Source organism: Haemophilus sp. SZY H56 (assembly GCF_054332415.1).
In genome coordinates, this window is the sequence record NZ_JBTGNX010000005.1 from 115,344 (window position 1) to 169,784 (window position 54,441).

General features: G+C 39.2%; 71 protein-coding genes and 5 pseudogenes (2 of these 76 running past the window's edge). 20 read left to right on the forward strand and 56 right to left on the reverse strand.

Annotated features, from left to right (window positions below):
- From waaF to ACXVWP_RS05285, 11 genes and pseudogenes are all read right to left on the reverse strand, one after another.
- Positions 1-76, reverse strand: the beginning of a protein-coding gene (gene waaF / locus ACXVWP_RS05235) for a lipopolysaccharide heptosyltransferase II (protein ID WP_289902131.1). 968 nt of this gene lie to the left of the window's left edge; the window shows 76 of its 1,044 coding nt (coding positions 1-76); it begins with the start codon at positions 74-76; its stop codon lies off the left edge, out of view.
- Between the two features lie 98 nt (positions 77-174).
- Positions 175-1,098 carry an ADP-glyceromanno-heptose 6-epimerase gene (rfaD, locus tag ACXVWP_RS05240; protein WP_128786752.1) on the reverse strand — a complete coding sequence of 308 codons (924 nt, stop codon included), beginning with the start codon at positions 1,096-1,098 and terminating at the stop codon, positions 175-177.
- Positions 1,099-1,150: 52 nt separating this feature from the next.
- Positions 1,151-1,654 carry a protein disulfide oxidoreductase gene (locus tag ACXVWP_RS05245; protein WP_128786751.1) on the reverse strand — a complete coding sequence of 168 codons (504 nt, stop codon included), beginning with the start codon at positions 1,652-1,654 and terminating at the stop codon, positions 1,151-1,153.
- Between the two features lie 74 nt (positions 1,655-1,728).
- On the reverse strand, positions 1,729-1,938 hold the full coding sequence (locus tag ACXVWP_RS05250) for a hypothetical protein (protein WP_289902132.1): 210 nt from the start codon (positions 1,936-1,938) through the stop codon (positions 1,729-1,731).
- 125 nt (positions 1,939-2,063) lie between these two features.
- Positions 2,064-2,258, reverse strand: a pseudogene (locus ACXVWP_RS05255) (N-acetylmuramoyl-L-alanine amidase); the annotation flags it as partial.
- Between the two features lie 106 nt (positions 2,259-2,364).
- Positions 2,365-2,508, reverse strand: a complete 144-nt coding sequence (locus ACXVWP_RS05260; protein WP_172621990.1) for a hypothetical protein — start codon at positions 2,506-2,508, stop codon at positions 2,365-2,367.
- A 232-nt stretch (positions 2,509-2,740) separates the two neighbouring features.
- Entirely contained in the window at positions 2,741-3,241 is a 501-nt protein-coding gene (locus tag ACXVWP_RS05265; RefSeq protein ID WP_128786749.1) for a toxin, read from the reverse strand.
- 3 nt (positions 3,242-3,244) lie between these two features.
- Positions 3,245-3,607, reverse strand: coding sequence for a helix-turn-helix domain-containing protein (locus ACXVWP_RS05270; RefSeq protein WP_128786748.1), 363 nt, complete (start codon positions 3,605-3,607; stop codon positions 3,245-3,247).
- 157 nt (positions 3,608-3,764) lie between these two features.
- Positions 3,765-3,992 (reverse strand): annotated as a pseudogene (locus ACXVWP_RS05275) (Mor transcription activator family protein); the annotation flags it as partial.
- Positions 3,993-4,212: 220 nt separating this feature from the next.
- Positions 4,213-4,494: a virulence factor gene (locus ACXVWP_RS05280; protein WP_128786747.1), complete on the reverse strand. Its 282-nt coding sequence runs from the start codon at positions 4,492-4,494 to the stop codon at positions 4,213-4,215.
- An 80-nt stretch (positions 4,495-4,574) separates the two neighbouring features.
- Positions 4,575-4,820: a hypothetical protein gene (locus tag ACXVWP_RS05285; protein WP_289902133.1), complete on the reverse strand. Its 246-nt coding sequence runs from the start codon at positions 4,818-4,820 to the stop codon at positions 4,575-4,577.
- 507 nt (positions 4,821-5,327) lie between these two features.
- Between ACXVWP_RS05285 and purT the strand changes: the two are divergent.
- Positions 5,328-5,468 (forward strand): annotated as a pseudogene (gene purT, locus ACXVWP_RS05290) (phosphoribosylglycinamide formyltransferase 2); the annotation flags it as partial.
- Positions 5,469-5,667: 199 nt separating this feature from the next.
- Here the strand turns inward: purT and ACXVWP_RS05295 are convergent.
- From ACXVWP_RS05295 to ACXVWP_RS05315, 5 genes are all read right to left on the reverse strand, one after another.
- Positions 5,668-6,129: a hypothetical protein gene (locus tag ACXVWP_RS05295; protein WP_289902134.1), complete on the reverse strand. Its 462-nt coding sequence runs from the start codon at positions 6,127-6,129 to the stop codon at positions 5,668-5,670.
- A gap of 31 nt (positions 6,130-6,160) precedes the next feature.
- On the reverse strand, positions 6,161-6,610 hold the full coding sequence (locus ACXVWP_RS05300) for a hypothetical protein (protein ID WP_289902135.1): 450 nt from the start codon (positions 6,608-6,610) through the stop codon (positions 6,161-6,163).
- Between the two features lie 2 nt (positions 6,611-6,612).
- Positions 6,613-7,062 (reverse strand): toxin C-terminal domain-containing protein, encoded by a 450-nt coding sequence (locus tag ACXVWP_RS05305; RefSeq protein WP_289902136.1) that lies wholly within the window; start codon positions 7,060-7,062, stop codon positions 6,613-6,615.
- Between the two features lie 137 nt (positions 7,063-7,199).
- Positions 7,200-8,144, reverse strand: a complete 945-nt coding sequence (locus tag ACXVWP_RS05310) for an Imm49 family immunity protein (protein ID WP_289902137.1) — start codon at positions 8,142-8,144, stop codon at positions 7,200-7,202.
- A gap of 17 nt (positions 8,145-8,161) precedes the next feature.
- Positions 8,162-10,675, reverse strand: a complete 2,514-nt coding sequence (locus tag ACXVWP_RS05315) for a VENN motif pre-toxin domain-containing protein (protein ID WP_369866750.1) — start codon at positions 10,673-10,675, stop codon at positions 8,162-8,164.
- 107 nt (positions 10,676-10,782) lie between these two features.
- Here ACXVWP_RS05315 and ACXVWP_RS05320 point away from each other — a divergent pair.
- Positions 10,783-10,878: pseudogene (locus tag ACXVWP_RS05320) on the forward strand (phosphoribosylglycinamide formyltransferase); the annotation flags it as partial.
- Positions 10,879-10,915: 37 nt separating this feature from the next.
- Here the strand turns inward: ACXVWP_RS05320 and ACXVWP_RS05325 are convergent.
- The 5 genes and pseudogenes from ACXVWP_RS05325 to ACXVWP_RS05345 form a co-directional block, all read right to left on the reverse strand.
- Positions 10,916-11,593: a hypothetical protein gene (locus ACXVWP_RS05325; RefSeq protein WP_369866751.1), complete on the reverse strand. Its 678-nt coding sequence runs from the start codon at positions 11,591-11,593 to the stop codon at positions 10,916-10,918.
- Between the two features lie 133 nt (positions 11,594-11,726).
- Complete coding sequence (locus ACXVWP_RS05330; protein ID WP_046952952.1) at positions 11,727-11,960, reverse strand: DUF7683 domain-containing protein; 234 nt, start codon at positions 11,958-11,960, stop codon at positions 11,727-11,729.
- Between the two features lie 12 nt (positions 11,961-11,972).
- A pseudogene (locus ACXVWP_RS05335) lies at positions 11,973-14,390 on the reverse strand (colicin E3/pyocin S6 family cytotoxin); the annotation flags it as partial.
- Positions 14,387-14,623 (reverse strand): hypothetical protein, encoded by a 237-nt coding sequence (locus ACXVWP_RS05340; RefSeq protein ID WP_369866753.1) that lies wholly within the window; start codon positions 14,621-14,623, stop codon positions 14,387-14,389. The pseudogene ACXVWP_RS05335 and the gene ACXVWP_RS05340, both read right to left, overlap by 4 nt.
- Positions 14,624-14,850: 227 nt before the next feature.
- A complete protein-coding gene (locus tag ACXVWP_RS05345; protein ID WP_354669543.1) occupies positions 14,851-15,108 on the reverse strand; it encodes a PfkB family carbohydrate kinase in 258 nt (85 codons plus the stop codon).
- Between the two features lie 151 nt (positions 15,109-15,259).
- Here ACXVWP_RS05345 and deoR point away from each other — a divergent pair, with 151 nt between their 5' ends.
- Together deoR and deoC are read left to right on the forward strand one after the other, a co-directional pair.
- Positions 15,260-15,994 carry a DNA-binding transcriptional repressor DeoR gene (gene deoR, locus ACXVWP_RS05350; RefSeq protein ID WP_128786739.1) on the forward strand — a complete coding sequence of 245 codons (735 nt, stop codon included), beginning with the start codon at positions 15,260-15,262 and terminating at the stop codon, positions 15,992-15,994.
- Positions 15,995-16,033: 39 nt separating this feature from the next.
- Positions 16,034-16,708 (forward strand): deoxyribose-phosphate aldolase, encoded by a 675-nt coding sequence (gene deoC, locus ACXVWP_RS05355; protein WP_128786738.1) that lies wholly within the window; start codon positions 16,034-16,036, stop codon positions 16,706-16,708.
- Positions 16,709-16,773: 65 nt separating this feature from the next.
- On the opposite strand, the gene proS is transcribed toward deoC, so the two are convergent.
- The 6 genes from proS to truD all read right to left on the reverse strand — a co-directional run bounded on the left by proS (position 16,774) and on the right by truD (position 22,434).
- The gene (gene proS / locus ACXVWP_RS05360) at positions 16,774-18,489 is read right to left on the reverse strand and encodes a proline--tRNA ligase (protein WP_289902140.1); all 1,716 of its coding nucleotides are present in this window, start codon (positions 18,487-18,489) and stop codon (positions 16,774-16,776) included.
- A gap of 95 nt (positions 18,490-18,584) precedes the next feature.
- Positions 18,585-19,814: a murein hydrolase activator NlpD gene (gene nlpD / locus ACXVWP_RS05365; RefSeq protein WP_297569488.1), complete on the reverse strand. Its 1,230-nt coding sequence runs from the start codon at positions 19,812-19,814 to the stop codon at positions 18,585-18,587.
- Positions 19,815-19,837: 23 nt separating this feature from the next.
- Positions 19,838-20,026 carry a hypothetical protein gene (locus ACXVWP_RS05370; RefSeq protein WP_049357322.1) on the reverse strand — a complete coding sequence of 63 codons (189 nt, stop codon included), beginning with the start codon at positions 20,024-20,026 and terminating at the stop codon, positions 19,838-19,840.
- A gap of 16 nt (positions 20,027-20,042) precedes the next feature.
- Positions 20,043-20,618: a YqaA family protein gene (locus ACXVWP_RS05375; protein WP_297569480.1), complete on the reverse strand. Its 576-nt coding sequence runs from the start codon at positions 20,616-20,618 to the stop codon at positions 20,043-20,045.
- Positions 20,619-20,671: 53 nt separating this feature from the next.
- On the reverse strand, positions 20,672-21,412 hold the full coding sequence (surE, locus tag ACXVWP_RS05380; RefSeq protein ID WP_297569476.1) for a 5'/3'-nucleotidase SurE: 741 nt from the start codon (positions 21,410-21,412) through the stop codon (positions 20,672-20,674).
- Positions 21,412-22,434, reverse strand: coding sequence for a tRNA pseudouridine(13) synthase TruD (gene truD / locus ACXVWP_RS05385; RefSeq protein WP_289902144.1), 1,023 nt, complete (start codon positions 22,432-22,434; stop codon positions 21,412-21,414). Before truD ends, surE begins: the two co-directional genes overlap by 1 nt.
- A gap of 207 nt (positions 22,435-22,641) precedes the next feature.
- Between truD and rraB the strand changes: the two genes are divergently transcribed.
- From rraB to slyD, 3 genes are all read left to right on the forward strand, one after another.
- Positions 22,642-23,070: a ribonuclease E inhibitor RraB gene (gene rraB / locus ACXVWP_RS05390; RefSeq protein WP_049363970.1), complete on the forward strand. Its 429-nt coding sequence runs from the start codon at positions 22,642-22,644 to the stop codon at positions 23,068-23,070.
- Between the two features lie 62 nt (positions 23,071-23,132).
- On the forward strand, positions 23,133-23,846 hold the full coding sequence (locus ACXVWP_RS05395) for an SIMPL domain-containing protein (RefSeq protein ID WP_297569473.1): 714 nt from the start codon (positions 23,133-23,135) through the stop codon (positions 23,844-23,846).
- A 44-nt stretch (positions 23,847-23,890) separates the two neighbouring features.
- Positions 23,891-24,535 (forward strand): peptidylprolyl isomerase, encoded by a 645-nt coding sequence (gene slyD, locus ACXVWP_RS05400; protein ID WP_289902146.1) that lies wholly within the window; start codon positions 23,891-23,893, stop codon positions 24,533-24,535.
- Positions 24,536-24,585: 50 nt separating this feature from the next.
- On the opposite strand, the gene ACXVWP_RS05405 is transcribed toward slyD, so the two are convergent.
- The 3 genes from ACXVWP_RS05405 to hslR form a co-directional block, all read right to left on the reverse strand.
- Positions 24,586-25,143 carry a TIGR00645 family protein gene (locus ACXVWP_RS05405; protein ID WP_369866754.1) on the reverse strand — a complete coding sequence of 186 codons (558 nt, stop codon included), beginning with the start codon at positions 25,141-25,143 and terminating at the stop codon, positions 24,586-24,588.
- Between the two features lie 69 nt (positions 25,144-25,212).
- Positions 25,213-26,823, reverse strand: a complete 1,611-nt coding sequence (rmuC, locus tag ACXVWP_RS05410; protein WP_297569471.1) for a DNA recombination protein RmuC — start codon at positions 26,821-26,823, stop codon at positions 25,213-25,215.
- A 116-nt stretch (positions 26,824-26,939) separates the two neighbouring features.
- A complete protein-coding gene (hslR, locus tag ACXVWP_RS05415) occupies positions 26,940-27,335 on the reverse strand; it encodes a ribosome-associated heat shock protein Hsp15 (RefSeq protein ID WP_128787968.1) in 396 nt (131 codons plus the stop codon).
- Between the two features lie 65 nt (positions 27,336-27,400).
- Here hslR and nudE point away from each other — a divergent pair, with 65 nt between their 5' ends.
- From nudE to ACXVWP_RS05465, 10 genes are all read left to right on the forward strand, one after another.
- Entirely contained in the window at positions 27,401-27,949 is a 549-nt protein-coding gene (gene nudE / locus ACXVWP_RS05420) for an ADP compounds hydrolase NudE (RefSeq protein WP_128787967.1), read from the forward strand.
- Positions 27,950-28,063: 114 nt separating this feature from the next.
- Positions 28,064-30,064: an OPT family oligopeptide transporter gene (locus ACXVWP_RS05425; RefSeq protein ID WP_289902149.1), complete on the forward strand. Its 2,001-nt coding sequence runs from the start codon at positions 28,064-28,066 to the stop codon at positions 30,062-30,064.
- 47 nt (positions 30,065-30,111) lie between these two features.
- Positions 30,112-30,921, forward strand: coding sequence for a 3'(2'),5'-bisphosphate nucleotidase CysQ (gene cysQ / locus ACXVWP_RS05430; RefSeq protein WP_289902169.1), 810 nt, complete (start codon positions 30,112-30,114; stop codon positions 30,919-30,921).
- 73 nt (positions 30,922-30,994) lie between these two features.
- On the forward strand, positions 30,995-32,476 hold the full coding sequence (gene zwf, locus ACXVWP_RS05435) for a glucose-6-phosphate dehydrogenase (RefSeq protein ID WP_126470169.1): 1,482 nt from the start codon (positions 30,995-30,997) through the stop codon (positions 32,474-32,476).
- A gap of 88 nt (positions 32,477-32,564) precedes the next feature.
- On the forward strand, positions 32,565-33,263 hold the full coding sequence (gene pgl / locus ACXVWP_RS05440) for a 6-phosphogluconolactonase (protein ID WP_289902150.1): 699 nt from the start codon (positions 32,565-32,567) through the stop codon (positions 33,261-33,263).
- A gap of 33 nt (positions 33,264-33,296) precedes the next feature.
- On the forward strand, positions 33,297-33,689 hold the full coding sequence (locus ACXVWP_RS05445) for a GNAT family N-acetyltransferase (RefSeq protein WP_126470165.1): 393 nt from the start codon (positions 33,297-33,299) through the stop codon (positions 33,687-33,689).
- Between the two features lie 26 nt (positions 33,690-33,715).
- Positions 33,716-34,132 (forward strand): hypothetical protein, encoded by a 417-nt coding sequence (locus ACXVWP_RS05450; RefSeq protein ID WP_289902151.1) that lies wholly within the window; start codon positions 33,716-33,718, stop codon positions 34,130-34,132.
- 87 nt (positions 34,133-34,219) lie between these two features.
- Positions 34,220-35,674, forward strand: a complete 1,455-nt coding sequence (gene gnd, locus ACXVWP_RS05455; protein ID WP_289902152.1) for a decarboxylating NADP(+)-dependent phosphogluconate dehydrogenase — start codon at positions 34,220-34,222, stop codon at positions 35,672-35,674.
- A 79-nt stretch (positions 35,675-35,753) separates the two neighbouring features.
- Positions 35,754-36,074: a DUF4298 domain-containing protein gene (locus tag ACXVWP_RS05460; RefSeq protein ID WP_049357286.1), complete on the forward strand. Its 321-nt coding sequence runs from the start codon at positions 35,754-35,756 to the stop codon at positions 36,072-36,074.
- A 129-nt stretch (positions 36,075-36,203) separates the two neighbouring features.
- A complete protein-coding gene (locus tag ACXVWP_RS05465; protein WP_049363959.1) occupies positions 36,204-36,407 on the forward strand; it encodes a surface antigen in 204 nt (67 codons plus the stop codon).
- A gap of 41 nt (positions 36,408-36,448) precedes the next feature.
- On the opposite strand, the gene srmB is transcribed toward ACXVWP_RS05465, so the two are convergent.
- Positions 36,449-37,777, reverse strand: a complete 1,329-nt coding sequence (srmB, locus tag ACXVWP_RS05470; protein ID WP_128787965.1) for an ATP-dependent RNA helicase SrmB — start codon at positions 37,775-37,777, stop codon at positions 36,449-36,451.
- Between the two features lie 70 nt (positions 37,778-37,847).
- Between srmB and ACXVWP_RS05475 the strand changes: the two genes are divergently transcribed.
- Positions 37,848-38,546 carry a tRNA1(Val) (adenine(37)-N6)-methyltransferase gene (locus ACXVWP_RS05475; protein WP_172622026.1) on the forward strand — a complete coding sequence of 233 codons (699 nt, stop codon included), beginning with the start codon at positions 37,848-37,850 and terminating at the stop codon, positions 38,544-38,546.
- A gap of 34 nt (positions 38,547-38,580) precedes the next feature.
- Here ACXVWP_RS05475 and pnuC read toward each other — a convergent pair whose 3' ends face one another.
- Complete coding sequence (gene pnuC, locus ACXVWP_RS05480) at positions 38,581-39,264, reverse strand: nicotinamide riboside transporter PnuC (protein ID WP_128787964.1); 684 nt, start codon at positions 39,262-39,264, stop codon at positions 38,581-38,583.
- A gap of 199 nt (positions 39,265-39,463) precedes the next feature.
- Between pnuC and rapA the strand changes: the two genes are divergently transcribed.
- Positions 39,464-42,226: an RNA polymerase-associated protein RapA gene (rapA, locus tag ACXVWP_RS05485; protein WP_369866757.1), complete on the forward strand. Its 2,763-nt coding sequence runs from the start codon at positions 39,464-39,466 to the stop codon at positions 42,224-42,226.
- Between the two features lies 1 nt (position 42,227).
- A complete protein-coding gene (gene rluA / locus ACXVWP_RS05490) occupies positions 42,228-42,887 on the forward strand; it encodes a bifunctional tRNA pseudouridine(32) synthase/23S rRNA pseudouridine(746) synthase RluA (RefSeq protein WP_289902153.1) in 660 nt (219 codons plus the stop codon).
- Between the two features lie 58 nt (positions 42,888-42,945).
- Here the strand turns inward: rluA and rplQ are convergent, their stop codons facing one another.
- From rplQ to rplB, 24 genes are all read right to left on the reverse strand, one after another.
- Entirely contained in the window at positions 42,946-43,329 is a 384-nt protein-coding gene (gene rplQ, locus ACXVWP_RS05495) for a 50S ribosomal protein L17 (RefSeq protein ID WP_005695104.1), read from the reverse strand.
- A gap of 40 nt (positions 43,330-43,369) precedes the next feature.
- On the reverse strand, positions 43,370-44,359 hold the full coding sequence (locus ACXVWP_RS05500; RefSeq protein WP_369866755.1) for a DNA-directed RNA polymerase subunit alpha: 990 nt from the start codon (positions 44,357-44,359) through the stop codon (positions 43,370-43,372).
- 31 nt (positions 44,360-44,390) lie between these two features.
- The gene (rpsD, locus tag ACXVWP_RS05505) at positions 44,391-45,011 is read right to left on the reverse strand and encodes a 30S ribosomal protein S4 (RefSeq protein WP_005625866.1); all 621 of its coding nucleotides are present in this window, start codon (positions 45,009-45,011) and stop codon (positions 44,391-44,393) included.
- Positions 45,012-45,040: 29 nt separating this feature from the next.
- Positions 45,041-45,430: a 30S ribosomal protein S11 gene (gene rpsK / locus ACXVWP_RS05510; protein WP_005543603.1), complete on the reverse strand. Its 390-nt coding sequence runs from the start codon at positions 45,428-45,430 to the stop codon at positions 45,041-45,043.
- Positions 45,431-45,446: 16 nt separating this feature from the next.
- Entirely contained in the window at positions 45,447-45,803 is a 357-nt protein-coding gene (gene rpsM, locus ACXVWP_RS05515) for a 30S ribosomal protein S13 (RefSeq protein WP_005548758.1), read from the reverse strand.
- A 141-nt stretch (positions 45,804-45,944) separates the two neighbouring features.
- Positions 45,945-46,058, reverse strand: a complete 114-nt coding sequence (rpmJ, locus tag ACXVWP_RS05520; RefSeq protein ID WP_005625868.1) for a 50S ribosomal protein L36 — start codon at positions 46,056-46,058, stop codon at positions 45,945-45,947.
- Between the two features lie 28 nt (positions 46,059-46,086).
- The gene (secY, locus tag ACXVWP_RS05525; protein ID WP_005695101.1) at positions 46,087-47,412 is read right to left on the reverse strand and encodes a preprotein translocase subunit SecY; all 1,326 of its coding nucleotides are present in this window, start codon (positions 47,410-47,412) and stop codon (positions 46,087-46,089) included.
- Between the two features lie 7 nt (positions 47,413-47,419).
- Positions 47,420-47,854 (reverse strand): 50S ribosomal protein L15, encoded by a 435-nt coding sequence (gene rplO, locus ACXVWP_RS05530; protein ID WP_005695100.1) that lies wholly within the window; start codon positions 47,852-47,854, stop codon positions 47,420-47,422.
- 4 nt (positions 47,855-47,858) lie between these two features.
- Entirely contained in the window at positions 47,859-48,038 is a 180-nt protein-coding gene (gene rpmD, locus ACXVWP_RS05535; RefSeq protein ID WP_046339253.1) for a 50S ribosomal protein L30, read from the reverse strand.
- A 6-nt stretch (positions 48,039-48,044) separates the two neighbouring features.
- Positions 48,045-48,545: a 30S ribosomal protein S5 gene (gene rpsE, locus ACXVWP_RS05540; RefSeq protein WP_005695098.1), complete on the reverse strand. Its 501-nt coding sequence runs from the start codon at positions 48,543-48,545 to the stop codon at positions 48,045-48,047.
- 14 nt (positions 48,546-48,559) lie between these two features.
- The gene (gene rplR / locus ACXVWP_RS05545) at positions 48,560-48,913 is read right to left on the reverse strand and encodes a 50S ribosomal protein L18 (RefSeq protein ID WP_005695097.1); all 354 of its coding nucleotides are present in this window, start codon (positions 48,911-48,913) and stop codon (positions 48,560-48,562) included.
- A 13-nt stretch (positions 48,914-48,926) separates the two neighbouring features.
- Positions 48,927-49,460: a 50S ribosomal protein L6 gene (gene rplF / locus ACXVWP_RS05550; RefSeq protein WP_049357263.1), complete on the reverse strand. Its 534-nt coding sequence runs from the start codon at positions 49,458-49,460 to the stop codon at positions 48,927-48,929.
- Between the two features lie 15 nt (positions 49,461-49,475).
- Positions 49,476-49,868 (reverse strand): 30S ribosomal protein S8, encoded by a 393-nt coding sequence (rpsH, locus tag ACXVWP_RS05555; protein ID WP_005625877.1) that lies wholly within the window; start codon positions 49,866-49,868, stop codon positions 49,476-49,478.
- Between the two features lie 36 nt (positions 49,869-49,904).
- Positions 49,905-50,210: a 30S ribosomal protein S14 gene (gene rpsN / locus ACXVWP_RS05560; protein WP_007242504.1), complete on the reverse strand. Its 306-nt coding sequence runs from the start codon at positions 50,208-50,210 to the stop codon at positions 49,905-49,907.
- Between the two features lie 11 nt (positions 50,211-50,221).
- Positions 50,222-50,761: a 50S ribosomal protein L5 gene (gene rplE, locus ACXVWP_RS05565; RefSeq protein WP_005695093.1), complete on the reverse strand. Its 540-nt coding sequence runs from the start codon at positions 50,759-50,761 to the stop codon at positions 50,222-50,224.
- A gap of 17 nt (positions 50,762-50,778) precedes the next feature.
- On the reverse strand, positions 50,779-51,090 hold the full coding sequence (gene rplX / locus ACXVWP_RS05570) for a 50S ribosomal protein L24 (protein ID WP_005695092.1): 312 nt from the start codon (positions 51,088-51,090) through the stop codon (positions 50,779-50,781).
- Positions 51,091-51,103: 13 nt separating this feature from the next.
- Entirely contained in the window at positions 51,104-51,475 is a 372-nt protein-coding gene (rplN, locus tag ACXVWP_RS05575) for a 50S ribosomal protein L14 (protein ID WP_005619403.1), read from the reverse strand.
- Between the two features lie 233 nt (positions 51,476-51,708).
- Positions 51,709-51,966: a 30S ribosomal protein S17 gene (gene rpsQ, locus ACXVWP_RS05580; protein ID WP_005695091.1), complete on the reverse strand. Its 258-nt coding sequence runs from the start codon at positions 51,964-51,966 to the stop codon at positions 51,709-51,711.
- On the reverse strand, positions 51,966-52,157 hold the full coding sequence (gene rpmC, locus ACXVWP_RS05585; protein WP_014064571.1) for a 50S ribosomal protein L29: 192 nt from the start codon (positions 52,155-52,157) through the stop codon (positions 51,966-51,968). Before rpmC ends, rpsQ begins: the two co-directional genes overlap by 1 nt.
- Complete coding sequence (gene rplP, locus ACXVWP_RS05590) at positions 52,157-52,567, reverse strand: 50S ribosomal protein L16 (protein WP_005695088.1); 411 nt, start codon at positions 52,565-52,567, stop codon at positions 52,157-52,159. The genes rpmC and rplP overlap by 1 nt, the downstream gene beginning before the upstream one ends.
- 13 nt (positions 52,568-52,580) lie before the next feature.
- On the reverse strand, positions 52,581-53,288 hold the full coding sequence (gene rpsC, locus ACXVWP_RS05595) for a 30S ribosomal protein S3 (RefSeq protein WP_049363953.1): 708 nt from the start codon (positions 53,286-53,288) through the stop codon (positions 52,581-52,583).
- Between the two features lie 17 nt (positions 53,289-53,305).
- Positions 53,306-53,638 (reverse strand): 50S ribosomal protein L22, encoded by a 333-nt coding sequence (gene rplV / locus ACXVWP_RS05600; RefSeq protein ID WP_005625897.1) that lies wholly within the window; start codon positions 53,636-53,638, stop codon positions 53,306-53,308.
- A gap of 11 nt (positions 53,639-53,649) precedes the next feature.
- Positions 53,650-53,925, reverse strand: coding sequence for a 30S ribosomal protein S19 (gene rpsS, locus ACXVWP_RS05605; protein ID WP_005539416.1), 276 nt, complete (start codon positions 53,923-53,925; stop codon positions 53,650-53,652).
- Positions 53,926-53,949: 24 nt separating this feature from the next.
- Positions 53,950-54,441, reverse strand: the 3' portion of a protein-coding gene (gene rplB, locus ACXVWP_RS05610; protein ID WP_014064570.1) for a 50S ribosomal protein L2. It continues 330 nt past the right edge of the window; 492 of the gene's 822 nt are visible here — the last part of the coding sequence; its start codon lies off the right edge, out of view; the stop codon is at positions 53,950-53,952.

Consider the following 54,441-nt stretch of genomic DNA (forward strand, 5'->3'; position numbering starts at 1 on the left):
GTTTGAGTTGTTGATACAAACTGTGCGACATCATCATATCGCCGACCCAAGATGGGCCGATAATTAAAATATTCATGCTTGACCTTATAACAAAAGTGCGGCTAAAAATAAGATTAATTTTAACCGCACTTTATTCATTTTCTAGTATTGAACGACATTATTTGTTCAATATTTTTATTTATTTAACCACACCATGTACTCGGCCACACCTTCCGCTACGGTTTTAAATGGTTTGTCGTAGCCAGTTGCGCGGAGTTTCGTTAAATCTGCTTGCGTATATTCTTGATAGCGAGATTTCAAATGCTCTGGGAATGGAATGGTTTCCACTGCGCCTTTACCGTGGAATTTAATTACCGCTTTCGCCACTTCAGCGAAAGATTCTGCATTGCCGGTACCACAGTTAAAGATACCCGAAATACCATTTTGCCAGCACCAAATGTTGACTTGTGCCACATCACCTACATAAACGAAATCACGGCGGAAGTGTTCACTGCCTGCAAATAATTTTGGATTTTCGCCTTTCAAGATTTGGTTATTTAAGTGGAATGCGACACTCGCCATTGAACCTTTGTGACCTTCACGCGGACCATACACGTTGAAATAACGGAAACCACATACTGGTGATTGCGCTTCAGGTAAAATCGCACGCACATATTGGTCGAACAAGAATTTAGAATAACCGTATACATTCAACGGGCCTTCAAATTCACGCTCTTCACGGAATTCAGTTTTGTCGCCATAAGTCGCTGCACTTGATGCATATAAGAACGGAATTTGACGATCTAAACAGTAATGCAATAACTCTTTTGAATATTCGTAGTTATTATGCATGATGTATTTGCCGTCCCATTCAGTGGTCGCTGAACAAGCCCCTTCATGGAATACTGCATCGATATCACCTAAATCATCACCGGCAATAATTGACGCAATGAAGTCTTCTTTATCACAGTAATCTGCGATATCAAGATCCACTAAGTTAATGAATTTAGTCCCGTCTTTTAAGTTATCCACCACTAAAATATCTTTGCGTCCCATATCGTTTAGCGCTTTAACGATATTACTGCCGATAAAACCGGCGCCACCTGTTACGATAATCATAATTCTGTCCTCTTTAAAATAAGTCTGTGTATTGTAATAGATTTTGTGCCGCTTAGCCAAAAAACTCTGTGAAAAACAACCGCACTTTTAAGCCCCAGTAACTTGTCCAGCCTGTTGTGGCCAAATCCATTTTTCCTTTGTTTAAAATAATAATGGTCGGCGTCACATTCACCTGCCATTGATCCGCAATTTTGCCTTGAGGATCATTCACCGTTGTAAACTGATAGTGATGGGTTTGTAAATAATCTTCCACGTCCTTATTTGACCCTGAACGCAGCGCGACAGAGACTACCGGATAGCCTTCTTCTGAAAGTGAATTAATCGCTGGCGAAGTATAACGACAATAGCCGCACCAACTTCCCCAGAAATAAATGATCGTCGGCTTAGCTTGATCTAATTGAGGTAAAAAGAAGGCATTCCCCTGTAAATCATAAAGTGCTGTCGCATTGATTTCAGGTGGAATATTGGGTTTACGAATAAAATCGAGAATACTGCTCACGATAATTAACGTCAGCAGGAGCGAAATCGCATTTTTTAATAAGGTTTTAATTTTCACAATAAAATTTCATGAGCTAGGATAAGTGGATTGTAATCGATTAGAAAAGTGCGGTCAAAATTACAGATATTTTGCTATAAATACGTTAAACGTTTATGTACGTTATCGTGATTGTAACGAAGCTGTTCAAACATGTAGTCGGAACTGAGCCAGCGTTTACGATCGGTAAATTTTGGATCAGTTTCCACCAGATAGCCGTTCGGAGCATCTGGGTTGATTTTATACAGGCTGGCCTGTGGTAAACGCACTTCTGTCAAATGGGTTTTTACCATTGGCATGGTCATACTAGATAAGTCTTGAGGATCAACTTTTTCAACGGCGGTCTGTAATTTAGCGATGACCTGCCCGGAACTAATCACATTATGGTTATTTATGGTCGGTGTCAGTGTAATTTCGGTATGTTTGCCGATACATAGTGATAGCTTAGGTGTTGCAAATGTGGATTGAATTGTTTGGCTAACACGGGGCTACGCTTAAAACCGCGTTGTTTATGCCATTCGTCGATACGTTGCGCGGTGGTTTGTATTGCCGTGCGTAATGATTTGCCGTTTTTTGTGGCGGAACAATGGATCACGATTTTGGTGATAGGAGGTGATAGAGATATTTCTTTAAACCTCTTTAATATTACGTAAAGAAATTTTAAGAAATAATGGTGGGTTGCTATATTAAAGGAGTTTAAAGAAAAAGGCTGTCATAAGACAGCCTTTGAATTAATGGTTACGATATTTATCCATTGGGATCTCAATGCGGAAAACACCGCCGTGAGGATGATAAATTCGCTTACCTTTTTTAGTGATATATGGAGTAAAAATCACTGCCACCTGTTCACCATTAGGGTTAGTTTCAAATACCATTTGAAGCCTCCTATATTGTTAGGAGGGCGTATTTATTATTGTAATTTGAGAGAAATATCTCATTTTACAAACTTAATCCTTGCGAAAATCTATTAAAAGAGTAAAATTTCGCATTGCTTTCAGGTTAAGAAAATCAGTAACGCCCTATGGAACTGATTTTTTTGCTTACTATTTAATAAAGTACTGCAATACTTTACTAAATCTTATAAACCCAGTCTTTATGATTGGGTTTTTACATTTCTAGCCGACCGAAATCTAGTGAGATTTGTGTAATTGAGTACCCCATTGCTTCTAAAATAATTTCTGCAAAGGTGTCTGCCTGCCATTCGGGATCTTCATTGATTGTAGGTGACTCGTCTGCTTTGTGTAAATAGGCTTGGTGCATTAGAAAAACGTGTCCGAGTTCATGCAACACAATTTCGAGTGAATCTTTATCGCCTTTACAGGCAAGAATATAGGTATTTTCAGGAATACGAATGGTAAACTCGCTTGGGCTGAAATGCCCTTTGGTGAAGTTATGGGTAAGTTCCTGCCATTCGGTCTCTGACAGGATCTCAAGATTGACAATCGTTGCCACATTTTCCAATACATCATCAAAGCGTTGGCGTGCTTTATTCCATTTGGTAAATTTCAAATGCTTAGCAAGAGGCAACGCCATTTTTTCAATTTCATTTCTGGTCATTGGTTTTACTCGTAAGCCGTTCATTTCGTATAATAAACTTTGTAAACTCATCCATTACTCTCCCTTTTCTGAATGGATTTCTTTTAATAATTCGGCAAATTTGGTGAGTTGCTCTGCGGTCATCGCAGATTTGGCGAAACCTGCTACCATCATTTGCTGTTGTAATGGCAAACCTTCTACAGGAATAGCGTCATTAGAAATATGGGCCAATTCTTGCAAGTCTTCAGTTTGTACGTTTTTGTCTTTAAAGTAGTTAGCAATTTTTTCTACCCATTCAGTCGGGACTTTTTTACGACCGGTTTCCATTCCGCTTAAAAATGCTGGACTGGCTCCGATAGTCTCTGCCATACTAAGTAGTGTTTCACCGGCATCAATCCGAGCTTTGCGGACTGCTTTGCCGAATTCTGTAAGTGCCATAGTTTTATCTCCTTGTCTCTCTTATTTCCCAATTTTAAGCAATTAAATAAGAAAGTCAATAAATTATTTTTTAGTTTTTGATTTTTCATTCACCTATTTGGTAAATGCAGAGTTATTAAAAAACGCCCTTTCGGACGTTTTTTCTAATTTTTAGCGGTTATGCGTTACCGAACATATCAAATTGGCGTCGGGCGATTTCTTCTTTTGTGATTTTTTTCACTATCTGATAAATCCACTGCATTGATACGTTGTATTTTCGTGTGAGTTCACGGTGATTTGTATCTTTGAACTCGTTAAAAATCTTCCGGTCGCGTTCGTTTAGTAATAAAACAAGATTACGAGGGATATAAATCACCTCACCGCCCCAGCATTGCGCGATATGGTTTTCCCCAATAAAAAAGGCTCTACATCACGTAAAGCCCCGTTTCATAAGGTTTTGAACCACTTATTCCCGCTTATTACAACCAAATCCCTATTTCTTTGTTTATTTCTCATATTAAGTGGTTGGATACAGCCGTAAAATATAGCCCGACCCGACCCAAAGGGAGGGGAAGCACCAAATAAAAAAGCCCTAGTAAATAACTAGGGCTTAGATATAGCTTTAATTACAATGCAGGAGCTAGATCATTAAGCTCTTCTATTCTCAACATTCTAATATCTGATACAGATGGCTTGAACCAAGAATAAGACTGAGAAAGTTTTTGAGCAGCCAAAACACATTTAACCGCTGTCATATCTGCACCACCAAAATAAACACTACCTTGTTGATGATCAAAGCCTTCTGCTTCTAGCACTTTTTTTACATCACCGTAAGCATTCTGCCAACTTTCAGTAGGGTATAGCTCTTTTAGCATTGCAGTATCAAGATCGAAAGCAATAGCATACATATTAAAATCCTCCGCTCATTATTTTGGAACATAAATTGTACAATACAGAACATAGCAGTACAAGAAAATTAAAATTTTCTTTATTGTTCGCCGCTTTTTATTTCTTTTGGATATTCAAAAAAATCAGGATTTTGATTTTTTTGAGCAAATAAAAGCTCAAAAAGAGCGTATAAAATACGGTGTGGAACAGGTCGAGAATTTGGCTTACCGCTTTTCCGTCGCCAGCTATGAATGTTGGCTTTAGTCACTGAAAAGCCCTTTTCTTCAAGCAACTTAACCTTGCATTTCACCCGCGAATTTTGGATTCTCTTGAAGAGCACGCGCATAAGCCTCATCCCAATCTTTCAACGAGACCACAACATTATCATAGGTTTTCTCTGGGTTTGAGATAGCTTCCCATAATGGATTTAGTTGGTGATTTTCCTCTAAATAGCAAGCTGGAATAATTTGTCCTTTATGCTGAATAACTGAGTTTGCACTGTGGCATTGTCATTGATTCAGCATCAAATGTTATCAGCACCGCTTTAGCCGGCAGACCGGCAGCGGAAGTGGTGGCTTCAGGATTATCACCTGCGGTGAATAATCAAATTAAGAAAGCAACAACAGATGCAAAAGGCAATGTGAATACTGCCCTCAATTTGACTGCTCATGCACTTTGGGGCGCAGTAGAGGCTTATGCGGGCAATCGTAATGTTGCTGCTGGTGCTGCGGGTGTACGTTTTAATTGTTCAGCTTCATCTTTAATAATGATATTTTGTGTATTAATACCACTTTTTGTTGTGCTAGATTGGCTATCGGAATCTTTACTATACACCAATGCAGGGTTTAGGTTTAATAGTAATATTCGCATTTTCGGCAAAGGCGAAGTCAATGGCCATCGCCGTTTAGGTGTGTTACTCGCTCGTGATATTTCTGTAGAAAAAGCATTGGAAAAAGTAGAGCGAGCTTACGCGAAGTTGGATGTGAAATTATAAGGTTTTCTTAATATAAGCATCGTTGAAAATACAAAAAGTGCGATAAATTTTCGAGAAGTTTTAAAACTCTTTGAAAATTGACCGCACTTTATATTAAACACCTTAAATATAGAATTTTTAAATAGTTTAAAAGCTAGAGATAACCTAATATTAAAAACTTAAATGATTAGATATACTTCTGACCCCATATATTTCTATTCTAATATGTAGGTAATTGATATATCACACTCTCTACAGTACCTTTAGGATATCTAATTTCACTAAAAGAATCTCCATTATCTACACTATAAAATAAGCGCTCAGTATCCCCTGAATATGCCATACATAAATAAAGTGTATTTATATTTTCATAACCACCCAGCTCTGTTGTATCAATTAGAAAAACATTAGGTAATTCTCCACTATGCCATTTCATGGCATTAAATTCAGTTTCACCAAAGTCTTCATTTGTACAACCGCCATAATAATATTTATTAATAAATGAGTCTTTTAAATTAAAAAATACTGTACCTAAGGTATAATTATCATAAGAATCATTATTTTCAGGATATAACCTATTACCTACTCTTATTTTAATATTACCGTACACATAATCATCAATTGAAAAACTCTCATTCCAATAAACTCCAAAATCCTTTTTATTACTTTCAATTGACCTCATTACTTACCCTAAAATTATTAGGATCAATTAGTCAAATTGAACCGATAATACTATCATAAAAATCAACTACATCTTTTGTTTTTACTATCCATTCAGATATCTTAAAACCATCTTCATTTAAGACCTCTCGTTTATTTACATATTCATTGATTTTAGACGAATCAAACTCTGGGAAATCATCTACAAATATGATCTTATTTTGAACATAAGAAACTTCTCCATTATAATAAATAATCCATGTAGAAATGAAATTTAAAGATTCTGGCTCATGCATAGATGTAATAAGTACAGAATGTTTATTTTTTTCTATCCCATCAGCTATAGATGTAGCCCAGCTATTTTTATATTCTTCAATACCCCAATAGTCTATTGGAATATGTAATTCTTCTACATATTCACCTAAAGAGATCGAAGCCAAAATATGCATTCCATATCCATTATCAAAAGATGTATCTTTATCTTTAAAGAAAATACCAAACATTATTAATCCTTAATTCTTTTTAAATCCTTGTCATAAGTACCAAGTCTATTTCCTCTTCGATCAAAAATTTTCCAACCATCGGAAACATTATGACCATCAACATCTGGGGTAATATAATTTTTGCCATTCCAATAAACATCTTGCCCATGGGAATTAAATGGCGCTTTTTGAGGAGGGATCCTATGTCCATATCCAAGCTTTTCTGCTGCTTTGTCAACAGTTCTATCTCTCGCAAATAACGCATTATCTTTCCAATCCCCAACCTGACTTTCACCGCCCACCAAAATATGGCTGTCTTTATCATTCGTTACCGTTTGATTTCCACCTGTGTGAGTCGGTAAATTATAATCTGCTGGATACTCAATACCTCCAGTATGATTAACAAAGATTCTTGGATCAACTACAGGTTTACCACCATATGTTGTAGTCACTAAACTTGGATCAACTGGCATATATCCGCCATCCGCATTCGGAAATTATAAGATTTACTTAAAGATAATCAGCTCTGAAAATATAAAAAGTGCGGTCAATTTTTGAAAGGTTTTAAAACTCTTTGAAAATTGACCGCACTTTTATTATCATTCCCGACCTATCTACCAAACAGCGAAGCCCAAAATCCTTTTTTATTTTCAACGTTCTTTTTCTTCGCTTCTTCCATTCTTTGTTTGACATAATTTACCCAAACTTGATGGGGTGCATCAAAATCAAATGATTTCATAAAATCATAAGGAATTTTATATTCTGCTAATGGATTTATATCAATCAATTCTTTGGGCGCTATAGGGCTATCAATACCCAAATCAAAACCGTGGATTGCTGCGATTTTGGCATACATTAAAACTTGCGGTTGCAAGTAAAAATCAAAATGTAAAAGTGTGTCTTTGGCTGCTCGTTTCGCAAACTTAAGTTCGAGTAATTTATCTAAAGCCTCTTGCATTCCTTTTATATTTTTATCCGCTAGTGCCACATAAAATTCATGATCGGGAATGCGCTTTAAATCACTACGGGCTTTTTTCTCATCATTTAAGAACGTGAGTGAGCGTTCTTTTAATAATTGCCAATCTCCACTTAACGCCAATAAAGTGTTCGCATTAAAAAAAGGTCTCGTATCAGTTCGTTTATAGGGGACTGAAATATCCACAATTTCATCACGATGTTTAATTGAATAATCAATCAACTTTTGGTTATCTGAAAGTAAACTCATAAAAAAGAAATTTGTATTAATCCCGTTGTATGCCCATTGAAAATCATATTTAGACAGAATCCCCAAGAAACCAGCAATAGAAGCATTTTCTTTAAATCCTGAAATATTATTTTCTAATAAATACTTAGAGGCTAATGCACGATGGAAATCATTTAAATAATGAATTAAAGAAAAAACATTACCTGTAAAATTATCTATAGGAGCTAACGTTGAAAATAATTCTTTATGATTAAATTCAGTATATTCATCTACTCTAGCCAGAGTAAAATTCTTTGCTTCATCATAGCTTTTAGCAATCTCACTACCTAAAAATACCTTATATCTTTCCATATTTACACCTATTACGATTAATTCTTATTAGGAATTCTAACTGGTAATAACACAACCTTACCATTTGATTTATCTACGCCAGCTATAATTGTTTTAATTGATTTACCATTCCGCTCTGCATTTTTTATTGCTAACTTAGTTGGATCATTATTAGGTAATTGATCCAAGACTGCATTTATCCATTCACTTGACAATTGGTTTGTTTTGCCTGCCCCTTTCGAACTCACCTGAATTGCCCCATTAGTTTTTATTTGTTTACTATCAATAATGACTACAGAGCCATCTTTGCCTACTAACACATGATCAAAGCCATTATTTGAGCCATATTTTCCGCCTTGTAATGGTTCATAACCTGAACGTTTTGCTAAATCATGAATTAACGACTCTGTTTTTCCACCTTTAATATCACCATTTTTGACAATATCATCGATTAAAGCTTGCTCAGCTTTACTAGTCGCTTTTATTTCACAACTTGCTCCACAAACTTTAGTGCCATTGATAAATCCTTTATCAGTTGATACAGCGATATTATCCACTTCATTAATTACTCGATTCAAAACAGTGTGATTAACTACTCTATTTACTTGATTTTTAGTAAAATCAACTACACCGTTTTTCAGTGCTCCCATTGGCTTAACTAACGCCAATCCCGCACCACTTAGAACAACTCCTCCTGTTGAAACACCTTTCATTTTACCTTGGCGGTAACCTTGCATTTCACCCGCAAGTTTTGGATTTTCTTGAAGAGCACGCGCATAAGCCTCATCCCAATCTTTCAACGAGACCACAACATTATTATAGGTTTTCTCTGGGTTTGAGATAGCTTCCCATAAAGACACTACGGTATCATCTAAATTAACAACTGCATCCGCTGTTTCTTTAACACTATCAATTTGACCCTGAGCTTCTGCAAGCTCTAGACCTTCTTGATATTCTTTAGCTTTATCCTCATCTCCATTGAATAAAACCTTGGCATACATTTCAATGTTTTGCTTACGCTCATCACTAGGATGAACGTCATCAGCCATGCTGTTATTCTCCACTGAATCTTTTGCTGTTTTAGCCGCAATAATCGCCCCATCAGAGCTATCTGATAAAGTACCACCAGCAATACCTGCGGCTACCTGGCTTAAAGAAGATACCGTACGTTTTTCTTCTTCGCTAAGCTTTTCAGGTGATTTATTATAAAGTGTCGAGGCAAGGAAATGAGCCGCAACCTCTCCGCCTGCTGCACCCGCAGCACCCGCAGCAACATTACGATTGCCCGCATAAGCCTCCACCGCGCCCCAAAGTGCATGAGCTGTCAAATTGAGAGCCGTATTCACATTGCCTTTTGCATCTGTTGTCGCTTTCTTAATTTGATTATTCACCGCAGGTGATAATCCTGAAGCCACCACTTCCGCTGCCGGTCTGCCGGCTAAAGCAGTGCTGATAACATTTAATGCCGAATCAATGACAAGACGTTGACTTCCACCTGTTTCCCATTCTTTGGCTTCGCGACTCGCTGTCTCAAAATTATCTCGTGCTTGTTTGACTAAAGCGCGGTTCGTTTCGTTGTTGTTTTCTGCCTTGGCTTTTTCTGCTTCTTCTAACGCAATTGCGGCTTCATGACGTTTTGCTTTCGCTTCTTCACCAAATTTATTAGCAAGCAAACTTCCTGCTTCCGCGACATTTGGTCCAAATTTCTCTGTCACCTCACGTTGGAAATCAAGCTCTTTTTGAACATCATCTTTATTAAAACGATTCTCTAATTTGCCACTTTGGCTTTGTGCACTCTCTGTAGTGATATCGGTTTTAATCGCCGCAATTTCTTCTTGTACCGTTTTGCCTGTACGTTTTAATTGCTCAGCTTCATCTTTAATAATGATATTTTGTGTATTAATACCACTTTTTGTTGTGCTAGATTGGCTATCGGAATCTTTACCATAGCCCATGCCATAAGAGAATTGGAGAGACTCCTTGCCTTCAGCCAATTTCTTGGTGTTCTCTTTTCCATCTACTCCTTTAGAATTAACGGTTGTGTTGCCATTTTTATCAGTATAAAGCAGATTACCATCTTTATCTGTGGCTTGTTTTGTACTTTGAGCCTCACCATTTTCACCAAATGGTGTTTCAAAGTTAGCTGACACACTGCCACTTACACCAAAACTGCTGCCACTATAATTTGAGTGATTTTCAATATCTGAATGTGTAATGCTGCCAGTGCTAAAATGGTTTTTACCATCTGCTTCTGCCTTTTGTGTAGAGGTAATCAATGCACCTTTAAGATCGGTATGCTTATTAACATTAATATCATAGCCTTCATCTCCGGCATAAATTCCTGCCTGTTCATTCACACTCGCATGATCAGCATTGATTTTTGATTTATTGAAACTGCCTCCAACGGATGCGCCATATTCGATAGATTTATCAATGGCTTTCATCTGCTCTTTTGATGTTTTAGCTGGAATTGCTAAATATAACTCTCTTGCTTTAATATCTTTTGCATAAACAACAAACGTTCCTTTTTGATCTTGTTTAAAATTAACCATATCATCAACATACTTATTCAATGTATAAGTAATTTTTGATGGATTTGCTTACGCTCATCACTAGGATGAACGTTATCAGCCATGCTGTTATTCTCCACTGAATCTTTCGCTGTTTAGGAGTCTTGCTCGCCCGTGATATTTCCGTAGAAAAAGCATTAGAAAAAGTAGAATGTGCTTATGCGAAGTTGGATGTGAAATTATAAGATTTATGAAATCTTTTTATATATAACACATTATATTTTATTTAAAACCACTCAACACAGATTGAATCTTATTAATTATTAGACTTAACTCATCAGTCTTAATACAAGACACTTTCACTCCCCAAAATTGCTCATCAAAGAAACCCACACTCTTACTTGCTCTTATATTAGAAAGTAATAATCTATCCTCAATATAATCTAAGTCATAACTTCTATTCTTATTAAAAACAACTATTACTTTAGATAACCCACTAGAACTATTTATTACAAAAGGATAAAACCCTTTGTTTACATACTCCATATAGTCTATCTCCCATAAATATGGGTTTACCTCTCCACTCTGTTTAACTAGATTCAATTTTTCAAAAAAAATATCTTCATTATCTATAAACTCTTGATAATCAATTTTATTTTCTTTTATTAATTCCTCAATAGCATATGTATATCCAAATCCCTTTGCCATTAGATTAATCATTAAATCCCTATCATCCAAATAAAATAAATCATCATTTATATTGGAAAAAATTTCCAATTCAGGATTAAAGTAATCAATAAGATAGCTTGCTTTATTAGAAGCCAATTGGGGTGGATAAATATTCATATCGATACATAGGTTAACTGAAAAATAATCTGTATCTACAATATTATCTATTTGAATAGCAAAGTTATTAAAATTCCCTTTGCTATCATATATCCCTGGGTTTCCGATAATCATCTTTTTCTTAGCTAGTTATAGATTTATACCCTAGTATTATTCGTACATTTAAGTGTCAATCTAAAAATAATGTAATAACAATACTATTATAGTATCATATGAAAAGCTTCGATGGGTAAATTACCATTATGATCTACAACTCAGAAGTTATGAAAAAACTTATAGAAGTTTCATCATAATTAGTGATCCCAAATTTCTTTAAGTCATTATCATTTAATGAATAAACTCCCAATACATCAGGATCATCTGAATCAATAGATATAAATTCTTTTATCTGATTTGCTCCTATTTTTATTTCTATTCTTAAAAGGATTTCATCAGTAACATTACTATATATTTCAATATATCTTCTAACTTTTTGCATCATATTATCTCTATACTATGGTTCTATCTTTCTTTTAGGTTCTGCAGGTTTAATCTGCTCCCCGGTTTTATAATCAAAAGCACCTAGATGCTTTCCTCTCCTATCATATTTTTCTAATTCTCCATGCTGAGAGTCCCATTCATATATTTTTCCATCTGGATCTTTCCATCTTGCTCTTAATTTTCCCCCGCCTTGAACTGGTGTCTTAGGTTTAGCTGGTTTTAATCCTGAAATGCCTGTTATATCTACTAATTTAGGATTTGGATGGTATTTTTGATTTAATAGCACCCCATCTTTCCAATCCCCAACCTGACTTTCACCTCCAACTAGAATATGACTACCTTTATCATTATTTAGTATTTGATTTCCGCCTGTATTTGTTGGCAAATTATAATCTGCTGGATACTCAATACCTCCTGTATGATTAACAAAGATTCTTGGATCAACTACAGGTTTACCACCATATGTTGTAGTTACTAAACTTGGATCGACTGGCATATATCCGCCATCCGCATTCGGAACCCAAACCTTATCCCCGAAAAGCTCTTTATTATTAACAAACCCACCATCTGTCAAGATTTGCTCATTTATATAAGAAACCTGTTCCTTTGTTAATTTGGACATAGCTTCAGGATCTCTCATCGCAGCAGCCACAATAGCAACTTCTTTTTCATTAGGCGATAAACCTATACCAATTGAGACACCCGCTATCCCTGAAAGGGCTTGCAAACAAGTTCTTGAACAAACAAGCGTGAAGCCATCAGCAGCTAAAGCAACAAAATTATTATTCTCTACCGCATCTTTCGCTGTCTTAGCCGCAATAATTGCCCCATCAGAGCTATCTGATAAAGTACCACCAACAATACCTGCTGCTACTTGGCTTAAAGAAGATACCGTACGTTTTTCTTCTTCACTAAGATTTTCAGGTGATTTATTATAAAGTGTTGACGCTAAGAAATGAGCCGCCGCCTCTCCGCCTACTGCACCCGCCGCACCAGCAGCAACATTACGATTGCCCGCATAAGCCTCTACCGCGCCCCAAAGTGCATGAGCAGTCAAATTGAGCGCGGTATTCACATTGCCTTTTGCATCTGTTGTTGCTTTCTTAATTTTATTATTCACCGCAGGTGATAATCCTGAAGCCACCACTTCCGCTGCTGGTCTGCCGGCTAAAGCGGTGCTGATAACATTTAATGCCGAATCAATGACAAGACGTTGACTTCCACCTGTTTCCCATTCTTTAGCTTCGCGACTCGCTGTCTCAAAATTATCTCGAGCTTGTTTGACTAAAGCTTGGTTAATTTCGTTGTTGTTTTCTGCCTTGGCTTTTTCTGCTTCTTCTAACGCAATTGCGGCTTCATTACGCTTCGCTTTCGCTTCTTCGCCAAATTTATTAGCAAGCAAACTCCCTGCTTCCACGACATTTGGTCCAAATTTCTCTGTCACCTCACGTTGGAAATCAAGTTCTTTTTGAACATCATCTTTATTAAAACGATTCTCTAATTTACCACTTTGGCTTGGTGCACTATCGAGAGTGATATCGGTTTTAATCGCCGCAATTTCTTCTTGTACCGTTTTGCCTGTACGTTTTAATTGCTCAGCTTCATCTTTAATAATGATATTTTGTGTATTAATACCACTTTTTGTTGTGCTAGATTGGCTATCAGAATCTTTACCATAGCCCATGCCATAAGAGAATTGGAGAGACTCCTTGCCTTCAGCCAATTTCTTGGTGTTCTCTTTTCCATCTACTCCTTTAGAATTAACGGTTGTGTTGCCATTTTTATCAGTATAAAGCAGATTACCATCCTTATCCGTGGCTTGTTTTGTACTTTGAGCTGCACCATTTTCACCAAATGGTGTTTCAAAGTTAGCTGACACACTGCCACTTACACCAAAACTGCTGCCACTATAATTTGAGTGATTTTCAATATCTGAATGAGTAATGCTGCCGGTACTAAAATGGTTTTTACCATCTGCTTCTGCCTTTTGGGTAGAGGTAATCAATGCACCTTTAAGATCGGTATGCTTATTAACATTAATATCATAACCTTCATCACCAGCATAAATTCCTGCCTGTTCATTCACACTCGCATGATCAGCATTGATTTTTGATTTATTGAAACTACCACCTGCAGAAAAACCATAGCCTACTGTCGCACTCCCACTCACGTTCATTTGTTTGCCTTTGTATGTGGCGGTGTCTTGCAAACTCTCAATATTCAGGTTTTCCGCATCCAATTCAACACGTTTACCCTTCACTTGACTGCCTGCAAGAGTGACATCACCACCTGCATTAATCACGGTTTTACTTTGACTATCACCTACATGACTTGCAACATAAGTGGTTTCATCACCATTGCCATAGCCTTTTCCGGAATTACTGCCTAAAGTAGCCCCAGCAGCCTCACCATTACTCACTTTAATGGCTAATCGACGAGACTAATACGATGGACAGAGTAACAGGGCATTTCGTGGTTTGATAATGTCAACCTTTCATTATTGGTGGTATCTAAACGTACATCAGATTGAGATTGCAATATTTTATCTTGTGCTTGTTGAATCTGTTGCTGTCGTTGTTGTTGCGTTGCATCGATTTGATTTAAACGAGAGAAGTTTTCAGTTTGATTAGCAAAAAGAGAATTAGGAAGGCAGGCAAATATCATTACCGAATAAATATGCTGATGAACTACTTTCACATTTGTACCTAAGATGACAAATTTTATTTGATTAATTTTATGCTATTTATAATTTATTATCAAATACTCGCTGAATTTAAAATGCTTCAATTAAATAATCTTATTTATTTTAAACATTAAATTAAAAAAATAAAGCAACCCATTGCTGAGTTACTTATGTATGAAAGTAACATGAAGAAATCGGGATGCCGTGATTACTGCAAATTCTGTGCTCGAATGTTGGAATATCGTTGAAAGTTTTTTAGTGTGTTATCAGCGAACAAATCATCTCCAACTTTTGTTAACATCATCACATTCGATCCTAACTTAGCAGCAGCTACTGCTTGATTAGCACCCTTACCTCCACATCCTATCTTGAAGCTAGGAGCTTCAAGTGTCTCACCCAACTTAGGCATCCGATCTATATATGTAATCAGATCAACCATATTTGAACCAATAACTGCAATATCCATACGACCTCCATTTCAATTGTTAATAAAGTAACATTTTGTTTAAGAAATAGTATAATCACCAATAAATGTTAAAAAAGTGACAAATATCACAGTTCTAGAAAAAATTTTTATGATATTATTAGAAACAATAAAACTATAACCATATATCACCATGGACAGAAAAAACAATTCAAGAATAAAAAGCTTAGAATTTATACTAAGAACAATGAGCTCTATAAAATTAAGAGACGCCGCCAATATACTAAGTGTATCTGAAATGACTTTAAGAAGAGATTTAAGTATTGAAGGATGCCCTTTAATTCTACTAGGTGGTCATATAGTCAGAACCCCTCAAAATCATCATGAGGCTAACTATCTTATTTTTGAACAAGAAACTAAGAATTTAAAGGAGAAAATGACTATAGGTAAAGCAGCAGCAGAACTTGTTGAAAATGGCGATGTTATTTTTTTTGATTGTGGTTCAACAATCCCTTTTATTGCATCACAAATAAAATCAGATATAAAATTTACTGCACTTTGTTGTTCTCTAAATACATTTACAATTTTGCAAGAAAAAAGTAATTGTGAAGTAATACTAGCAGGTGGTTCATACTCTAGTCACAACTCCTTTTTCACTCCAATTAATAACTCAGAAATAGAATCGATACTTACAACTAAAGCCTTTATTTCTGCGGCAGGAGTAAGCGATGAATATGGTGTTAGCTGCTTTGATTATGATGAAGCAAAAGTAAAAAAAGTAGCAATGAAAAAAAGTAGAAAAAATATATTGGTTTTTGATCATACAAAAATAAATCAAGTAAAAAAAGCATATATTGGAGATTTAAACCAATTCGATTTACTGATATGTGATAAAGAATTACCTAAAAATTTTTATGAGAAAAAATAATTGTCCTTAATGAGACATAATTAAATCAGGAGAAAAAATATGGATAGTAAACAATTAGCACAATATATTGATCACACTGCCCTTACTGCTGAAAAAACAGAACAGGATATACTTAAGCTTTGTGATGAAGCCATTCAGTACGGTTTTTATTCAGTCTGTATTAATTCAGGTTATATTCCGTTAGCCAAAGAAAAACTCGCTGGCTCAGATGTAAAAATTTGTACAGTAGTCGGTTTTCCACTTGGCGCTAACTTATCCTCAGTCAAAGCGTTTGAAACCCAAGAAGCCATCAAAGCGGGTGCGGGTGAAATCGATATGGTGATTAATGTCGGCTTGATTAAATCAAATAAATGGGATGCTGTAAAAGAGGACATTCAAGCTGTCTTAACCGCTTGTCATGGTGTGCCGCTTAAAGTGATTTTAGAAACGTGCTTACTCACCAAAGAAGAAATCGTAAAAGCCTGTGAAATCTGTAAAGCGCTAGGTGTGGCATTCGTTAAAACCTCAACGGGTTTCAATAAAGGCGGGGCAACCGTAGAAGATGTGGCATTAATGAAGAAAACGGTAGGCAACATTGGCGTAAAAGCCTCTGGCGGTATTCGTGATACTCAAACCGCACTAGCGATGATTGAAGCAGGCGCTACACGAATTGGTGCAAGCGCAGGCATTGCAATTGTAACGGGGGTTTCTGGTAATACCTCAAGTAATTACTAACCTATAATAAAAAAGGAGATTGAAGTGTATGACCCAATCTCCTTTTTAAATCATCAAAGACTCAATTAAGCTTTAATTTGTCCTTTCAAGAAATCTAACAACTGATCTTTTGCAATCATTTGTTTTTCACCGGTACGGCGATTTTTGTATTCGATTTCGCCATTTGCGAGATTTTTCTCACCAATCACCACCATGTGTGGCACGCCGATAAGTTCCATATCGGCAAACATGACACCTGGACGCTCTTTACGGTCATCAAAGATCACCTCAACGCCTTGTGCTTGTAAAGTGCGGTACAATTCTTCGGCATATTCTTGAACGCTTTCAGATTTATGCATATTCATTGGTACAACGGCAACTGTGAATGGCGCAATTTCATCTGTTGGCCACACAATACCGCGTTCGTCAAAATGCTGTTCAATCGCTGCAGCCACCACACGTGTTACACCAATCCCGTAACATCCCATGGTGACGACCATTGGACGACCATCTTCACCTTGAACGGTCGCATTCATCGCTTCTGAGTATTTTTTACCTAATTGGAAGATATGGCCTACTTCGATACCACGTTTAATCAATAAGGTGCCTTTACCATCTGGGCTTGGATCACCTTCAACCACGTTACGAATATCCGCCACTTTTGGTAACGCTACATCACGCTCCCAGTTGATATTGAAGTAATGTTTACCATCAATGTTTGCACCCGCACTGAAATCAGACACTAATGCCACTGAACGGTCAATAATCACTGGAATATTGAGATTAACAGGACCTAATGAACCCACACCTGCACCAATTTTTGCTTTGATGGCAGCTTCATCCGCAAACTCAAATGGTGAAGCCACTTCCGGTAATTTTTCCGCTTTGATTTCGTTTAATTCATGGTCACCACGAATGACTAATGCCACTAACGGTTGATCTTCGCTTGCCCCTTTTACAATCAAGGTTTTAACCGTTTTCTCAATTGACAAATTGAATTGTTCCACCAACTCTGCAATTGTTTTTGCATTTGGTGTATCAACTAATTCCATCGCTTTCGTTGGTGCGGTGCGCTCACCAATTGCCACCGCTTCCGCTAATTCAATGTTTGCAGCGTAATCAGATTCCGTAGAGAAAATCACATCATCTTCACCGCTGTTTGCTAACACTTGGAATTCATGTGATGCACTACCACCGATAGAACCGGTATCCGCTTGTACGGCACGGAAATCTAAACCTAAGCGATTGAAAATATTACTATAAGTCTGGTACATCACATCATAAGTTTGTTGTAAGCTCGCATGATCCGCATGGAAAGAATACGCATCTTTCATGATAAATTCACGTGAACGCATGACACCGAAACGAGGACGCACTTCATCACGGAATTTGGTTTGAATTTGGTATAAATTGATCGGGAGTTGTTTGTATGATGACACTTCGCGACGAACTAAATCCGTAATCACTTCTTCGTGTGTTGGACCTAATACAAAATTACGGTTTCCGCGATCCTCAAAACGAAGTAATTCTGGACCATATTGTTCCCAACGACCTGATTCTTCCCATAATTCTGCTGGTTGCACGACTGGCATTTTGATTTCAAGTGCACCACTTTTATCCATTTCTTCACGAATGATTTTTTCTACTTTACGAAGCACACGCCAGCCAGTTGGCATCCAGTTATAAAGACCTGAAGCAAGAGGACGAATCATTCCCGCACGAAGCATTAATTGATGGCTCACAATGGCCGCTTCAGCTGGGGTTTCTTTTAATGTTGAGAATAAATATTGACTTGTACGCATTGAATTAACCTTAGATTCTAAGCATTGAGAAAAAATTGGTGAGAGTATAACAAAAAGTGCGGTCATTTTTAACCGCACTTTTTTCTGAGAAAAGATTATCTTCTCGGTAAGTATCTAACTGGATCGACAGATTTACCTTTATAACGGATCTCGAAGTGAAGTTTCACAGCATTGGTCCCTGTGCTACCCATTTTCGCAATCTCTTGGCCTGCTTTCACTTCTTGTTGATCGCTCACAAGGATCTTGTCGTTGTGTGCATAAGCACTTAAGAAATCATCGTTATGTTTGATGATGATTAAATTACCATAGCCACGTAACGCATTACCCGCATACACAACACGACCGTTCGCTGCGGCTTTAACTGCTTGACCGCGAGAACCGCTGATATCAACCCCTTTATTACCACCATCGGTATTAGAGAAACCTTGGATCACGTTACCTTGGGTTGGCCATTGCCATGCAATATTCGACGCAATAGGTGCGACAACATTCGCATTAACAGGCATATTATCTGTGGTCGCCACTTGTGTGGTAGTCGTCGTTGCCGGCATACTCGGTGTATTGGTATAAACGGGTGCTGAAGCTGCACTACCTACGCCGGATTTAATTGGACCAATCACCGTACCATCAGAACCAATTTGTGTACCGTTCGCACCTGGTGTATAAGTCACTTCTGGCTCAGTTGGGGCTGCCGGTGCAGCTGGTGCCGTCGTTTTCACGGGTACAGTCGTAGTAACCGTTTTAGTTGAACAATTTGAAATTTTTAACGTTTGGCCTACACTTAAGCTATAAGGCTCTTTCATATTGTTCATGCTTGCCAAATCTTTCACGTCCATACCCGTCAAGTAAGCGATTAAGAACATGGTATCGCTTTTGTTGACTTTATAGGTATTTCCTTTGTATGAACCTTTTTGAATTTGGCTGTAATCTGGTGCGTTGGTATTTGGATTACGCGGCACGTTAATTGCACCTGAGCTAGTACAATCAGAAACCGTTTTAGTTACTGTTTTAGTTTGTGGTTGAACCGGAGCTGGAGCAGGCGTTGGTTTAGGCTGTGCTGCAGCAGGTTGTTGTACCGGTTGATAAGTCGGTTGGAAACGTGGCTGTGGTGTTTGAGTTCCCGTTGGCACGCTATTGCCCATGGTATTTGGCATCGTATTTTGTTGGATTTCTGGCTGCCATGTACCGCTCGAATTATTATCAACCGGCTGCATTACCCCTGGAGAAAGGGTGCCATCCACATTTTCGATTGGTGCAGGACTATTTGAACTACAAGCGGTTAAAATAGCGATACTCACAGGGAGCAATAAAAACGATTTTTTCATTTATTCTTCCTTTGATATTAAATTTATTTCATTTGATTTGGCATCGAATTCTTTTCAATTTCCGGCATAAAGCTACCACCAGCAACCGCTCCCGTTCCTTCTACGGGTTGCATAATACCATCTGGCAATGCGTCAGGATCTTGTTTTTGTGGTTCTCCTGTACAAGCTGAGATCAGCAATGCACTCGAGATAATAAAGCGTAATTTATTCATAAAAAAGGTCATCCTGTTATTTTAAAATAAGATAAGCAATCACAGCCAGAGCAACGACACTCCAACCAATGACTTCAATAGATTTACGTAATTTCGCGGCAAATTTTTCTCCGCCCCATGCGGCGAGTTTTGCCACTAAAATAAAACGAGCAAAACGCGACACAAACGCGGTAATCACAAACGGGATAAACGCCATTTGCATCACGCCTGCGCAAATGGTGAAAACTTTATAAGGAATTGGGCTAAAACCAGCGACAAAGACCACTAACACGCCCCATTCTTTAAACCACGCCATAGCTTGTTCCCAAGCAGCTTGGTAGCCCCATTGTTGAATATAACCTTGAACCCAATCAAAGGCATAGTAACCAATAGCATAACCAATCATTCCACCGACAACCGAAGCAATCGTAGTATAAAGTGCAAAACGAAATGCACTTTTCGGTTTTGACATTGACATTGGAATCAACATCACATCGGGTGGAATTGGAAAGAAAATGGCCTCAATAAAACTTACAAAGGATAACCAAAACACGGCAAAGCGATGTTTTGACCATTGCATTGTTTTATCATACATCGCACCAAAAATATTCATTCATTTATCCTTTATGGGTTCAACAAGGGAAAAATACATTTCAAAATGGCACATTATTCACTTTCCAGCCAATCTTGTAAAGCAGCAATTGACTGATGAGCAGTAAGATCGGCTTGAATTGGCGTAATGGCAACATACCCATTTTTTACCGCATGGAAATCTGTCCCTTCCCCATCATATTCCGGCAAGCCTGATGGACCAATCCAATAGATATTTTCGCCACGAGGATCTTCTTGTTTAATCACTTCCGCTGCAGAGGTGCGATAGCCTAAATGACACACCTTAATACCTTTGAGTTCTTCGTAAGGTAAATCTGGCACATTGATATTGATCACTTCGCGTTTATTCAATAATTGAGGATGTAATTTAGGGATCAAATCACACACCACGCGAGCCGCTGTTTCATAATGCAGACGACCATCTAAAGAGACGGCAATGGCTGGCAATCCTAAATGACGCCCTTCTAATGCGGCCGCCAAGGTGCCTGAATACAAGGTATCATCACCCATGTTACAACCTGCATTAATACCCGATACGACAAGATCAACTTGTCCAGATAAAAAACCATTTAAGGCCAAATGCACACAATCTGCGGGGGTGCCATTCACACAATAATCACCGCAATCTAAATGACGAGGGCGAAGCGGCTCAACAAGCGTTAATGAGCTTGATACTGCGCTGCGATTACGATCGGGCGCGACGATCACCACATCGGCAATTTTTCGTAATTCTTTTGCTAAAACTTGAATCCCTTCGGCGTGAAAACCGTCATCATTGCTGACTAAAATTCGCATTATTCTTCTTCCTTAATATTCACTAACTCTCGCACCAATGCAGTGGCATAACTCCCTGCCGGCAAATAAAACGAGAGTTTTAAGCCTTCTTCAACAAACGTCCAATGGAAATCTTTTGCCTGCATTAATAAAGGGCGGCGAGTGGCTTTCATTCTTTCTTGTTTCATTAATTCTTGGAAAACTTGATGTTCCAAAACCACTTGATTTTCGACCGCACTTGCGGATAAATTTTCCTCGCCAATTAAAGGCGCGGTGAGCAAAATATCTTGCTCGTTCAAACGTTGCTGTAAAACCGCTAAATCTTCATTTTCATCGGCCTTAAACCAACTGTGCGATCCGTTTAATTGTACAATATCGTCTCTTAGAACCTGATCTGCCACATTTTGTTCAATTCGTTCTGCCACAACTAAATTAAAAATTTCACTGCGAGCTGCAGAAAGGTAAAAACTGCGTTTTTTACGATCTTTGACCTTAATCTCTCCTTTCGCCCAACGAATCGCTTGAGTCAGATTATGACCATCACGCCCAAAACGTTGTTCGGTGAAATAGTTAGGAAAACCGTATTTCGCCACAAAATTTAAACGTTCATTTAACTCATCACTTTCTTTTGCACCGCGCAATAAAATCTCAAAAGCATTTCCTTGAAGACTGCCCGTGCGAATTTTACGATTGTGGCGAGTCACTTCTAAAATCTCGACACCTTCCAATTGAAATTGGCTAAAATCAGGCGTTTCTTTCCCTGGCATTTGTAAACAAAACCATTGTTCTGTAATACCATGACGATCTTTCAAACCGGCATAACCCATATTTCGATCAGAAATACCCGCAAACTTGGCAAGTTTTTCGCCCACAAACAATGTATTGCAATCTGTTTTACGGATTTTTACCGCCACGAATTCGCCTTCGCCTGACATTTCATAGCCCAGATCTTCTTTCACAATAAAATCAGCGAACTCCTGCTTTAAAAGTGCGGTTGTTTTTGGCGGTGTTTTTAAGGTGAAATAGGGGAGATGTTTGACCATTTTTTTTCGTTCTAAAATAAGAAAGCCCAACTTTTTTCGCTGCAATAAATAGCGTGATCAGCTGGGCATATTAAGCACAATTTATTCGCGCAGAATTTTAACCTTTCCGCCCCTTCAAGGCAAACTGAAATGAGAATAAATTTTTAGCGACATTTTCATCTTTATCCCCTACAATGACCGCACTTTTTCTGACAAAAGGAATGCCTTATGACGAACTTTAACGAACTTCAAGAAGAAACCCGTGAAATCATTACGGATTTATTAAATGACGGCAGCGATCCGGATGCCCTTTATATTATCGAACATCACATCGCCCATTATGATTTTGATACCTTAGAAAAAATTGCCGTGGATGCTTTCAAAGCAGGCTATGAAGTGTCAGAAGCAGAAGAATTTGAAGATGAAAATGGCAAGGTCATTTTCTGTTTTGACATCATCAGTGAAGTGGAATTAAAACCCGAAATTATCGATGCACAACAAAAAGAAATTTTGCCATTAGTGGAAAAATACAAAGGCATTTATGATGGCTGGGGCACGTATTTTGAAGATCCAAATGCCGAGGATGATGAATACGGCGATGACGGCGAATTTTTTGACGATGAAGATGTCGAAGACGACAACGAACGTTTACATTAATAATAACAAAGGGCGTGTTAAACCGCCCTTAATTTTTATCTTAGCCAAATAGGAATGAAACAATGAAACTCAAAGCGCTTTCTTTAGCATTACTTGCCTTACCTATCACTTCTTTTGCAACAGAACCCGTATCTCATCAGCCAACGGATGTCAGCTTTAGTGTTGAAGCAGAAAAAGAAGTAGAACGTGATTTATTGCAAGTCTCCCTTTTTTACCAAGCGGAAGGCAATGATTTATCCACACTCAATAAAACCATGGCAGAAAAAATGAATAAAGCCATTGAGTTAGCAAAAGCACAAAGTGCGGTTGAAATTAAGGACAATTCTCGTAATACCTGGATTCGCTATGATAATAAAGGCAAACAACAAGGCTGGATTGCGCGTGCAGAATTAACCTTAGAAAGTAAAGATTCTCAAGTATTATCAACCTTAGTGCAGGAATTAGATGGCGTATTAGCCATTGATCGCATAAGCGCATCTGTTTCACGTGAGAAATTAAATAGCTTAGAAAAAGAATTAACCAAAGAAGCTTTAGCGAAAGTTAAAGATAAAGCCCTATTAATTCAAGAATCTTTGCAGATGAAAGGTTATCATACACAAAGCCTTGAGGTGTCTTCTGCCAATGATTCTGCGAATGATTTTCGCCCTTATGCTGCAGGGGCAATGATGGCAAAAAGTTTCTCTTACTCGGATGAAAAAGATGAAACTTACACTCAAAGTGGCAAAGAGAAAATTAAAGTCAGTGTGAATGCACGAATTGCATTGCTTAAAGAATAATTTTCTATACAATGAACGACGATTTTTTTAATAAGGAAAACAAGATGAAAGTAGCAAAAAATACGGTTGTGAGTATCGCTTACCAAGTACGTACTCAAGACGGTGTATTAGTTGATGAAGCACCTGCAAATCAACCATTAGAATATTTACAAGGCCACAATAACTTAATCATTGGCCTTGAAAATGCCTTAGAAGGTAAAGACGTTGGCGACAAATTTGAAGTGCGTGTTCAACCTGAAGAAGGCTACGGCGAATACAATGAAAACATGGTTCAACGTGTACCAAAAGAGGTATTCCAAGGCGTTGATGAAGTGGTGGTTGGTATGCGTTTCTTAGCAGATACAGACATCGGCCCAGTTCCTGTTGTGATCACTGAAGTGGATGGCGATGAAGTGGTAGTTGATGGTAACCATATGTTAGCGGGTCAAGAATTACACTTCACTGTTGAAGTTGTTGGCACTCGTGAAGCAACATTAGAAGAAATTGCTCACGGTCACGTACATGGTGCACACGATCATCACCACCATCACGATGACGAAGATGGTCACAGTTGTGGTTGCGGCGGTCACGGTCATCACCACCATGACCATGATCACGATCATGGACACGGCGGTTGCTGTGGCGGCGGTCATAAACACGATCATGATCACGGACACGGTCATGGCGGCTGTGGTTGCGGCGGTCACTAATCTTAATCTAGAGACAAAAAAGTGCGATCAAGTTTGATCGCACTTTTTTATTAATGATTTTTATGGCTTGTACTGTAGAGGATTTTGTCGGTATAAGCCATCGCAATCGCAGAAAGCAAGAAAGCTAAATGAATAATCACTTCCCACATAATCGTTTTTTCAGGAATTTTTGAGGCATTCACAAAGGCTTGCAATAAGTGAATAGACGAAATACTGATAATTGACATGGAAAGTTTAACTTTCAGCACGGTCGCATTCACATGGCTCATCCATTCAGGTTGATCTGGATGATTTTTCGTGCGTAGTTTTGAGACGAAAATCTCATAACCGCCTAATGTCACCATCACCAATAAGTTAGCAATCATTACTACATCAATGAGATTGAGTACGGCGAGCATAATGGTGTCTGCATCCATTTCATTAACATTGGTGATGAGATACCACAAGTTTTTCATAAACTTGTAGGCATAGATGCCTTGCACGACAATTAAACCTAAGTAAATAGGCACTTGTAGCCAACGACTCGCAAAAATTGTTTTGCTTAGAAAACTGGTTTGTTCGTTATATTTTGCACATGGATCCGTGATTTCTTTTTGTTCTATCGCCATAAAATTCTCCATAAATAAAAAAGCGGCAAGAAAATAGCCGCTTTTAAAGAAAAATTCAACAGGTATGCTTTATTTTACCCCGTTCTCGTTAGTGATAAGAGATAGACGTGTTAAATCTACGTCATTATTGAGTAATTCAACGTTTGGCATGCTCTTGTTAGCCTTCGCTGACAAGTCTTTAAAGCGTTCCACTTTCCCCACTAAACCTTGTTGCCCCACAAGGGCGGTGACGGTGCTGTTGTATTGATTGCTCACGGTAGAAAGGGTGTTACCCAGTTTGTTTAAACGTTCTGCCACCAAGCAAATCTGGTTGTAAATTTCACCTGCTTTTTCTGCGATTTCTTTTGCTTCGGCGTTGCCGCGTTCGATACGCCATAAATTCGCCACTGTGCGTAAAATTGGCATGAGAGTCGTGTGTGAAACCATAATCACATTTTTCTCGTAGCCATAATTAAATAGATTTGGATCTAATTTTAAGGCTTTAATATAAGCGGGTTCCACTGCAATGAACATCAAGACAAAATTAGGACTGCGCATGCCAATCAAATTGCTGTAATCCTTGCGATGCAAGTCATCAATGTGATTTTTCAGGGCTTTAATATGCTCCCTTAGTAAACGCTCACGTTCAAATTCATCCTCAGAATTGACCGCACTTTCGTAAGCATTCAATGACATTTTGCTATCAATGATGATGTTTTTCTCATCGGGCAGATTAAGCACAAAATCAGGATAGTTTCGACCGCCTTGTTCATCTTTAAAATGGGCCTGCGCACTGTAATGCACGTTTTCAATGAGTCCCGCAAGTTGAAGTGCGCGTTCAAGTTGCACTTCTCCCCAGTTGCCTAAGGTTTTCTTTTCCCCTTTTAGCGCAGAAGTTAAATTATTGGCTTCTTGCGACATATTTAAGCCAATTTCCAACACCTTTTTGATTTCTGCTTCTAAGCCCGCATTACCTTTCACCGATTCCGAATGGATTTCATTGACCCGTTTTTGAAAGCCTTCGATTTGTTCTCGGAAAGGCTTCAACAAGGTTTCCAATGCCGTTTGATTGGTTTGATTAAAGGATTGGCTTTTTTCTTCCAAAATGCGGTTGGCCAGATTTTGGAATTCTACGCCTAGTTGTTGTTTGGATTGTTCAATATGCTGTTGCTGTTCGGCAAAATGCTTTTCTTTTTCGGAAAGGGTGGTTTTCAACTCCGTTAATTCTTGTGAAAGTGCGGTCAATTTTTCCTGCGTTTTTTGCTGCTCTTGTTCTTTTCTAAGTACATTTTCTTGCGCTTGTTGTAATTGACCTTGTAAGCTTTCGGCTTGTGCGGATGCGATCCCAAAGCGTTCTTTTAATGCGGTGATTTGCCCGCCAATTTGATCGTGTCGGCGCTGTTCTTCATCCAATTCTTTTTCTAAATATTGGATTTTTTCATCACGTTCATTAAGACGAGTTTGCAAGCCTTCCGCATGCGTTTGCGCTTTCACGGCTTGTTGTTCTAATTGATTTTTGATTCCGCTTAAGGAGTCAAAACGCTCAGCTAATTGATTGTAATCGCCGATGGTTTTATTGAGGTCTTGTTGTAATTCTTGCGTATCTCGTTTGCTGCGGCTTAATAGAAAAAGCATCACAATGCTGATAAACACCAGCACGGCAATGATGATTAAATATTGATTAGAGGTGAGTTCTGACATAAATAAGCTCCTGGAAACAGAAAAATTTTAGCATATTCCCAGGAGCTTTTTAAAAATTAAAATGGTTTCAGACAGATAAAAAAAGTGCAAATCACCTTGATCTGCATTTTTATTTTCTAGTATTCATCTTGGTGTTTAAATTTCAATAAATCTCGACGTTCTTTTTTGTTTGGACGACGATCAGGATGTGGCATCGAAAGTGCATTATTTTTTCTCGCCCATGCCATTTCTTCGCGTTTTTTCACACTCTGTGCCGTTTCTTGGTAAAGCAATTGAGCTTCAGGGGCGCCTCGGCGCTGGTCACTCAAGGCAATCACTTCAATTTCTTTTTCATCACTGCCTTGACGTAACTTAATCATGGCACCGATTTCTACATTTTTACTTACTTTGGCTCGTTGACCATTGTAATGGACTTTGCCCCCTTCAATCATCGCTTTCGCAATGCTACGAGTTTTGTAAAAACGTGCTGCCCAAAGCCATTTATCTAATCGTACTTCGTTATTTTCTGCCATAACTCTTCCTATTTCTCTCACTTTGCGTATGATGAGCCAATAATTAAGATAATAGGGCTAATATCATGAAAAAACAACTTCCATATATTCTTTCCATTTCCACCGTGGCAAAATCTCGCCTGTTTGAAATTCAAGCTGTTGATCTCAAATTCTCCAATGGAATTGACCGCACTTACGAACGTTTTCGCCCTTTCAATCGAGATTCCGTGATGGTGATTGCCATTGATGGAGAGGATCTTCTCCTGATTCGCGAATATGCTGTTGGAACGGAACAATATGAATTAGGTTTTGTAAAAGGTGGAATGGATACGGGAGAAACGCCCGAACAAAGTGCTAATCGCGAATTGCAGGAAGAAATTGGCTTTGGGGCAAAAACATGGACATTTTTACGCACGATGAAGATCAATCCACAAATCATGGGTCATAAAATGCACGTTTTATTGGGTGAAGATTTATATCCAAATCAACTAGAAGGAGATGAACCAGAGCCATTAGAAATCGTGCGTTACCCTTTATCTCAACTTGACACATTATTGGTGAGTGACGAATTTAATGAAGCAAGAAACTTAACCGCACTTTATACCTTGCTAGATTATTTAAAAAAACGTAAATAACTCGAAGAAATTTAGATAAATTCTAATCATAAGTAATTAACTTTAAATAAAACTTGAATAAATATTCTTTTTTTGAGAATGTATAGTCATTTTTCAAAATAAATAGGACAATCTATGTTGCATGATAATTTAAAAGAATTGACCTTTCGAGGAATATTCCTCGGTGCGTTAATCACAGTGATTTTCACTGCCTCTAACGTTTATTTAGGTCTTAAAGTAGGGATGACATTTGCCTCCTCCATCCCAGCTGCCGTAATCTCTATGGCAATTTTAAAATTCTTCAAGGATTCCAGTATCTTAGAAAATAACATGGTGCAAACCCAAGCTTCATCAGCGGGGACCTTGTCTTCTGTTATTTTCGTTCTTCCAGGCCTGTTAATGATGGGTTACTGGCAGGAATTCCCATTCTGGCAAACTGTGCTTATCTGCGCCTCTGGGGGCACCTTAGGCGTACTATTTACCATTCCATTACGTCGTGCAATGGTGGTGAACAGTGACCTGCCTTATCCTGAAGGTGTGGCAGCAGCTGAAATTTTAAAAGCAGGTAACAATAATGAAAACGATAGCGGTGTAAAAGATATCGCTTACGGCGGTATTTTTGCAAGTGTTGTTGCATTCTTAACAAACGCATTACGTGTCATGTCTGATAGCGCAAGTGCCTGGTTTTCCAATGGTAAGGCGGCTTTTCAACTACCGATGGGCTTCTCTCTCGCATTAGTTGGTGCCGGCTATTTAATTGGTATTGTAGGCGGTCTTGCAATGTTATTTGGAACATTTCTCGCTTGGGGTGTAGCTGTACCTTATTTCACGGCGACAGGTGATATGCCAACCGATGCTTCTATTGTAAGTTATGCGATGACGGAATGGAAAACCAAAGTTCGCTTTATTGGTGTAGGCACTATCGGTATTGCTGCAATCTGGACATTATTAATCCTTCTCAAACCAATGATTGAGGGAATGATTCATTCTTTCCGTATGTTAAAAGGCTCACAAGCACAATCCGAACATCGTATTGATATCGACTTATCACCAAAAACCATTATTTATATTTTGTTGGCGACTGTCGTATTAATCGTGATTTCCTTATATCACTTCGTTGCAGCCGCACCAATCTCTGCTGAACTTGCCGTGTTATTAGTGGTAGTTTGTACTGTACTTGCGGTGCTAATTGGCTTCTTCGTCGCAGCGGCATCGGGTTATATGGCGGGATTAGTTGGTTCATCTTCTAGCCCAATTTCAGGTATCGGAATTATTTCCGTTATCGTGATTTCACTTGTTTTAGTGACAATTGGTAAAAGCAGTGGTTTATTTGAAACGGCAGACGGTCAAAAATTCTTAACCGCATTGACCTTATTCACCGCATCTATCGTATTAACCACAGCAACCATTTCAAACGATAACTTACAAGACTTAAAAACCGGTCTTTTAGTTGAAGCCACCCCTTGGAGACAACAGGTTGCATTGATTATTGGTTGTTTTGTTGGTGCATTAGTGATTGCGCCGGTATTAGAGATTTTATACCACGCTTATGGTTTCACGGGTGCATTACCTCGTCCAGATATGGATCCAACACAAGCACTTTCTGCACCACAAGCAACCATTATGACCACTATTTCAAAAGGTATTTTCACCAACCAATTAGAGTGGACTTACATTTTAAGTGGTGTAGGTTTGGGTGTGGTGTTAATCATTGTTGATGCATTTATGCGTAAAACCAGCAACGGTCGCTTTGCCTTACCTGTTTTAGCAGTAGGTATTGGTATTTATCTTCCACCATCAATTAATATGCCAGTTGTAGTTGGTGCCGTGATGGCATGGCTTATTTCTCGTCATATTAAGAACTATGCAAAACGAACTCACAATACTGAAGTGGAGAAAAAAGCTGAACGTTTTGGTACACTTTTCGCTGCCGGTTTAATCGTGGGCGAAAGCTTAATGGGTGTTATCTTAGCCTTCATTATCGCGGCTTCTGTGACATCTGGCGGTTCTGAAGCGCCATTAGCCTTAGCGTTAGAAAACTGGGATAATATGGGTGAATTACTCGGTCTTGCCGTATTTATCTTTGGTATCGTTATTTTCGCTTCTCGTGTGCTACGAGCGAAAAAAGCCCAATAATCAATCACCATAGGCTATCTTCCGATAGCCTATTTTTATAAGAGAAAATTATGCAATTATCTCAATCTCTTCTCGATCAAGTTCGCTCGCTCGCCAATGAAGCGGGAAAACATTTGGCTCGTTTTTATCAACAGAATGTGGCAATACAAACTAAATCGGATAACACACCTGTGACAGAAGCAGATTTATTTGTCAGCCAGTTTTTAATCGAAAAACTAACCGCTCTTTTCCCTGATATTCCTGTTCTCTCAGAAGAAAATTGCAATATTCCGTTTGAACAACGTCAAACTTGGCAAACCTATTGGTTGATCGATCCCCTTGATGGCACTCAGCAATTTATTAATCGCACGGATCAATTTTCGGTCTTAATTACACTCGTGCAAAACCACCAACCTATACTTGGCGTCATTCACTTTCCTATTCTAAATATCACTTATTACGCCATGAAAAGTTTCGGGGCTTTTAAACAAACCGACAAAGAGATAAAAGCCTTACAACCACGAAAAATTGATCTCACAAAACCTTTAAAAATCGCCGTAGGCGCAACTACTTCGCAAGAAAAAGTGCGGTCAATTTTAGCGAAGAATTTGTCATGCGAATTTACGGTGGTCGGTTCAAGTAGTTTAAAAAGTGGCTTAGTCGCAGAAGGAGCGGTTGATTGCTATATTCGCCTCGGCAAAACCGGCGAATGGGACACTGCAGGCGCTGAAATTTTATTAGCTGAAATCAATGGTAGAATTTTCGATCCACAATTTCAGCCACTTACCTATAACCAGCGTGAAAGTTTAATTAATCCAAACTTTGTGATGGTGTCAGATAATACACAAAATTGGGCATCTGTCTTTCAATTTAATTGATTGGTTCGATTGGTAAAGTGCAGTAATATATTACATTATTTAAAATAACCGACTCGGAACAATAAGGAATAATATGCAAACGAATAATAACTGTATCGTGATTTTTGGTGCTTCTGGTGATTTAACCCACCGTAAACTCATTCCAGCACTTTACAATCTTTTCAAATTTGGTCGCCTGAACCAATTTTCTGTATTGGGTGTCGCGCGCTCAGAATTAAACAATGACACTTTCCGTGAAAAAATGCGTGAAGCGCTACTTAAAACAGAAGAAACTACGCCAGAAACGCTAGACGCTTTTTGTAGCCATCTCTATTATCAAGCCATAAATACATCTGATGCGGCTGATTACGGTAAATTAGTACCTCGTTTAGAAGAATTACATACTAAATATCAAACGAATGGCAATACCCTTTACTATATGTCAACGCCACCAAGCTTATATGGTGTGATTCCAGAATGCCTTGCAGCTCACGGTTTAAATACAGAAAAAGAGGGTTGGAAGCGCATTATTGTCGAAAAACCTTTTGGTTACGATGAAAAAACAGCGCAAGAACTCGACGTTCAAATTCATCGTTTCTTTGAAGAGCATCAAATCTATCGTATTGATCATTATCTTGGTAAAGAAACTGTACAAAACTTACTTGTTTTACGTTTCTCAAATGGGTGGTTTGAGCCTCTTTGGAACCGTAATTTCATTGATTATGTGGAAATTACCGGTGCTGAATCAATGGGTGTAGAAGAGCGTGGTGGTTATTATGATGGATCCGGTGCAATGCGTGATATGTTCCAAAACCACTTATTACAAGTTTTAGCCATGGTTGCCATGGAACCTCCTGCAATCATCAATGCGAACTCAATGCGTGATGAAGTAGCCAAAGTCATGCATTCTTTACGCCCATTAACGCAAGATGATGTTGAACACAACTTAGTGCTTGGTCAATACACCGCAGCCGAAATTGATGGCAAAGAAGTCAAAGGCTATTTACAAGAAAAAGGCGTACCAGCTAACTCTCGCACTGAAACCTTTATGGCCTTACGTTGTGAAATCGAAAACTGGCGTTGGGCAGGTGTACCTTTCTATGTACGTACAGGTAAGCGCTTGCCGGCACGTGTGACAGAGATTGTGATTCATTTTAAAACTACACCACATCCTGTATTCAGCCAAAATGCACCAGAGAATAAATTGATTATTCGTATTCAACCTGATGAAGCGATTTCAATGCGTTTTGGTTTGAAAAAACCAGGCGCAGGTTTTGAAGCGAAAGAAGTATCAATGGATTTCCGTTATGCAGATTTAGCAGGCGCGCAAGTATTAACCGCTTATGAACGCTTATTGTTAGATGCGATGAAAGGCGATGCAACCTTGTTTGCTCGTACTGATGCTGTGCATGCCGCATGGAAATTTGTGCAACCGATTTTAGATTACAAAGCGAATGGTGGGCGTATTCACGAATATGAAGCGGGTACTTGGGGCCCTGTGGCAGCCGATAAATTAATTGCAAAACAAGGCAAAGTGTGGCGTAAACCGACAGGTTTAATGAAGAAAAAAGTTTAATTAATCTAATGTAGGGTGGGTTAAAGCCCACCTCTGTTAATATAGAATATAATAAATTGTGGGCTAAAGCCCATCTTACGGAAAATCAATGAACTCTATCAGCTTCCCAACAGCTCAACACGCAGTCGATAAAATTGCACAAGAATTTGTGATTTATAGCCAATTAACTCACCCTGTGCATATTTCCCTTTCTGGTGGTTCAACGCCTAAGTTGTTATTCAAAACCTTAGCCAAAGCGCCTTATGTAGAACAAATTAACTGGAAAAATCTGCATTTTTGGTGGGGAGATGATCGTATGGTTCCGCCATCTGATCCTGAAAGTAACTATGGTGAAGTGCAAAAACTTTTATTTGATCACATTCAAATTCCAGCAGAAAATATTCATCGAATTCGTGGTGAAAATGAACCGCACTTTGAGCTAAAACGTTTCGAAGAAGAATTAAGTGCGGTCATTCCAAACGGTGTTTTTGATTGGATTATTTTAGGTATGGGAACAGACGGTCATACCGCGTCTCTCTTCCCACATCAAACCAATTTTGATGATGAAAATCTAGCTGTCATTGCAAAACACCCTGAAAGTGGTCAAATTCGCATTTCTAAAACAGCCAAACTCATTGAACAAGCCAAACGCATTACCTATTTGGTTACCGGCGAAAGCAAAGCGGATATTTTAAAAGAAATCCAAACGACTCCTGCAGAAAATCTGCCTTACCCTGCTGCCAAAATTAAATCAAAAAATGGGGTGACGGAATGGTATTTGGATAAAGCAGCAGCTAAATTGCTATAACAAGTTGAGTATCAAATATTACAGGCTTGCAAAATGATAGACTACAAAGTGAATGAACCGATTTCAGTTAAACAATTTATTGCACTGCTAAATAAAACAACGCTAGGGGCACGCCGTCCGTTAGAGGATGAAAAACGCATCGCAGCGATGTTGCATCATGCGGATTTATTAGTCACCGCTTGGGATGGTGAACGATTAGTGGGTGTGGCGCGTTCGGTGACGGATTTTGCCTATTGCTGTTATTTATCTGATTTAGCAGTTGATGAACAATATCAAAAACAAGGTATCGGTTTACAGTTAATTGAACATACTAAACAAGCCTTACATCCTCAAGCAAAAATTGTGCTTTTATCTGCTCCGCAAGCGGTGGATTACTATCCGCATATTGGGTTTACGCAACACATGAGTGCGTGGATGAAGAGTTAATTTATTAGAATGATATGGAGACAAAAATGAAAAAATTGTTTGTACTACTTACTTCAACTTTGTTATTTGCTTGTTCATCTGGGCCATCTTTAAATCAGTTAGCGGCACAAATGCCAAAAGATAATCGCTCAGTAATGCTTCAAGTTCCAGAAGCAGGAAACCCAGTTTCAAATGGAATGCTTGTAGCAACGATTAGAACCGCAGGTGGTACTTCAGGAAAACGACTCGTATCTCTTTTAGCTACAGATAATTTACATATCGGAATTGCAGGGAACAGTCAATCTGTGAATAAAGCAGTTGCTATGTATGGACTAAATAATGCAGAAAAGGTCGGCAAAGATGTATCTTTATACCTTGTTGGAGATAGTGAAAGCGATAAAGCAGATCTAGGAAAAGCAGCAAAAGCGAAAAATGTAGAAATGCATTACATTATGCAAAAATAATCAAATTAAACACAATATAGGATTAGCCTACCAGTAACATCATAACAAATTACAGTAGGCGATTCCTCTTATCAACAGGAGAAAACAATGTCAGTAAAAGGCGACATCGGTGTTATCGGCTTAGCCGTAATGGGGCAAAACCTCATTTTAAATATGAACGATCATGGCTTTAAAGTTGTGGCATATAACCGTACCACGTCAAAAGTGGATGAATTTTTGCAAGGTGCGGCAAAAGGCACCAACATTATCGGCGCATACTCATTAGAAGATTTAGCTTCTAAATTAGAAAAACCACGTAAAGTGATGTTAATGGTGCGCGCGGGTGATGTGGTGGATCAATTCATTGAGGCATTATTACCGCACTTAGAAGAAGGCGACATCATTATTGATGGCGGTAACTCAAACTACCCAGATACCAACCGTCGTGTAAAAGCATTGGCTAAAAAAGGCATCCGCTTTATCGGTTCGGGTGTTTCTGGCGGTGAAGAAGGTGCGCGTCATGGACCATCCATCATGCCAGGCGGTAATCAAGAAGCATGGCAATATGTTAAACCTATCTTCCAAGCAATCTCTGCTAAAACCGAACAAGGTGAGCCTTGCTGTGACTGGGTTGGCGGTGAAGGCTCTGGCCACTTTGTGAAAATGGTTCACAACGGTATCGAATATGGCGATATGCAATTAATCTGTGAAGCTTACCAATTCTTAAAAGAAGGTTTAGGCTTAAGTTATGACGAAATGCAAGCCATCTTCTCAGAATGGAAAAAAACTGAACTTGATAGTTATCTAATCGATATCACCACTGACATTCTTGGGTATAAAGATGCCGACGGTGAGCCGTTAGTAGAAAAAATCTTAGATACAGCTGGCCAAAAAGGGACAGGTAAATGGACGGGTATCAACGCCTTAGATTTTGGTATTCCATTAACCTTAATCACTGAATCCGTCTTTGCACGCTGTGTTTCTTCATTTAAAGATCAACGTGTTGCAGCAAATCAATTATTCAATAAAACTGTTACTCCAGTTGAAGGTGACAAAAAAGTTTGGATTGAAGCGGTGCGTAAAGCATTATTGGCTTCAAAAATCATTTCTTACGCACAAGGTTTTATGCTTATTCGTGAAGCCTCTGAACAATTTGGTTGGGATATTAACTACGGTGCAACGGCGTTATTATGGCGTGAAGGTTGTATCATTCGTAGCCGTTTCTTAGGTAACATTCGTGATGCATATGAAGCAAATCCAGATTTAATCTTCTTAGGTTCAGATAGTTACTTCAAAGGCATTTTAGAAAACGCATTAAGTGACTGGCGTAAAGTGGTGGCAAAATCTATCGAAGTGGGTATTCCAATGCCATGTATGGCGTCTGCGATTACCTTCTTAGACGGCTACACGTCAGCTCGCTTACCAGCAAATCTTCTGCAAGCTCAGCGTGACTACTTTGGAGCGCACACTTACGAGCGTACTGACAAACCACGTGGCGAATTCTTCCACACCAACTGGACCGGTCGTGGCGGTAATACCGCATCAACGACTTATGATGTGTAAGTCTAAAAACGTATGATAAACTTACCGCACTTTGTTCGCATAAAGTGCGGCTTATTTTTACCTTATTTTGGAGAAAGCTATGTTACCTCAATCACGCTTAGATAAAATTTCAGAAATGGAAAACCTTCTCAATGAAGCGGAGAGTTTCTTAGCTGACGCGGAACAATTTCTTGAAAAATGGCAAGCCTTCTTACCCAAAATGAAAACCTTAGAACACTATTATTTTGATGGTGACTGGCGAGAAGATTATCAAGCTTATGAGGACGGTAAAATCCCAGAGGATATGCCTTGTGGCGTATTAAGTGAAGATTTAGTGTTTAATGCCAGTACAGGGCATCATAGTTTGGCAATTGAATATTTGAAAGTGGTTGCTAAAGTATTAGATCAAGCTAAAGATTAACATTCAAGATATTTAATTGTTCAGAAAAATACCGAAAAACGCATTTTTCTGAACTTTCACTCATCTCTATTTGTCTTATGGATTACTATCACAATGGATAGTTTTATATGTTAAACACGGAGAGATCCTATGAAATTAATTGGAAAATCATTTCTTATCGCGATGACTGTTATTTCTCTTGCAGCATGTGGAAATATGAGTCGTACTCAAAAAAATACAACAACTGGCGCAGCTATCGGTGGCGCAGCAGGCTATATGCTTGGTGGTAATACCGCAACCACATTAGGCGGTGCCGCATTAGGTGGCGTAATCGGTAGTCAAGTCAATAAATAGTCAAAAAAATAACCGCACTTAATGAGTGCGGTTGTTTTTTATTATTCCTCGGCTGTTTTTTCTGCGCTTGGTTTACGACGTTTACCAATGTTTTTCGTATCTTTATGACGAAGTTTGGCTTTCTTCTTCACCTCTGATTTTTTCTTTTCTTCACGCTTTTCTTTAATACGCGCTTTTTGCTTTTTAGACATGGATTTTACTTCCCCATCTTTCGGTGGTTTAGTGCGAGGCTCTAATCCTTCTAAAATACGTGCTTTCAACAGTTCTTCCGTGTAGCGCTTAATTTTACCGAGCAATTTATAATCATGAGCCTCCACAAAAGAAACAGCAGTACCCTTTTTCCCTGCACGAGCCGTACGACCAATACGATGTAAATACGTATCTGCGCTGTAAGGCAAATCGAAGTTCATGACATGTGTCACATCATCGATATCAATCCCGCGAGCAGCCACATCAGTGGCCACTAACACAGTAACCACTCCCGATTTCAGTTTATCAATAGCATTATTACGTTGAGTTTGTGCCATATCGCCTTCTAAATAAGTAGAACGAATGCCACGTTTACGCAAGGTTTCAGAAAGTTCTCGTACATCTTCGCGACGACGGACAAACACAATGCCGCGACTCACGTTTTCGGTTTCGATAAAACGCGAAAGCAACTTAATTTTATGTTCATTGCTATCGGCGTGATAATACCACTGGTTGATTTTCTTGCGTTCACGACGACTTGGCTCAGCATCAATTTTGACTGGGTCATTTAATAAACGATCGGCAAAATCAACTAATAGCTCCCCTTCTAATGTCGCTGAGAAAAGGAGCGTTTGTTTACGCCAACGCGTTTCAGCGGCAATTTTCTCCGCATCTTGGCCAAAGCCCATTTGCAACATGCGATCTGCTTCATCAAAAATCAGCATTTCTACCGCACGACAATCAAAGTTTTCTTCTTTGATGTATTGCAATAAACGCCCTGGTGTTGCCACCACGATATCCTGATTTGAATTAAATACTTCCCCATGATTTTGATACGCCACACCGCCAGTAATGGTTGCAATCTTCAAATGCGTGAATTGTGCCAACTCTTCCGCTTGCTCTGCAACCTGCATCGCTAATTCACGGGTTGGCGTTAAAATTAAAATGCGAGGTGCGCCTGGTTTACGACGAGGATAATCCAATAAATGCTGAATTGCCGGCAATAAAAATGCAGCTGTTTTGCCTGTGCCTGTTGGTGCAGAACCGAGCACGTCACGCTCTTCCATAGCAGCAGGAATCGCTTCTAATTGAATGGCTGTTGGGCGAGTGTAGCCTTTCTTTTCTAAGGCTTTTAATAATTCAGGGGAAAGATCGAATTCTTCAAATGGGGATAAATTCATTATTTTGCGTTAATTTGTTAAAATTGGGGCTGATTATACCTGAAAGTGCGGTCATTTTCCGCAAGATTTTATGAGCAGCTTTACCTTCAAACAATTCCATATTAATCAACAACATTGTGCAATGAAAGTCGGCACTGACGGCATTTTACTGGGTGCTTGGGCGGATGTGTCTGATTGTCAGCGTATTCTTGATATGGGGACTGGCACAGGCTTGGTTGCATTAATGCTTGCCCAACGAAGTCATGAGCATTGCCAAATTGAAGCCGTTGAACTTGATCCCCTTGCAGCACAACAAGCACAAGAAAACTTCAAGGCTTCGCCATGGCACAATCGTCTTCATTTAACACGCCAAGACGTGCAAGCTTATTGCCAACAAACAGCGCATCAATTTGATTTAATTGTGGCGAACCCACCTTATTTTGCACAAGGTGTAGAGTGTAAAAATGACGAACGAGCCCTTGCCCGTTATGTTCAACAAAGCCATTTAGATTGGTTAAATTGGGCGGCGAGTTGTTTATCCGAAAAAGGAAAGATCAGTTTTATCTTGCCTCATGAGGCGGGAAAAATATTGATAAATTCAACCGCACTTTATTGCATCAAGCAGACTGATGTTATTACAAAGACAGGGAAAGATCCACAACGGATGTTACTCACATTTAGCCGAGAGCATTTACCACAGGTAAAAGATAGCTTGGTGATTTATGATGAAAACAATCAGTACACAGAGGAATTTATTGCGTTGACGAAGGCATTTTATTTAAAAATGTAAGGGCATATTACTATGCCCTTTTTAATTAATGTGATTAGTGACTTTCCGCTTTGACGAGTTTCGTCCAGTTGTAATAACCGTATAATGAGTTAAGTAAGTAAGCACTATACATCAAGTACATTGCCGGCTGTTCTGCCCAAAGCAAAATGGAAAGCACATTTAAAACAATCCACAATAACCATTGCTCACGATAACGTAAAATCATCAATAATTGCGCTGCTACGGTAATAATCGTGGTTAAACCATCTAATCCTGTAGAACTCCCGCCTGCCGCTTTTAAGGCTTGAACAAAGCAAAAAGTACCAATCCCAACACTCACGAGTAAAATTGCCCAACCTTTTGGCGTTAAGGCTTTTGCAATTACACTTTCACCACCATTATCGTTTTGCATGTGTTGTTTCCACATAAAATAACCGATAAATTGTGATGGGATATACACATAGAGCACCGTATTCATTTCACCAAGGAAATTGTTTCCCCAGGCGACATAAAAATAGGTGTAAGCAAAAATAAGCCCAAAGAAATAGTTGCTAATTTTCCCTTTACTCACCAATACCACACAGAGAATACCAGCAATCCCCGAAATCATGCCTAATGGGCTATCCGGCGCAAGAACATAAGCAATAATTTGTGCAGCAAGAAAAATAACTATCCACGCCACTTCAAAAGGCTTCCAACCGGATAAAAATTCTTCTTTAAGTCGTTCTGTCCAATTCATGGAACACTCCTGTTTTATGAAAAAGTACGTCATTTTTACACCGCACTTTTTTAAAGTAAAGCTTAGGTGACATTTAATTTAATTATTGTGAGAAAAATCACACTTTATTTTTCATGCTTTTACTCGTGTGCGCCTTGCATTCCCTTATAATCAGACTACAATATCGCCCCATTTTAAGAGATTCATTAAGAGAAACATGATGTTATTTGCAATCGGTCAACGTTGGATTAGCGAAACAGAAAATAGCCTTGGATTAGGAATGATTACTGCCTTAGATTTTCGCACGGTTACCCTTCACTTTCCTGCCGCAGATGAAACCCGAATTTATGCGGTAGCGCAAGCACCCTTAACCCGAATTGCATTGAATAAAGGGGAACAACTTCATCACCAAGCAGGTTGGCAGGGTGAAGTCCTTGATATTCAAGAAATGAATGGTCTCTTATTTTATTTAGTCAAAAATGCACAAGGCGAAGATGTTATCGTCAATGAAAAAGAACTTTCTCCGATAATATCTTTTAGCCAAGCGAAAGATCGCCTCTTTTCATCACAAATTGATCGCAGTGAACATTTTGCGTTGCGCTATCAAACCCTTCTGCATCAACAAGCTCAATTTCAATCGCCTTTACGAGGCTTACGAGGCAATCGTGCGGGTTTAATTCCTCATCAGCTTCATATTGCGCAAGAGGTAGGAAATCGTATCAATCCTCGCGTACTCTTAGCGGATGAAGTGGGGTTAGGCAAAACCATTGAAGCGGGGATGATTTTGCAAAACCAGCTTTTTGCTGAAAAAGTACAACGTGTGTTAATTATTGTACCGGAAACCTTACAACATCAATGGCTTGTGGAAATGCTTCGTCGTTTTAATCTACATTTTTCATTATTTGATGAAGAACGTTGTGAAGATTTTGCCGAACAAGCCATCAATCCATTTAGCACGGAAAGCTTAATTATCTGCGCATTAGATTGGTTAAAAGCACATCCTCATCGCGTACAACAAGCCATTGAAGCTGAATTTGACTGTTTAATTGTCGATGAAGCGCATCATTTGGCTTGGTCTGAAAATGCACCAAGTACCGCTTATTTATTGGTGGAACAATTAGCGAAGGGTATTCCGTCTGTTTTATTACTCACTGCCACGCCTGAACAACTAGGTTTAGAAAGCCATTTCGCACGCTTGCGCTTGCTTGATCCTGAGCGTTTTTATGATTACCAAGCTTTCCTAAAAGAACAGGAAAATTACCAACCTGTTGCGGATGCGGTGCAATCTTTACTCTCAGAGAAGCCGCTAAGTGCGGTCGAAAAAAATCATATTTCTGATTTACTCAATGAGCAGGATGTCGAACCATTATTCAAAGCCTTAGACTGTCATAATGACGACGAAAAGCAAGCGGCACGCCAAGAACTCATTCAAAATCTCATCGACAGACATGGCACAAGCCGTATTTTATTTCGCAATACACGCCAAGGGGTGAAAGGTTTCCCGCATCGGGTTTACCATCAAATAACGATTGATGCGTCTGAAGTAGACGAAAAAATTCATTGGTTAATTGATTTTCTAAAATCACACCGAAATGAAAAAATCTTAGTCATTTGTAAAACAGCACAAACGGCAATTCAACTTGAGCAAGTTTTACGAGAAAAAGAAGCCATTCGTAGTGCTGTTTTCCATGAAAGAATGTCAATTATTGAACGAGATCGTGCGGCAGCTTATTTTGCCGATACCGATAATGGCGCTCAAGTTTTACTGAGTTCAAGCATTGGTTCTGAAGGCAGAAATTTCCAATTTGCTTGTCATCTCGTACTCTTCGATTTACCAGAGAATCCAGACTTACTTGAGCAATGTATCGGCCGTTTAGATCGTATTGGACAAACGCGAGATGTACAAATTTACGTACCCATCCTCGCAGGTTCTGCACAACAAGATTTAGCACGCTGGTATCATGAAGGATTAAATGCTTTTGAACAAACTTGCCCTATTGGTATGACATTGTTTGAACAATATGAAGCTTTATTAAAAGTGCGGTCAGAAAACAAAGCGGATTTTGAGCAACTCATTCTCCAAACGCAAAAACAAGCAAAAATATTGCGCTTAGCCTTAGAGAAAGGGCGTGATCGTTTGTTAGAATTAAATTCTAATGGTGGAGAAAAGGCACAACGACTTGCGTCAGAAATTGCTCAAACCGATAATTCGCCACAATTAGTCGATTTTGCACTGAATTTATTTGATATTATTGGCGTAGAGCAAGATGATTTAGGTGAAAGCAGCATTGTTATCACGCCAACGGGCACCATGCTTGTTCCTGATTTTCCAGGACTAAAAGAAGAAGGTGTCACAGTAACTTTTGACCGACAACTTGCTCTTGCGCGTGAGGAATTAGAATTTCTTACTTGGGATCATCCAATGATACGCCAAGGCATTGATTTAATCGCTTCTGGTGACATTGGCAAAGCATCAATGGCATTATTAGTCAATAAACAGCTACCAGCTAGCACGCTGCTGATTGAATTGATTTATATGATTGAAAGCCAATCATCAAAAGGTTTACAACTGAATCGTTTTCTTCCACCTACACCTGTTCGCTTATTACTGGATAGCAAAGGAAACGATCTCGCCGGACAAGTTAATTTTGATACATTGCAAAATAAACTTAAGCCGCTAGGCAAAGACATTGCGAATAAAATGGTCAAAATGGCTCGTCCAAATATTGAGCAATTAATTAAACTAGGCGATCACAAAATGACCGAAATCGCACAAGCTCAAATTCAAGAAGCCAGTAGATTAGCCGATCAAACATTGAGCAATGAACTCAATCGACTTATCGCCTTGAAAGCAGTAAATAAAAATATTCGCCAGGCGGAAATTGATGTATTAGAAAAACAACGCGCGCTTTCGCTGGAAGAGTTAAGTAAAGCAAGCTGGCGATTAGATAGCCTTCGGGTAATAGTGACAAACAAGGAATAATATGGCACTTATTGAATACCATCCCCCTTTAGAACCGTATTTAGATATTATCTATCAAGATAATCATATCTGCGTGGTAAATAAACCAAGCGGTTTACTTTCAGTTCCTGGCAATCAACCTGAATACTACGATAGTGCAATGAGCCGAGTAAAAGAGAAATTTGGATTTTGTGAACCTGCACACCGTTTAGATATGGCCACAAGTGGGATTATTCTATTTGCATTAAGTAAAGTGGCAGATAAAGAATTGAAACGTCAATTCCGTGAACGTGAGCCAAAGAAATATTATCAAGCTTTAGTATGGGGACACTTAGAACAAGATAGTGGGGAAATTAATCTTCCTATGATTTGTGATTGGGAAAATCGCCCTCGTCAACGCATTGATTTTGTATTTGGCAAAAGAGCGGTCACTTTTTATGAAGTTTTAGAACGGTTACCAACTAACTGTACTCGAGTGAAACTGACACCAATCACAGGACGTTCGCATCAACTTCGTTTACATATGCTCGCGCTTGGACATCCCATTTTAGGGGACAAGTTTTATGCTCACCCACAAGCTAAATCGATGTCACCTCGCTTATGCTTACATGCAGAAGAACTTACGATTACGCACCCTATTACAGGTGAAAAAATGACATTCAGAGCTAAAGCTGAATTTTAGAAAAACAAGATATAAAAAAGGCTCACTGATGTGAGCCTTTTTATTTTATAACAAATTATTATTCCGCTGCTGCTTCTGCAACTTCTGGACGATCAACTAACTCAATGTATGCCATTGGAGCGTTGTCACCTGCACGGAAACCACATTTTAAGATACGGGTGTAACCACCTGCACGTTGAGCAAAACGTGGACCTAATTCATTGAATAATTTCGCAACAGTTTCGATGTTACGAGTACGAGCGAATGCTAAACGACGGTTTGCAACGCTATCTTCTTTTGCTAATGTAATTAACGGTTCAACTACACGACGTAATTCTTTAGCTTTTGGTAAAGTAGTCTTGATGATTTCATGACTAACTAAAGCACTTGCTAAGTTACGGAACATCGCTTGGCGATGGCTGCTATTACGGTTTAGTTGACGACCACTCTTACGATGGCGCATGATCTTATCCTTCTCAGAAAAATCTTAACCTATGACCAAACTAGTCTTCAGCAATACTTGCTGGTGGCCAATTCTCAAGGCGCATACCAAGTGACAAGCCACGTGAAGCGAGAACATCTTTAATTTCAGTAAGCGATTTCTTACCAAGATTAGGCGTTTTTAATAACTCAACTTCTGTACGTTGTACTAAGTCACCGATATAGTGAATTGTTTCTGCTTTCAAACAGTTAGCAGAACGAACTGTCAACTCTAAATCGTCTACAGGACGTAATAAAATCGGATCAAATTCCGGTTTTTCTTCCTTGACTTCAGGTTGACGAACATCACGCAAATCAACGAATGCATCGAGTTGCTCTGCTAAAATTGTTGCTGCACGACGAATTGCTTCTTCCGGATCAATAGTCCCGTTAGTTTCTAACTCAATAACTAATTTATCTAAGTCAGTACGCTGTTCAACACGTGCTGCTTCAACATTATAAGCAATACGGTCAACAGGACTATAACAAGCATCCACTAATAAACGACCGATTGGGCGATCTTCATTTTGTGAATGAGTACGAGCAGATGCAGGTACATAACCTCTACCACGTTGAACTCGAATACGCATATTAATAGATGCATTTTCGTCTGTTAAGTGACAGATTACATGTGATGGATTAACAATCTCAACATCACCATCATGGGTGATATCAGCTGCAACAACAGGGCCAATTCCAGATTTATTTAATGTCAGAATAACATCATCTTTATTCTGTACTTTAACCGCTAGACCTTTAAGGTTTAAAAGAACTTCAAGAATATCTTCCTGAACACCTTCTTTACTACTATATTCATGCAGTACGCCATCAATTTCTACTTCAGTTACAGCACAACCTGGCATTGAAGACAGAAGGATACGACGTAATACATTCCCTAGAGTATGACCAAAGCCACGCTCTAACGGTTCTAAGATCACCTTAGCATGAGTAGAGCTAATTTGCTCGATATCTACTAAGCGTGGTTTTAAAAATTCTGTAACAGAACCCTGCATTTTATCCTCTCTTTGCTTTTAAGCTTAACTATTATTTAGAGTAAAGCTCAACGATCAGATGTTCGTTAATGTCTGCTGATAAATCAGAACGTTCAGGAACACGTTTGAACACACCTTCCATTTTCGCAGAATCAACTTCTAACCAAGTTGGTTTTTCTCTTTGTTCTGCTAATTCTAATGATGCTTTAATACGTGCTTGTTTTTTAGATTTCTCACGAACAGCAACGACATCATTTACAGAAACTTGGAAAGATGGGATATTTACAACACGACCATTCACGACAATCGCTTTGTGGCTCACTAATTGACGAGCTTCTGCGCGAGTTGCAGCAAATCCCATGCGATAAACAACGTTATCCAATCTACCTTCTAATAATACTAGTAAGTTTTCACCAGTATTACCTTTTAAACGGTTTGCTTCTTTATAGTAGTTACGGAATTGACGTTCTAAAATACCATAGATACGACGAACTTTTTGTTTTTCACGTAATTGACTACCATAGTCAGACAAACGCGGTTTACGAGCACCGTGTTGACCTGGTGCTGTATCAATTTTACATTTTGAATCAATCGCACGCACACCTGATTTAAGGAATAAATCAGTGCCTTCACGACGGCTGAGCTTGAGTTTAGGGCCCAAATATCTTGCCATTTTCTTTCTCCAACTATCCTATTACGCCATTAAACACGACGTTTTTTCGGTGGACGACAACCGTTATGAGGAATCGGAGTCACATCAGTGATGTTCGTGATACGGAAACCCGCTGCATTTAATGCACGGATTGTTGATTCACGACCCGGACCCGGACCTTTAACCATAACTTCCAAGTTCTTTAAGCCGAATTCTTTAACGATTTCAGCACAACGTTCTGCAGCAACTTGTGCAGCGAACGGGGTAGATTTACGAGAACCACGGAAACCTGAACCACCTGCTGTAGCCCAAGCTAAAGCATTACCTTGACGGTCAGTAATGGTAACGATTGTGTTATTGAAAGATGCGTGAATGTGTGCTACGCCATCTACAACTTGTTTTTTTACACGTTTACGTGCACGAACTGGTGTTTTAGCCATTCTTTATTTACCCCGACTATTTTTTGATCGGCTTACGTGGACCCTTACGGGTACGCGCATTAGTTTTAGTACGTTGACCACGTACCGGTAAACTACGACGATGACGTAAACCACGGTAACAACCTAAGTCTAAAAGACGTTTGATGTTTAGTGTTACTTCACGACGTAAGTCACCTTCAACGGTAAATTTACCAACTTCGTCACGCAGTTTGTCAATCTGCTCTTCAGACAATTCGCTGATCTTAACATCTTCAGCAATACCCGCTGCAGCACAAATGCTTTTAGAACGAGTTTTACCGATACCGTAAATTGCAGTTAAAGCGATTACAGCGTGTTTGTGATCAGGAATGTTAATGCCTGCAATACGGGCCACTATGCACTCCTATTATTTTAACTAATTTGGTATTCTGATCTTGAAAAGCCCGTTTTCAGGATACTCAAACAGAATACCAAGGACATAAATGAGTTGAGTAGTATAACTACTCAACCGGTTCTTTGCAAGAAGAAATGTTAATTAACCTTGACGTTGTTTATGTTTAGGGTCGCTGCATAATACGCGAACAACACCTTCACGTTTAACAATTTTACAGTTACGACACATCTTCTTAACGGAAGCACGAACTTTCATTGCTTATCCTTTTTACTTAAATGAACAATTACTGTCCAAAACCTTTAAGGTTTGCTTTTTTTAACGCAGATTCATATTGAGACGACATTAAGTGACTCTGAACTTGCACGATAAAATCCATAATTACAACAACAACGATCAATAAGGAAGTACCACCGAAGTAGAATTTAACATCCCATGCTGATGTCATAATGTAAGGGACCAAACATACGAACGTTACATAAAGACCGCCAATTAATGTTAAGCGAGTCATGACTTTATCAATATAACGCGACGTTTGTTCACCTGGTCTAATTCCTGGGATAAATGCACCAGATTTTTTTAGATTATCTGCTGTATCACGTGGATTATATTGCATTGCAGTGTAGAAGAAACTGAAGAAAATAATCGCCACCGCATAAACAAGAAGATATAAAGGTTGTCCAGGATTCAACAACATTGATAAGTCATTTAACCACTCAAACTTATCATTCTGACCAAACCATTGTGTCAATGTAGCAGGGAATAAAATAATGCTCGAAGCAAAAATTGCTGGCATTACGTTTGCCATATTAACTTTTAATGGTAAGTGAGTTGAATGACCACCTAAAATTTGACGTCCTTGTTGACGCTTAGCATATTCAACACGAATTCTACGTTGTCCACGTTCTACGAAGACAACAAAATAAGTTACTGCAAAAACAATAGCAGCGATTAGTAGAAGAACTAAAGGATGCATTTGTCCTTGACGAGCTTGCTCAACTGTTTCGATGATTGCATGTGGCAATCCTGCAACAATACCACCAAAAACAAGAATTGAGATACCGTTACCAATACCTCTTTCAGTAATTTGCTCACCTAACCACATTAAGAACATAGTTCCGGTCACAAGACTCACTACTGCAGTGAAGTAAAAAGTAAAACCGATATTTGGCACTAACTGCGGCAACATATTCGGTAAACCAGTAGAAATGGCGATAGCTTGGATAGTAGCAAAAACCACCGTTGCATAACGAGTATACTTGGTAATTTTTCTTTGTCCTGCTGCGCCTTCTTTCTTCAATTCTGCTAAAGCAGGTGAAACCGTAGCAAGCAATTGCATCACGATAGATGCCGAGATATACGGCATAATACCTAATGCTAAAATTGATGCTCGGCTCAATGCACCACCAGAGAACATGTTTAACATATCAATGATGGTGCCTTTTTGTTGTTCAACTAATTGAGCTAGCACGGCGGCATCAATACCAGGAAGCGGAATAAAAGAACCAATACGATAAACGATAAGTGCACCTAATACAAAAAGCAATCTGCTTTTCAGTTCACCAGTACCACTATTAGTACTTCTGCTTTGATAACCTGGTTGTTTAGCCATTTGCTAATTATTCCTCAACTGAACCGCCAGCAGCTTCGATCGCTGCTTTTGCACCTTTAGTTACACGTAAACCACGTACAGTAACTGCAGATTTCACCTCACCAGCTAAGATAACTTTAGCGAATTGAATATCTTTAGTTAAAATGTTTGCAGCTTTTAATGCTTCTAAAGTGACAACATTTCCTTCAACTTTTGTTAATTCGTTTAAACGAACTTCAGCAGTTACAGCTGATTTCATTGAAGTGAAACCAAATTTTGGTAAACGACGGTACAATGGCATTTGACCACCCTCGAAACCACGGCGAACACCGCCGCCTGTACGAGATTTTTGACCTTTATGACCACGACCACCAGTTTTTCCTAAACCTGAACCAATACCACGACCAAGGCGTTTTGCACTGTGCTTAGCACCTTCAGCCGGAGATAGAGTATTTAAACGCATTCTCTTACTCCTCCACTTTAACCATGTATGAAACTTGGTTAATCATACCACGTACTGCCGGAGTATCGATTAACTCAACAGTATGGTGCATATGGCGAAGACCAAGACCACGCAAGGTAGCTTTGTGCTTCGGTAAACGAGCAATTGCGCTACGAACTTGAGTTACTTTAATAGTTTTAGCCATTATCAATTACCCCAAAATTTCATCAACGGTTTTGCCACGTTTAGCAGCAACCATTTCTGGTGATTTCATATTTGCTAATGCATCAATAGTTGCACGAACAACGTTGATTGGGTTGGTTGAACCATACGCTTTAGAAAGAACGTTACGTACACCAGCAACTTCTAACACTGAACGCATTGCACCACCTGCGATGATACCTGTACCTTCGCTAGCTGGTTGCATAAATACGCGAGAACCAGTGTGAACGCCTTTAACAGGGTGTTGTAATGTACCTTCATTTAAAGCGACATTAATCATATTGCGACGTGCTTTTTCCATCGCTTTTTGGATCGCTGCTGGAACTTCGCGAGCTTTACCATAACCAAAACCTACGCGACCGTTACCATCACCTACTACTGTTAAAGCAGTAAAGCTCATAATACGACCACCTTTTACAGTTTTTGATACACGGTTTACTGCGATTAGCTTCTCTTGCAGTTCACCAGCTTGTTTTTCGATGTTTGACATCTCAATTTACCTCATTAGAACTGTAGACCAGCTTCACGTGCAGCGTCCGCTAAAGTTTGGACACGACCATGATATTTAAAACCGGAACGGTCAAAAGCAACGTCTTTAACGCCTTTTGCTAATGCACGCTCAGCAACAAGTTTACCTACTACTGCTGCGGCATCTTTATTACCGGTATATTTAACTTGCTCACGAATTGCTTTTTCAACAGTTGAAGCAGCGGCAAGCACTTCTGAACCGTTTGGTGCAATAACTTGTGCGTAGATATGACGCGGAGTACGGTGAATAACTAGACGAGTTACACCTTGCTCTCTCATCATATGACGTGCACGAGCTGCACGACGGATACGAGCTGATTTCTTATCCATAGTGTTACCTTAATTATTTCTTCTTAGCCTCTTTCATACGTACTACTTCATCAGAGTAACGTACACCTTTACCTTTATAAGGCTCAGGACGGCGATAAGCGCGAATATCTGCTGCAACTTGACCAATTAACTGCTTATCAGCACCTTTTAAAACGATTTCCGTTTGTGAAGGGCATTCTGCAGTAATACCTGCTGGTAAAGTGTGCTCCACAGGGTGAGAGAAACCTAAACTTAATGCAACTGCGTTGCCTTTAATTTGAGCTCTGTAACCAACACCCACTAGTTGTAATTTCTTAGTGAAGCCTTCAGTAACACCGATAACCATTGCATTAACTAATGCACGAGCTGTACCCGATTGAGCATTCGCTTCAACAAAACCTTCACGTGGAGTGAAAGTAAATTGACCATTATCTTGTTTAACTTCAACTGATTTATGAATTGTGCGAGATAACTCGCCATTTTTACCTTTTACTGTTAATAGCTGACCGTCGAGTTTAACTTCAACGCCGGCAGGAATATTAACAGGTGCCTTTGCAACACGAGACATTTTCCTACCCCTTTATTAAGCTACGTAACAGATGATCTCACCGCCTAAGCCCGCTTGACGAGCTGCACGGTCAGTCATAACACCTTTAGATGTAGAAATTACAGCAACACCTAAACCACCCATAACTTTTGGTAATTCGTCTTTACGTTTGTAAATACGAAGACCAGGACGGCTTACACGTTGGATGCTTTCTACAACCGGTTTTCCTTGGAAATATTTTAAAGTAATTTCCAATTCAGGTTTTGCACCTTCTAAAACTTTAACGCTTTCGATATAACCTTCAGCAGCTAATACGTTGGCAATTGCCACTTTTAGCTTGGAAGAAGGCATATTGATTGCAACTTTGTTCGCAGCTTGACCGTTACGAATACGGGTCAACATATCTGCGATTGGATCTTGCATACTCATTGTACTTTTTCTCCGATTCCAAAATAAAGTGGTATATTACCAGCTCGCTTTTTTAAGGCCTGGGATCTCGCCACGCATAGCAGCTTCACGAACCTTAATACGGCTTAAACCAAACTTACGTAAAACGCCGTGAGGACGTCCAGTTTGGCGGCAACGGTTACGTTGACGACTAGGGCTAGAATCACGTGGTAAAGTTTGTAACTTTAACACTGCATTCCAACGATCTTCGTCAGAGGCATTGACATCAGAAATGATTTTCTTTAATTCTGCGCGTTTAGCGAAGAATTTCTCAGCCAATTTAACGCGTTTTACATCGCGTGCTTTCATTGATTGTTTTGCCATTATAACCTGCCTTATTTACGGAATGGGAAATTAAAGGCAGCAAGTAGTGCTTGACCTTCTTCATCATTCTTAGCAGTAGTTGTGATAGTGATATCTAAACCACGTACACGATCTACTTTATCGTAATCGATTTCAGGGAAGATGATTTGTTCACGCACACCCATGCTGTAGTTACCACGACCATCAAATGATTTCGCACTTAAACCGCGGAAGTCACGAATACGTGGAACAGCAATTGTAATTAAACGTTCAAAGAACTCCCACATACGCTCACCGCGTAGTGTTACTTTACAACCGATTGGATATCCCTGACGGATTTTAAAGCCAGCAACAGATTTACGAGCTTTAGTTACTAAAGGTTTTTGACCGCTAATTGCTGCTAAGTCCGCTACTGCGTTGTCTAGCAATTTCTTATCGGTCAATGCTTCACCCACACCCATATTCAGGGTAATCTTTTCGATTCGTGGGACTTGCATGACAGATTTGTAGCCGAATTTATTTTTTAACTCGTTTACTACTTGATCTCTGTAGTAATCATGCAGTTTCGCCATCGCATTACTCCAGTTTGTTAGATAATTTCATTGTTAGATTTGAAGAAACGTACTTTTTTGCCGTCTTCGAATCTAAAACCTACACGGTCAGCTTTGTTTGTTTTTGGATTGAAAATCGCAACGTTAGAAGCATCGATAGCCGCTTCTTTTTTCACTAAACCACCAGCTTGTCCTAAAGCAGGAACTGGTTTTTCATGTTTAGTAATGATGTTGATACCTTCAACAAACACTTTACCGTTTGGTAACACTTTAGTTACCTTGCCACGCTTGCCTTTATCTTTACCGGCAAGTACGATTACTTCATCGTTTTGACGAATTTTTGCAGCCATTTCTCACTTCTCCTTACAGTACTTCTGGTGCCAAAGAAATGATCTTCATGAATTTCTCAGAACGAAGTTCACGAGTCACCGGTCCAAAAATACGAGTACCGATTGGTTGCTCTGTGTTATTGTTTAAAATTACACAAGCGTTACCATCGAAGCGAATGACTGATCCGTCTGGGCGACGAACACCCTTCTTGGTGCGCACAACAACTGCTTTTAATACATCACCTTTTTTAACTTTACCGCGTGGAATTGCTTCTTTCACAGTAACTTTGATGATATCACCAATAGCAGCATAACGACGATGCGATCCACCTAGAACCTTGATACACATTACGCTGCGAGCACCAGAGTTATCGGCAACATCCAGCATAGTCTGTTCTTGGATCATATTTTATGCTCCGTTAAGTTAATAATACACCCTTGCGGGACGAACCTATCCATACCTTAGAAAGGTATGGATAGGTGGCCGAGTTTACCAAAATCACGGAAGAAACGCAATCAAAATTTTATGCTTAAGTCAGAGTGCTTAAAGTGCGGTCAAATTTTTATGACTTTTTAGCAAACTTTGGAAAGAAAAAAGCCAACGGTATAAACCATTGGCTTTTATTTTTAATTTGTTAATTAAGCAATAACTGCTTTCTCAACAACACGAACTAAAGTCCAAGATTTGGTTTTAGAGAGAGGACGACATTCGCGAATCTCTACTACATCACCTAATTTGGCTTCGTTGTTCTCATCGTGTACGTGTAATTTAGTTGTACGACGGATAAATTTACCGTATAACGGGTGTTTTACCTTACGTTCAATAGCAACAACGAAAGATTTTTCCATTTTGTCGCTAACAACTTTACCTTGTACGCTACGAATTTTATCAGTCATTACTCACCCGCCTTCTCAGTTAAAATGGTTTTAACGCGTGCGATATCACGACGCACTTGTTTAGCCTGATGGGTTTGTTGAAGCTGACCGGTGGCTGTTTGCATACGCAATTTGAATTGTTCACCTAAAAGGTTCACCAATTCATCATTCAGCTCTTCAACACTTTTTGTACGTAAATCTTGAGCTTTCATTACATCACCGTCTTAGTTACGAAGGTAGTCTTGATTGGCAATTTAGCAGCTGCTAATGCAAATGCTTGTCTTGCGATCTCTTCAGACACACCATCCATTTCATAAAGTACTTTACCCGGTTGGATTAAGGCTACCCAGTATTCAACGTTACCTTTACCTTTACCCATACGGACTTCTAATGGTTTTTCAGTAATTGGTTTATCTGGGAAAACACGGATCCAGATTTTACCTTGACGTTTAACTGCACGTGTCATTGCACGACGAGCCGCTTCAATTTGACGAGCGGTTAAACGACCACGACCAACTGCTTTTAATCCGAATGTACCAAAGCTAACTTCAGTACCACCCGCGATACCACGGTTACGGCCTTTGTGAACTTTACGGAATTTTGTACGTTTTGGTTGCAACATTTAGCGTTTCTCCTTACTTACGACCTTTGCCACGCGGAGCCTTTTTAGGCTTGTCGGCAGGTTGTTGTTCTGATTGCGCAACTGCAGCCATTCCACCCAAAATTTCACCTTTGAAGATCCATACTTTAACGCCGATTACGCCGTATGTAGTATGAGCTTCTGCAGTGTTATAATCGATGTCCGCACGAAGAGTATGTAGAGGTACACGACCTTCACGATACCATTCAGAACGTGCGATTTCTGCACCACCTAAACGACCGCTAACTTCAACTTTGATACCTTTAGCACCTAAACGCATTGCGCTTTGTACCGCACGTTTCATAGCACGACGGAACATTACGCGACGTTCTAATTGAGAAGCGATGCTGTCTGCAACTAATTTTGCATCTAATTCCGGTTTTTTCACTTCAGCAATGTTGATTTGAGCCGGAACGCCGGCGATTTGAGATACTGCGTTACGTAATTTTTCAACATCTTCACCTTTTTTACCGATAACGATACCAGGGCGAGCTGTGTGAATTGTTACACGAATACTTTTCGCTGGACGCTCAATAGTAATGCGTGAAACCGAAGCGTTTGCTAATTCTTTATTTAAGAATTTGCGTACTTTGAAGTCACCGTCAAGATTGTCGGCGAAATCTTGTGTATTCGCGAACCAAGTAGAGTTCCAAGGTTTTACAATACCTAGGCGAATACCATTTGGATTTACTTTTTGACCCATTGCTATTCCTCTACTTATTAACGATCTGACACAACCACAGTAATGTGGCTAGTACGTTTTAAAATACGATCTGCACGACCTTTAGCACGTGGCATAACACGTTTCATGCTAGGACCTTCGTCAACGAAGATTTTAGCAACTTTAAGATCATCGATATCTGCACCATCATTATGCTCTGCGTTAGCAATAGCAGACTCTAATACTTTTTTCACTAAAGCCGCAGCTTTTTTGTTAGTAAAAGTTAAGATTTCTAATGCTTGCGCAACTTTTTTACCACGAATTAAATCGGCAACTAAGCGAGCTTTTTGGGCAGAAGTGCGAGCGTAACGATGTTTTGCGATAGTTTCCATCTATTTACCTCTTATTTCTTAGCTTTCTTATCTGCCGCGTGACCGCGGTATGTACGAGTCGGTGCAAATTCACCTAATTTATGGCCGATCATTTCATCAGATACATAAACAGGAACGTGCTGACGACCATTATGGACTGCGATGGTCAATCCGATCATTGAAGGAATGATCATTGAACGACGGGACCAAGTTTTAATTGGTTTTTTATCCCCGCTTTCCACCGCCTTCTCTACCTTCTTCAACAAGTGTAGGTCAAGGAAAGGACCTTTCTTGAGAGAACGTGGCATGGCTTATCCTCTTATTAATTTAAATTATTTGCCACGACGACGTACGATGAATTTATCAGTACGTTTGTTGTGACGAGTTTTCTTACCTTTAGTTTGAACGCCCCAAGGAGTTACTGGGTGTTTACCAAAGTTACGACCTTCACCACCACCGTGTGGGTGATCTACCGGGTTCATTGCAGTACCACGAACTGTAGGGCGAATACCTCTCCAGCGGTTAGCACCAGCTTTACCCAATACGCGAAGCATATGTTCTGAGTTACCAACTTCACCGATTGTAGCAACACATTCAGCTAATACTTTACGCATTTCGCCTGAACGTAAACGTAAAGTTACGTAGTTGCCTTCACGAGCGATGATTTGTACATAAGCACCAGCAGAACGAGCGATTTGACCGCCTTTACCTGGTTTTAATTCAACGTTATGTACTGTTGAACCAACTGGGATATTACGCATTGGTAATGAGTTACCCACTTTAATAGGTGAGTTAACGCCAGATTGGATTTGATCGCCAACTGA

What these genes read in the sequence shown, in the direction of transcription:
- nudE (WP_128787967.1), top strand. Translation starts at nt 27,401, where the DNA reads ATGAAAAAACAACTTCCATATATTCTTTCCATTTCCACCGTGGCAAAA.
- hslR (WP_128787968.1), bottom strand. Translation starts at nt 27,335, where the DNA reads ATGGCAGAAAATAACGAAGTACGATTAGATAAATGGCTTTGGGCAGCA.
- rpsH (WP_005625877.1), bottom strand. Translation starts at nt 49,868, where the DNA reads ATGAGTATGCAAGATCCAATCGCAGATATGTTGACCCGTATTCGTAAC.
- secY (WP_005695101.1), bottom strand. Translation starts at nt 47,412, where the DNA reads ATGGCTAAACAACCAGGTTATCAAAGCAGAAGTACTAATAGTGGTACT.
- ACXVWP_RS05265 (WP_128786749.1), bottom strand. Translation starts at nt 3,241, where the DNA reads ATGAGTTTACAAAGTTTATTATACGAAATGAACGGCTTACGAGTAAAA.
- ACXVWP_RS05295 (WP_289902134.1), bottom strand. Translation starts at nt 6,129, where the DNA reads ATGAGGTCAATTGAAAGTAATAAAAAGGATTTTGGAGTTTATTGGAAT.
- rapA (WP_369866757.1), top strand. Translation starts at nt 39,464, where the DNA reads ATGTTATTTGCAATCGGTCAACGTTGGATTAGCGAAACAGAAAATAGC.
- ACXVWP_RS05285 (WP_289902133.1), bottom strand. Translation starts at nt 4,820, where the DNA reads ATGCGCGTGCTCTTCAAGAGAATCCAAAATTCGCGGGTGAAATGCAAG.
- ACXVWP_RS05395 (WP_297569473.1), top strand. Translation starts at nt 23,133, where the DNA reads ATGAAACTCAAAGCGCTTTCTTTAGCATTACTTGCCTTACCTATCACT.
- ACXVWP_RS05250 (WP_289902132.1), bottom strand. Translation starts at nt 1,938, where the DNA reads ATGACCATGCCAATGGTAAAAACCCATTTGACAGAAGTGCGTTTACCA.
- ACXVWP_RS05375 (WP_297569480.1), bottom strand. Translation starts at nt 20,618, where the DNA reads ATGAATATTTTTGGTGCGATGTATGATAAAACAATGCAATGGTCAAAA.
- rplV (WP_005625897.1), bottom strand. Translation starts at nt 53,638, where the DNA reads ATGGAAACTATCGCAAAACATCGTTACGCTCGCACTTCTGCCCAAAAA.
- rpsN (WP_007242504.1), bottom strand. Translation starts at nt 50,210, where the DNA reads ATGGCAAAACAATCAATGAAAGCACGCGATGTAAAACGCGTTAAATTG.
- ACXVWP_RS05345 (WP_354669543.1), bottom strand. Translation starts at nt 15,108, where the DNA reads ATGGATATTGCAGTTATTGGTTCAAATATGGTTGATCTGATTACATAT.
- rpsS (WP_005539416.1), bottom strand. Translation starts at nt 53,925, where the DNA reads ATGCCACGTTCTCTCAAGAAAGGTCCTTTCCTTGACCTACACTTGTTG.
- ACXVWP_RS05310 (WP_289902137.1), bottom strand. Translation starts at nt 8,144, where the DNA reads ATGGAAAGATATAAGGTATTTTTAGGTAGTGAGATTGCTAAAAGCTAT.
- rplE (WP_005695093.1), bottom strand. Translation starts at nt 50,761, where the DNA reads ATGGCGAAACTGCATGATTACTACAGAGATCAAGTAGTAAACGAGTTA.
- surE (WP_297569476.1), bottom strand. Translation starts at nt 21,412, where the DNA reads ATGCGAATTTTAGTCAGCAATGATGACGGTTTTCACGCCGAAGGGATT.
- srmB (WP_128787965.1), bottom strand. Translation starts at nt 37,777, where the DNA reads ATGAATTTATCCCCATTTGAAGAATTCGATCTTTCCCCTGAATTATTA.
- rplX (WP_005695092.1), bottom strand. Translation starts at nt 51,090, where the DNA reads ATGGCTGCAAAAATTCGTCAAAACGATGAAGTAATCGTACTTGCCGGT.
- rplF (WP_049357263.1), bottom strand. Translation starts at nt 49,460, where the DNA reads ATGTCTCGTGTTGCAAAGGCACCTGTTAATATTCCTGCCGGCGTTGAA.
- ACXVWP_RS05475 (WP_172622026.1), top strand. Translation starts at nt 37,848, where the DNA reads ATGAGCAGCTTTACCTTCAAACAATTCCATATTAATCAACAACATTGT.
- deoC (WP_128786738.1), top strand. Translation starts at nt 16,034, where the DNA reads ATGGATAGTAAACAATTAGCACAATATATTGATCACACTGCCCTTACT.
- ACXVWP_RS05425 (WP_289902149.1), top strand. Translation starts at nt 28,064, where the DNA reads ATGTTGCATGATAATTTAAAAGAATTGACCTTTCGAGGAATATTCCTC.
- ACXVWP_RS05315 (WP_369866750.1), bottom strand. Translation starts at nt 10,675, where the DNA reads ATGGTTAATTTTAAACAAGATCAAAAAGGAACGTTTGTTGTTTATGCA.
- pnuC (WP_128787964.1), bottom strand. Translation starts at nt 39,264, where the DNA reads ATGAATTGGACAGAACGACTTAAAGAAGAATTTTTATCCGGTTGGAAG.
- rplQ (WP_005695104.1), bottom strand. Translation starts at nt 43,329, where the DNA reads ATGCGCCATCGTAAGAGTGGTCGTCAACTAAACCGTAATAGCAGCCAT.
- gnd (WP_289902152.1), top strand. Translation starts at nt 34,220, where the DNA reads ATGTCAGTAAAAGGCGACATCGGTGTTATCGGCTTAGCCGTAATGGGG.
- ACXVWP_RS05260 (WP_172621990.1), bottom strand. Translation starts at nt 2,508, where the DNA reads ATGGTATTTGAAACTAACCCTAATGGTGAACAGGTGGCAGTGATTTTT.
- rpsQ (WP_005695091.1), bottom strand. Translation starts at nt 51,966, where the DNA reads ATGACTGATAAAATTCGTAGCGTACAAGGTAAAGTTGTTAGCGACAAA.
- ACXVWP_RS05325 (WP_369866751.1), bottom strand. Translation starts at nt 11,593, where the DNA reads ATGATTATCGGAAACCCAGGGATATATGATAGCAAAGGGAATTTTAAT.
- ACXVWP_RS05305 (WP_289902136.1), bottom strand. Translation starts at nt 7,062, where the DNA reads ATGCCAGTTGATCCAAGTTTAGTGACTACAACATATGGTGGTAAACCT.
- rplN (WP_005619403.1), bottom strand. Translation starts at nt 51,475, where the DNA reads ATGATCCAAGAACAGACTATGCTGGATGTTGCCGATAACTCTGGTGCT.
- ACXVWP_RS05450 (WP_289902151.1), top strand. Translation starts at nt 33,716, where the DNA reads ATGAAAAAATTGTTTGTACTACTTACTTCAACTTTGTTATTTGCTTGT.
- nlpD (WP_297569488.1), bottom strand. Translation starts at nt 19,814, where the DNA reads ATGAAAAAATCGTTTTTATTGCTCCCTGTGAGTATCGCTATTTTAACC.
- ACXVWP_RS05465 (WP_049363959.1), top strand. Translation starts at nt 36,204, where the DNA reads ATGAAATTAATTGGAAAATCATTTCTTATCGCGATGACTGTTATTTCT.
- ACXVWP_RS05500 (WP_369866755.1), bottom strand. Translation starts at nt 44,359, where the DNA reads ATGCAGGGTTCTGTTACAGAATTTTTAAAACCACGCTTAGTAGATATC.
- rplO (WP_005695100.1), bottom strand. Translation starts at nt 47,854, where the DNA reads ATGCGTTTAAATACTCTATCTCCGGCTGAAGGTGCTAAGCACAGTGCA.
- ACXVWP_RS05445 (WP_126470165.1), top strand. Translation starts at nt 33,297, where the DNA reads ATGATAGACTACAAAGTGAATGAACCGATTTCAGTTAAACAATTTATT.
- rpsC (WP_049363953.1), bottom strand. Translation starts at nt 53,288, where the DNA reads ATGGGTCAAAAAGTAAATCCAAATGGTATTCGCCTAGGTATTGTAAAA.
- rpsD (WP_005625866.1), bottom strand. Translation starts at nt 45,011, where the DNA reads ATGGCAAGATATTTGGGCCCTAAACTCAAGCTCAGCCGTCGTGAAGGC.
- ACXVWP_RS05300 (WP_289902135.1), bottom strand. Translation starts at nt 6,610, where the DNA reads ATGTTTGGTATTTTCTTTAAAGATAAAGATACATCTTTTGATAATGGA.
- rfaD (WP_128786752.1), bottom strand. Translation starts at nt 1,098, where the DNA reads ATGATTATCGTAACAGGTGGCGCCGGTTTTATCGGCAGTAATATCGTT.
- rpsE (WP_005695098.1), bottom strand. Translation starts at nt 48,545, where the DNA reads ATGTCAAACATCGAAAAACAAGCTGGTGAACTGCAAGAGAAGCTAATC.
- ACXVWP_RS05405 (WP_369866754.1), bottom strand. Translation starts at nt 25,143, where the DNA reads ATGGCGATAGAACAAAAAGAAATCACGGATCCATGTGCAAAATATAAC.
- ACXVWP_RS05460 (WP_049357286.1), top strand. Translation starts at nt 35,754, where the DNA reads ATGTTACCTCAATCACGCTTAGATAAAATTTCAGAAATGGAAAACCTT.
- rluA (WP_289902153.1), top strand. Translation starts at nt 42,228, where the DNA reads ATGGCACTTATTGAATACCATCCCCCTTTAGAACCGTATTTAGATATT.
- truD (WP_289902144.1), bottom strand. Translation starts at nt 22,434, where the DNA reads ATGGTCAAACATCTCCCCTATTTCACCTTAAAAACACCGCCAAAAACA.
- ACXVWP_RS05280 (WP_128786747.1), bottom strand. Translation starts at nt 4,494, where the DNA reads ATGTATGCTATTGCTTTCGATCTTGATACTGCAATGCTAAAAGAGCTA.
- pgl (WP_289902150.1), top strand. Translation starts at nt 32,565, where the DNA reads ATGAACTCTATCAGCTTCCCAACAGCTCAACACGCAGTCGATAAAATT.
- slyD (WP_289902146.1), top strand. Translation starts at nt 23,891, where the DNA reads ATGAAAGTAGCAAAAAATACGGTTGTGAGTATCGCTTACCAAGTACGT.
- rplP (WP_005695088.1), bottom strand. Translation starts at nt 52,567, where the DNA reads ATGTTGCAACCAAAACGTACAAAATTCCGTAAAGTTCACAAAGGCCGT.
- ACXVWP_RS05330 (WP_046952952.1), bottom strand. Translation starts at nt 11,960, where the DNA reads ATGATGCAAAAAGTTAGAAGATATATTGAAATATATAGTAATGTTACT.
- rmuC (WP_297569471.1), bottom strand. Translation starts at nt 26,823, where the DNA reads ATGTCAGAACTCACCTCTAATCAATATTTAATCATCATTGCCGTGCTG.
- deoR (WP_128786739.1), top strand. Translation starts at nt 15,260, where the DNA reads ATGGACAGAAAAAACAATTCAAGAATAAAAAGCTTAGAATTTATACTA.
- ACXVWP_RS05370 (WP_049357322.1), bottom strand. Translation starts at nt 20,026, where the DNA reads ATGAATAAATTACGCTTTATTATCTCGAGTGCATTGCTGATCTCAGCT.
- zwf (WP_126470169.1), top strand. Translation starts at nt 30,995, where the DNA reads ATGCAAACGAATAATAACTGTATCGTGATTTTTGGTGCTTCTGGTGAT.
- rraB (WP_049363970.1), top strand. Translation starts at nt 22,642, where the DNA reads ATGACGAACTTTAACGAACTTCAAGAAGAAACCCGTGAAATCATTACG.
- rpsK (WP_005543603.1), bottom strand. Translation starts at nt 45,430, where the DNA reads ATGGCTAAAACACCAGTTCGTGCACGTAAACGTGTAAAAAAACAAGTT.
- rpmC (WP_014064571.1), bottom strand. Translation starts at nt 52,157, where the DNA reads ATGAAAGCTCAAGATTTACGTACAAAAAGTGTTGAAGAGCTGAATGAT.
- rplR (WP_005695097.1), bottom strand. Translation starts at nt 48,913, where the DNA reads ATGGATAAGAAATCAGCTCGTATCCGTCGTGCAGCTCGTGCACGTCAT.
- rpmJ (WP_005625868.1), bottom strand. Translation starts at nt 46,058, where the DNA reads ATGAAAGTTCGTGCTTCCGTTAAGAAGATGTGTCGTAACTGTAAAATT.
- ACXVWP_RS05340 (WP_369866753.1), bottom strand. Translation starts at nt 14,623, where the DNA reads ATGATATTTGCCTGCCTTCCTAATTCTCTTTTTGCTAATCAAACTGAA.
- ACXVWP_RS05270 (WP_128786748.1), bottom strand. Translation starts at nt 3,607, where the DNA reads ATGGCACTTACAGAATTCGGCAAAGCAGTCCGCAAAGCTCGGATTGAT.
- proS (WP_289902140.1), bottom strand. Translation starts at nt 18,489, where the DNA reads ATGCGTACAAGTCAATATTTATTCTCAACATTAAAAGAAACCCCAGCT.
- rpmD (WP_046339253.1), bottom strand. Translation starts at nt 48,038, where the DNA reads ATGGCTAAAACTATTAAAGTAACTCAAGTTCGTAGCGCAATTGCTCGT.